Below are 54,224 nucleotides of genomic sequence, written 5' to 3'. Positions count from 1 at the left end.
TTCGATCTGGCGAGCGAACGCTTTACCGCCTTCGAACTGACGGATGAGAGCGAGGGCGAGGTCATCGATCGCGCCGGTGTCGTGCCGGGCGAAATTCGCGTCGGCGATCGTGCCTATCTGCAGCCCGATCGGGTCGCCAAGGTGCTTGCTGAAAGCGCTGATATCGTAGTGCGCGCCAAATGGAATGGCGCTCGTTGGCTCGACGCCGACGCGAACCGTCTCGATCTCATTGCTCTGCTAAAAAAGTCGCGTGGCAAGGGACTGGTTGATCGGCCCGTCTGGATCAAGGCTTCGGCGAAAGAGCCTATCGCATTACGTCTGGTGGCGATCCGAAAGCCGAAGCAGGCGCGCGATGCCACGATCGAAAAGATCACGCGCCGGGCACGAGACATGGGCCGCAAGCTGCAGCCCGAGACGTTGGTCGCGGCCGAATGGGTCATCATCATCACCTCGCTCGATCGCGATGAATATCCACTTCCAGCAATCAGCAGCCTCTATCGATTGCGGTGGCGCATCGAGATCGCCTTCAAGCATCTCAAGAGCAGTATCGGCCTCGCGCGACCACCGGGCGAGGATCCCAGGAGCGCGAGAGCGCACATCCTCTGTCATCTTCTGCTGGCGCTGCTGACCGAGCCGCTCATCGCGGAACATCTCGGTGACTCTCCCCGCCGGGAGGCCGCGTGAAGAACGGCGTCTGGCGCCTATTGCGCTTGATCGTCGAGGCCCTCGTCGACGCCGTCATCCCCAAACCCGACGTGCAAACGTTGCGGGCCGCTGCGCGGAACATTCAACGCCATCTCCGAGAGCCGCCAAGAAAACGAGAATACCAAGCGTTAATTTGGTAAGTTAGCGCCAATGGGGGCAGCCGCACGGGAGGTGTCAGAGGGCAAACGCTCGGGGAGTGTTCGTGGTGAGGCCTGTACCCCCTTCACCCGGATCGCATCTGGCGATGCGATCCGACATCTCCCCGCACGCGGGGAGAGGCGCAGAGCGAGCAAGTCGCGAGAGACCTCTGCACTCCAACGTTTCCCGCAATACGCCGCTTAAAGCGTGCCCGGGAACGCGCCGCCGTCAAGCAGGATGTTCTGGCCGGTGATGTAGCCGGCCTTGGCGGCGCACAGGAAGGCGCAGGCGAGGCCGAACTCTTCGGGATCGCCGAAGCGACCCGCAGGGTTTGTCTTGGCGCGGTCGGCCAGGATCTGCTCCGGCGTGACGCCGCGCTTTTCGGCTTCGCCCTTTGCCGTGGAGAGAAGGCGGTCGGTCTCGAACGGCCCCGGCAGCAGCGCATTGATGGTGACGTTGTTGATCACGGTCTTGCGCGACAGGCCGGCGACGAAGCCGGTGAGGCCGGCGCGGGCGCCATTGGAGAGGCCGAGAATGTCGATCGGCGCCTTCACCGCGGCCGAGGTGATGTTGACGATGCGGCCGAACTTGCGCGCCATCATGCCGTCGACGGTCGCCTTGATCAGCTCGATCGGCGTCAGCATGTTGGCATCGAGCGCCTTGATCCAGTCGTCGCGGGTCCAGTTGCGGAAATCGCCGGGCGGCGGGCCGCCGGCGTTGTTGATCAGGATGTCCGGGTCCGGGCAGGCCTTCAGCACCGCGGCGCGGCCCTCCGGCGTGGTGATGTCGCCCGCCACTTCCGTCACGGTGATGCCGGGATTGGCCGCGCGGATCTCGGCCGCGGTCTTGGCCAGCGTCTCGGCGCCGCGCGCCGTGATCGTGACATGCACGCCCTCATTGGCGAGCGCGATGGCGCAGGCGCGGCCCAAACCCTTGCTGGAGGCGCAGACGATGGCGCGGCGGCCCTTGATCCCGAGATCCACGATTGATCACTCCGATATGTCAGTGAGGCTGAAAGGAAGATGGGCGCATTCTAGCCAACGGCATTGCCGCTGATAAGAGCAGCCGGCCTGTGCCGAATTGCATGGCTCGCTATGACGGGAGAGGCGCCGCCGGGTCGGTCAGATGCGCCGTTCCTGCTTCAGCCGGTCGATCAGGCTTGCGACCTCCGGAGGCAGCGAGCGGAAGCCCTTTGCGCCTGCGAGCGAGAGCATCGGACGCAGGCGTGATCCGTCGAGGAAGCGCGGCTGGCGCTCGGGAGGAACGATCCTGTCGAACACCAGCACCAGCGTGGTCGCGACCATGCCGGTGCGGACCGCGCCCAGCAGCGCGCCGCCGAGCCGGTCGCCAAAGCCGGCCTCGGAACCGATTGCCTCGTCGAGCAGGATGCGACCGATCTTGCCCAGCGCCATGCCGATCACGACGAAGGCGGCGAAGAACTGCAGCCAGTTCTGGGCCAGCGGAGTGCCGTGCGCGTCTTGCAGCTGCGGGCTCATCGCCGCGACCGCCCCCATCGCCAGCGGCATCGCGAGCAGGTAGGCCAGAATCGTGATGGCGCTGCGCAACAGCCCGGTCGAGAAGCCGCTGTAGACGGCAACCATCAGTGCGGCACAAGCGGCGAGGTCGAAAGCGTTCATGGTTGCTCCGCCGCGGTTGTAGGCCGCGCCCGGTAAACGATTCCGGTTTGCGCTGCTTCAAATCGTCTGTATCAATGCGCCGCAACAAATGAGCAAATCGTGGGAGGAACCATGTCCGAGCTGTTCGACGTCAGCCGCGAGGTGATCCTGATCACCGGCGCGAGCCAGGGTCTCGGGCGGCAGTTCGCCCGGGTTCTATCGGCGCATGGCGCCGCCGTCGCGCTCGCGGCACGCCAGACCGGCAAGCTCAAGGCGCTGGAGGCGGAGATCAGGGCGAGGGGCGGTCGCGCTGCCGCCGTGGAGATGGACGTGACGAGCATGGCGTCGATCGCCAGGGGCATGGACGCCGCCGAGGCCGCGCTCGGGCCCGTCACGGTGCTGATCAACAATGCCGGCATCGCCGTGGAGAAGCTCGCGGTCGAGCAGAGCGAGGCGGATTGGGACGCCGTGATCGGCGCCAATCTCAAGGGCGCCTATTTCGCCGCAACCGAAGCGGCGCGGCGCATGGCCGCGCGCAAGGCCGGCGGCAACATCATCAACATCGCCTCGGTGCTCGGCTTCAGCGTCGTGAAGTTCATCTCGCCCTATGCGATCTCCAAGGCCGGCGTGGTACAGGCGACCAAGGCGCTCGCGCTGGAGCTCGCGGCGAGCGGCATCCGCGTCAACGCACTGGCGCCGGGCTACATCGACACCGACATCAATCACGAGGTCTGGGAGACGCCGGCGGGCGAGAAGCTGATCAAGCGCATCCCGCAGCGGCGCGTCGGCCATGAGAGCGACCTCGACGGCGCGATCCTGCTGCTGGCGTCCAACGCTTCGCGCTACATGACCGGCAGCGTGGTGACGGTGGACGGCGGCTTCCTGCTGACGTGAGGCCCGGCTGATCCGCAGGTTGATTTCCCACGATGGCGAGCGGTCTCAGCCCTTCAGCTCGTCCTTGATCATGTCGGCGGCCTTCTCGCCGATCATGATCGTCGGCGCATTGGTGTTGCCGCCGATCAGGGTCGGCATGATCGAGGCGTCGACCACGCGCAGGCCGGACGTTCCGTGCACCTTCAATTCGGGATCGACCACGGCGAGCGGATCGTCGACGCCCATCTTGCAGGTGCCGACGGGATGATAGACCGTATCGACGCGGGCGCGCAGGATGGCGCGGATGTCGTCGTCGGTCCTGACATCCGAGGTGAACAGGTCACGCGTGGCGAGGCTGCGCATGGCCGGCGTCTCCATCAGCCGCAGCGTCGTCTTGTAGCCGGCGACCATGGTCTCGACATCGTCGGCCTCGCCGAGGAAGTTCGGATCGATCAACGGCGGCGCCAGCGGATCGGCACTCTTCAGTCCCACCGTGCCGCGGCTCTTCGGCCGGAGCAGACAGAAGTGGCAGGAGAAGCCGTTGCCGTGGCGCTTGCGGCCGTGATCGTCGGTGACGGCCATGCCGAAATGCAGCTGGATGTCGGGCACGTCGAGATCAGGCCGCGTCTTCAGGAAGCCGCCGCATTCGGCGAAATTCGAGGTCAGGACGCCGCGGCGCTCGCGGCGATATTGGCCGATGCCCGCCAGCAGCCGGCGCAGGCCTTTCGGCGAAAGCGAGGAGAAGTTGGGGTTGTCGGAGGTGTAGGCGAAGATGAAATCCGGATGGTCCTGCAGGTTCTGTCCGACGCCGGGCAGATGATGGATGCTGGCGATGCCGAGCCGCGCCAGCGCGCTTGCATCTCCGACGCCGGAGAGCATCAGCAATTGCGGGGTCTGGAACGCGCCGGAGGCGAGGATCACTTCGCGGCGGCAACGGATCTGCTTGACCTCCTTGCCCTGGCGGTACTTGACGCCGACGGCGCGCTTGCCCTCGAACAGGATCATCGACGCATGCGCCGATGTCTCGACGCGCAGGTTGCTGCGGCTGCCGATGTGCGGCTGGATGTAGGCCCGTGCCGCGCTCCAGCGCTCGCCATTGGCTTGCGTGACCTGATAGAGGCCGAGCCCTTCCTGCGTCTCGGCATTGAAGTCGTCGCGGACCGGAAACTGCGCTTCGCGCGCCGCCTGGAGAAAGATGTCGTGCACGGGATTGTCGGTGCGCAGCCGGTTGACCGGCAGCGGTCCCGATTGGCCGTGATATGCGCCGTTGAACTCGGCATTGTTCTCGGCGCGCTTGAAGTAGGGCAGCACGTCGTCATACGACCAGCCGGTATTGCCGAGGGAAGCCCAATGATCGTAGTCGGCGCGGTGGCCGCGGATGTAGACCATGGCGTTGATCGCGGAGGAGCCGCCGAGCCCGCGGCCGCGCGGCTGATAGCCGCTGCGCCCGTCCAGGCCTCTCTGCGGCACGGTGGTGAAGGACCAGTTGTTGACGGGCCCCGCGACCATCAGGAACAGCATGTAGGGCGTTGTCACGATCCAGTTGTCGTTGCGCCCCCCGGCGTCGAGCAGCGCGACGGATGCCGCCGGATCTTCCGACAGGCGGCCGGCAACCGTTGCGCCGCCGCTGCCGCCGCCCACGACGATGAAATCGACCTCGTCCGTCACGTGCTGTCTCTCCCTGATTTGCTTTTTTATTTGGTCGTCATTCCGGGGCGCCGCGCAGCGGCGAACCCGGAATCTCGAAGTTGACGTCTCATCATCTCCGGATTCCGGGTTCGCCGCTGCGCGGCGCCCCGGAATGACCGAACGGGTCAGCTCAGAAACCGCAGCAGCTTCTCGATGCGGGCGATGCTGGCCCCATAGGGCGGATAGAGATCCTTCATGCGGTTGAAGGGCGAGCGGTAGAACACCGGCTTCAGCTTGCTGAAGCTGTTGAAGCCCCATTCGCCGTGATAATGGCCGATGCCGGAGGCGCCGACGCCGCCCATCGGCTGGTTCATCTGCGCAAAATGCAGAAGGCAGTCGTTGATGGTGACCCCGCCGGAGACGGTGCGCGCCAGCACCGCGTCGCGCGCCGCCGCGTCGCTGCCAAACCAGTACAGCGCAAGCGGCCGGTCGTGGGCATTGATGTGGCGGATGACGTCGTCGGATTGCCGATAGGGCATGATCGGCAGCAGCGGGCCGAAGATCTCCTCCTGCATGATCGCCATGTCCGCGCTCGCACCCGTCACGATCGTCGGCGGAAACTTCCGCAGTTTCTTCCAGGCCGGATCCTCCGGGCTGGTCGTGCTCAGCGTCCTGGCGCCGCGCGCGATCGCGTCGCGCAGCAATCCTTCCAGCCGGGCATAGTGCCGCTCGGAGATGATCGACGTGTAGTCGGCATTGGCCGGGTTGGTGCCGAACATCCGCAGCATGTGCCGGTGCAGCTTGCTCGCGAACGCGTCCGCGTGCTGCTCGGGCACGAACACGTAGTCCGGCGCGATGCAGGTCTGGCCGGCGTTGAGCAGCTTGGCATAGGCGATACGCTCGGCGGCCTCGTCGATGTTGGCGGAGACGTCGACGATGGTCGGTGACTTGCCGCCGAGTTCGAGCGTCACCGGGGTCAGGTTGCGCCCGGCGGCCTCGGCGACGATGCGGCCGACGCGGGTCGAGCCGGTGAAGACCAGATGATCGAACGGCAGCCCGGCAAAGGCCTCCGCGACGCCGTCCTCGATGCCGGTGACGGTGAGCTGGGCCGGATCGAAATTCGCCGCGATGAGCTCCTTGAGCAGCGCGGAGAAGTGCGGCGTCAGCTCGCTCGGCTTGATCATGACCCGGTTGCCGGCGGCGAGCGCGCCGATTGCCGGGGCCAGAGTCAGCTGCAGCGGGTAGTTCCAGGGCGCGATGATGCCGACCACGCCGAGCGGCTGCGGCATCAGGCGGTTGCGCGCCGGCCAGAACTGCAGCGCGGTGGCGATGCGTCGCGGCGCCATCCAGCGCGGCAGCGCCTTGAGCGTGTGCCTGATCTCAGCCTGCAGGAACAGCGTCTCGGCAATCGTCGTCTCGACCGCGCAGCGGTGGCCGAAATCGGCTGAGATCGCCTGCTCCAGGCGGGTCTCATTCTCCGACAGCATGGCCCGCAGCCGCTTCAGGCCGTCCAGCCGTGCTGCGAGGGCGGGCGGAGGCGCATTGCGTGAGGCTTCGACCTGCGTGTGGAACGCGTTGTCGAGCGCCGAGAGGGCGGGGCTCTTCAGGGACTGGTCCATGGACGTCTCCTCGCGTGTAGCGCGGCCGCGTGCAGGGCCGTCATTCTGGTTTGCTTAAAGCTGCCGCGTTGCGGAACCCTTGGCAAGCGCGGCGTCGGTTTCGCACCGCCTGGCGCGCGCGTGGAGCCGATCCATTTGGCGGGCGAGTGTCGTCGGTCCCTGCCGCCGCCCTTCGAGGAACTTTTTCCTTGTCCCCAGCCGGCGCCGTGCCCCTGGTCCCGGCCGGCAAACAGGCCGCCACATAAGCGTCTGTCATATCGATGTAATTTCTGAAATGAGTCCCGCGACAAGCGGCGTCACAATCCGGCAAAAAAACTTCCCGAAAGCCCTTTCCAAACCGGCCTCGCATTGGTACATACCGCCCGCACCCGACGGCCGGCTAGGCCAACGGGCTCAAGCCTTCTCAGGAAGCCTTTGGGATGGATCGGCAGCGCCTCAGGTGTCTGCCAGGACCGCCCGGCACTTCCCTGAAGGTGACGCACAAGTTAACGCGGGGTGGAGCAGCCCGGTAGCTCGTCAGGCTCATAACCTGAAGGTCATAGGTTCAAATCCTATCCCCGCAACCATTGAGACCGACACTCCCGTAGCCGATGAGGCTGCGGGAGTTTTGGCTTGTGCCTCTGCATCCCTGCTTCATCCCCGTAAGCTGCTGTGCAGCTGAGGAGGACGGTGCCGCCTTCCTCGGGAAGCGTAGCGTCGGACGATCCGAGGATTATCAGGGGGACTGCGCTCCAGACGGGCCACTGGGAGTGGGCAGTCAATTTGCGAAGCTTGCGTTGAACTGAAAGCGTTGAGGGAACGGACGAAATCCACGGTCCGCTTGCCGGCGGCACAGCGTCATTGGCCAGCCGTGGGAGCAAGTTCGCACCTTGCGCGAGCGTAGCCGCTCGTCACGATGTCAGACGCAGCAGGTTGCGCACGGCAGGGCGCCATTCGCCGGTCATGGTGTATTCGAGGCCGAGACGTGCGCCGCAGGTGATCGCCAGCATCGTCAGCGGTGCCGAGACCGCCAGCGTCGAGAAGGCCGAGAGGCCCTGTCCGATCGTGCAGCCCATCGACATGATGCCGCCGGTGCCCATCAGCAGTGCGCCGGTCATGTGACGCTTCAGCTCGCGCGCGTCGTCGCAGGCTTCCCAGCGGAAAACGCGCGAAAACATCGCCGCGACGAACGAGCCGAGGATCACGCCGGCGACCGAGCCGATCGCGAAGTCGGCGTGGGTGCCCGAAAGCGTGGCGATGTAGAGCACGGTGTTGCCGAGCGGGGCAACGAAGGTGAGGGATGCCACGCGCGCCGGATCGAAATCGTCATTGCCGAGCCAGCTGGTGGCGAACCAGCCGAACGCCACCGCGAAGCCCACGGCGAGGCCGGATAGCAGCAGGCGCGGCGATCTCACGAGGCGCCCGTCGGCCAGTGCCCAGGCCGCGAGCGCAACTGCTGCGACGGATACGGTCAGCGGCCGCGCATATGAGCCGAGTGCGGACGACAGCAGCGCATCCATGCCCTGGGTCATGGTCTCGGGCAGGCGGATGGAGAGCGGCTCGATCAGCGAGATGCGCAGGAATCCCGTGAGCCCGCGCATCGCGGCTAGGGCCGACACGCCCAGCACCAGGAACACGACGATGGCGCGCAGGTCGCCGCCGCCGATCCGGACCAGCGTGCCGAAGCCGCAGGTGCCGACGAGGGCCATCCCGATTCCGAACAACAAGCCGCCGATGATGGCGCCGCCGAGCGGAATCGAGGATGTCAAATAGATCGAGCGCGACAGGTCGATCAGGCCGAAGCCGGCGAGCAACTGGGTTGCGACCAGCGCCACCGCGGCCGCGAGCGCGAACGATTTGAGCCGGCGGGTATCGGCGCCGAAGAACGCGTCCTCCAGCATCGCGAGCGTACAGAAGCGGCCGGCGCGGCCGGCGACGCCGAGGACGGCGCCCGCGAGCAGCCCACACATGAACGTCAGTGCTGACGGGCCGAGCATTCCTCTCCGACGTCCTCGTTGGTTTCCCGGTATTGTGCTCCAGGAACGGCGGGGACGCCAGACCTCTTGCGCCGCTACAGGGCGCGCCGATGCGAAGCCCGAGACCGCGAGGGCGAACCTGTCAGCGGCGGCGCTTGCGGACCGGCTCGCAATAGACGTCGTAGATCGCCGTTAGGATCTTGCGGACATCTTCGCTCGCAAGGCTGTAGTAGATCGTCTTGCCGTCGCGCCGCGTCGTGACCAGCCGGTCGAGCCTGAGACGGGCGAGCTGCTGCGAGACGGTCGACTGCCGCTCGCCCAGGAACTGCTCGAGCTCGGTGACGGATTTTTCGCCTTCGGCGAGGATGCAGAGCAGCAAAAGCCGGGACTCGTGGGACAGCGCCTTCAGCATCTCGCTGGCTTCCCGCGCCTTCTCGATCATCTGCTCGAGCTCGGCAGAGGTTTCGATGTCCTTCAAGTTCGGCAGCGGCATGAATTCGGGATCCCTCGGTTGGCGTCAGGAGCGGGCCGGCGCCCCGCTTGTAGCATTCATTATACGACCCAGCATCCCAAAGAAAAACGCGTCGCCGGGATAGCCGCGGATGCGTCCGATCTCGCGGCCCTGATCGACCACCACGAAGGTCGGGGTGAACGCTCCCGGATCGATACCGGACAGGTCCGTCGGCAGCGGCTTGGCAAGGTCGACCCGTCGCAGCGGCAGCGCGCGCCCCTCGTCGGTCTTGTCGTAGATCGGACCGATTTCCGCGTTGAAGCGGGCGCACCAGCCGCAGCCCGGACGTTCGAACATCACGAGCTCGGAGGCGAAAGCCGGCGACGAGAGGCAAATGCCGGTCACCACCGCTCCTGCGAGCGTTGCGAATCCGCGCGATGCAGTTCTGCCGGTCATGCCGAGATCCTCTCTGGACTTGTCGGTCAATCTATCATTAAATTCGAATATGTACTAGTGCGCGATTTCCGAATCCCGCCCGGCAGGCCGGGCACGCAGCGCTGGCCGACCGGGAGGAAAGATGGATCTCGACGTCACGCTGGGCGCCGCGCTGGCCGCGGGTCTGTTGTCGTTTCTGTCACCGTGCATTCTGCCGCTGGTCCCGCCGTTCCTGTGCTACATGGCCGGCGTCTCGGCGGCCGACGCGATCGGCGAAACCAGCATGGCCCAGCGGCGGCGGACGGTGCTGACGGCGCTGTGCTTCGTCGGCGGTTTTTCGCTGGTGTTCGTCGGTCTCGGCGCCACCGCCTCGGTGTTCGGACGGTTCATCGCCGGCCATCTCAGCCAGCTCGGCATCCTCGCCGGCCTCGTCATCATCATGATGGGGCTGCACTTCCTCGGGGTGCTCCGGATTCCGCTGCTGTACCGGAGCGCGACGATCGACGTCGGACGCAAGCCGGCCGGCCTGCTCGGTGCGTTCGTGATGGGACTGGCCTTCGCCTTCGGCTGGACGCCGTGCGCGGGGCCGGTCCTGGCCGCCGTGCTGATGATGGCCGGCGCGGAGGCGACGGTGGGGAAGGGCGCGCTGCTGCTCGCCGCCTACTCGGTCGGGACCGGCATCCCGTTCCTGATCGCCGCTGCCTTTACGGGGCAGTTCATGACCATGCTCAAGGGCATCAAGCCGCATCTCCCCCTGGTCGAGAAGACGATGGGCGGCTTTCTCGTCCTGACCGGCGCTGCCTTTCTCGCCGGCGTGATCCCACGGATGTCGGAATGGATCTTCGAGCGCTTTCCGTCGCTCGCCACCATCGGCTGATCAGCCGAAGCGGAAGTCCAATAGATTGACGAAGGACTGCAGTTCGATCTCATAGCGATGCACCAGGCCGGCGTCGCTCTCGCGCGCAGCGCGGCCGATCTCGTTGGCACTCGTCGTGGCGCCGTCGATCAGGCGGCGGAATTCGGCCTGGCTCGCCACGTCGGGCGTGGCGAGGCCGTTGCAGCGTTGCAGCCGGTCGCGCAGCGCTGTGCCGGCCTGGACGACCTCGCCAGGCTCGGCCTTGCCCGCTGCGAACCGCGCCGCGGCGTTGCGCAACGCGTCCATGACGGGTGACAGGTCGAACACGCAATCACTGAGCTCGACCACGCCGGCGTCCTGCCTCAGGGCGTGAAGCGACCGGCGCAACGCGGCAATGGCCGCCGCAGCGCGTGCCCCGTCACCTGCGGTCAGCGCTTCGTCCGCCTGCTTCAGGCGATCGTTGCCGGTGGCGATCAGCTCTGCAAAGGATCTGGCCGAATAGGGCGCATGGGAGCGCTCGGCGAGCCGGCTGAGCCTGCCCCAGGCGATCCGGGCGTCGTCGAGCTCGATCTGCGCCAGGCCCACATTGCCGGTGCGGCCATAGCTCGCGGCTGTGCGCAGGCTGGCCATCGCCGAGTGCATGAAGGCAGCAACATCCGCGTTCCCTTCGGCGTGCCCACGGACGCCATGCGTGAGGCATGACAGCACGAGCGACAGCATCATGACGCGGCGCAGCATCGAATGTCCTTTTCACATTCTGTTATTCGAATATCATGTATCGAAATTCCGTGGACTTGGCAAAGTGGACTTGGTGCCAGTGACTTGGCAAAGCGCGCGAGCAGGCTGATGACGACGAACCGGACGATGACACGGCGCAATCTGGTTGCGCTGCTGCCTGCCGCGGCGGCGGTCGGCCTGGCCTCAGCGCCGGCGCAGGCCGACGCGGTGCTGGGCGACGACGGGCTCTATCACCAGTCCTGGTTTCTCAACAGCTTCCTGGACCTGCGCGAGGATCTCGAAAGCGCGGCATCGGAAGGCAAACGGCTTGCGATCATGTGGGAGCTGCGCGGCTGCCCGTATTGCCGCGAGACGCATCTGGTGAACTTTGCCGATCAAGAGATCGCGGACTACATCCGTGCCAATTTCGAAGTGCTGCAGCTCAACCTGCTCGGCGCGCGCAAGGTGATCGACTTCGACGGCAAGGAGCTCGCCGAGAAGGAGCTCGCCGAGCGCTACGCGATCCGCTTCACGCCGACGTTCCAGTTCTTTCCGCCATCGGCCGAGGGCGTCTCTGCGAAGGAGCCGCTCGCGCGCGAGGTGGCGCGCGCGCCGGGCTATCTCAAGCCGCCGCATTTCCTCGCAATGTTCCGCTTCGTGCGCGAGAGGGCCTATGAGCGCGGCACATTCCGCGACTATCTCGCTTCGACCAAGGGTTGAGTGCACTGCGGCATCGAAATACGCTTGACACCAATCACATTATCAAATCATAATTCTTGAATATGATGGATCGTAAGTCCGTCGTGTCATCGTAAGGCGAGGGGACGCCTCGTCGGTCAGGGTGGAAACATGCGCCGTTTGATTCCGGCCGCCTTGCTGTGCGTGTTGCTGTCGGCAACCGCGCGAGGTGACGAGCCGATCAGGCTCGATGTCGTCGACTATGCCATTCCGAAATCGCTGACGGGCGCGCCCGGCAATGCCGATGCCGGCAAGAAGGTGTTCTTGACGCGGACGCTGGGCAATTGCCTCGCCTGCCATCAGGTGTCGTCGCTGAAGTCGGAAGAGTTTCACGGCGAGTTCGGTCCGTCGCTCGACGGCGTCGCGACCCGCTACAACACGGCGCAACTGCGCCTGATCGTCGCCGATCCCAAGCGCATCTTCACCGACACGGTGATGCCCGCCTTCTACAAGAACGACGGACTCAATCGCGTCAGGCCTGAGTTCGTCGGCAAACCCGTCCTCACCGCCGCGCAGGTCGAGGACGTCGTCGCCTATCTCGAAACATTGAAATAACCGCCTCTGGAGGATGATGCATGGGCGCAATCAACAGACGACAGGCGTTCCTTCTCGGCGGCGGTTTCGTCGCTTTGACGGTGCTGCCGATGGCCGCCAACGCCGAGCCGAGCAACGACGCGGCCGAGATGATCAAGAAGTTCACCGGCGGCAAGGAAGCGGCCAAGGGCAAGATCACGCTCGATCTGCCTGAGATCGCCGAGAACGGCAACACCGTGCCGCTCGCGCTCTCGGTCGAAAGCCCGATGACCGCCGAGAACTACGTCAAGGAAGTGCTGTTCGTGGCCGACGGCAATCCGAACGGCGGCGTCGCCACGCTGATGTTCACGCCGATGTCCGGCAAGGCCGAGGCGTCGATCCGTATCCGTCTGGCGCAGACCCAGAACGTGATCGCGGTCGCGAAGATGAGTGACGGTTCGCTCTTCACAGAGCGCAAGACCGTCAAGGTCACCATCGGCGGCTGCGGCGGCTGAGACAGGGGAGAGACGAACATGGCAGACAAGCCGCGCATCAAGCTTCCGAAGGAAGCCAAGAAGGGCGAGATCATCCAGATCAAGACGCTGGTCTCGCATCTGATGGAATCGGGTCAGCGCAAGGATGCGCAGGGCAAGCCGATCCCACGCAAGATCATCAACAAGTTCACCTGCGAGTTCAACGGCAAGCTGGTGTTCTCCTGCGCGCTGGAGCCGGCGATCTCCGCCAACCCGTACATCCAGTTCGACGCAAGGATCGACGAGGAAGGCACGTTCAAGTTCGCATGGACGGATGACGATGGCTCCGTCGTGACGGCCGAAGAGAAGATCGCGTTGAAGGCCTGATCGACAGCGTGTGATCGCTAGGAGGAGTGACGGATGTCCATTCGCTACGGTTCTCTCGCCGTCCTGGCGTCGGCCGCGCTGGCCCTGTCGGCAGTCGCGACGTTCGGCCAGGAGGCCGAACGGAAGGGCATTCCGGCGCCTCCCGGCCACGTCTTCAAGACCATCATCTCGGGCTATCAGTTCCGCACCAAGGAAACGCGCGCGCTCCAGGATGACGATCTGGAGAATCCCGGCTTCCTCGCGGTGGAGCGGGCCGCCGACGTCTGGAAGACGGTCGACGGCGGCGAAGGCAAGTCGTGCATGAGCTGCCACGGCGAGGCGGAAAAGACCATGAAGGGCGTCGGCGCGGCCATGCCCAAATGGAGCGAGAAGCTCAACAAGCCGGTCAATCTCGAGCAGCAGATCAACATCTGCCGCGCCGAGCATATGAAGGCGCAGCCCTGGCCGTTCAAGTCCAAGGAGCTGACGGATATGACGACCTTCGTCCGCTATCAGTCGCGCGGCATGCCTGTGGCGGTGAAGACCGACGGACCGATGTCGCCGTGGTTCGAGAAGGGCAAGGAGATCTACTACACGCGGGTCGGCCAGCTCGATCTCGCCTGCGCCTCCTGCCACGAGAAGAACAACGGCAAGTTCATGCGCGCCGATTTTCTGAGCCAAGGCCAGACCAACGGCTTTCCGACCTACCGGCTGCGCGATCAGCGCCTGGTCCCGCTGCACGAACGGTTCGAAGGCTGCATGTTCGACGTTCGTGGCGTGCCCTACAAGCCGCTGTCGGACGAGTTCCTCGCGCTCGAAATCTACGTCGCCTGGCGCGGCATCGGGCTTCCCGTCGAGACACCGTCGGTCCGCAACTAGCCGCGGCCACAAGGAAGACACATCATGATATCGCGTCGCGAATTCGTTCAGGTCGCATTGGCGGCGGCTGCCTTGACGGGTGGCTCCGGTCTTGCGGGTGCGACCCGCGCCTTTGCTCAGCAGAAGCTGACCGAGAAGGAGCTGCTGGCGTTCGATCCGGTCGGCAACGTCACCTTGGTGCATGTCACCGACATCCACGGCCAGCTGATGCCGCTGTATTTCCGCGAGCCGTCGACCAATCTCGGCGTCGGTGACGCCAAGGGCCAGCCGCCGCATGTCACCGGCAAGGATTTCCTCACCCGCTTCGGCATCGCGCCGGGCTCGTCGTCGGCCTATGCGCTGACCTCGGAGGATTTCGAGGCGCTCGCCAAGACGTACGGGCGGATCGGCGGGCTCGACCGCGCCGCCACCGTCATCAAGGCCATCCGCGCCGAGCGCGGCGACAAGGTCGTGCTGCTCGACGGCGGCGATACCTGGCAGGGATCCTGGACGTCGCTGAAGACCCGCGGCCAGGACATGATCGACTGCATGGCGCTGCTGAAGCCGGATGCGATGACCGGGCATTGGGAGTTCACCTACGGCACCGAGCGCGTCAAGCAGGCGGTCGATGGTTTGGGCTTCCCCTTCCTCGGCCTCAACATCCGCGACACCGAATGGAACGAGCCGGCGTTCGAAGCCTCGACGATGATCGAGCGCGGCGGCGTCAAGATCGCGGTGCTCGGCCAGGCCTTCCCGTACACGCCGGTCGCCAATCCCCGCTGGATGATTCCGAACTGGTCGTTCGGCGTGCGCGAGGAGGATGTTCAGACCCAGGTCGACAAGGCGCGCAAGGACGGCGCCGGCCTCGTGGTGCTGCTGTCACACAACGGCTTCGACGTCGACCGCAAGCTGGCCAGCCGCGTCAAGGGTCTCGACGTCATTCTCACGGGTCACACCCATGACGCATTGCCTGAAGCGGTCAAGGTCGGCAAGACGCTGCTGATCGCGTCGGGGTCGTCCGGCAAGTTCGTCTCGCGGCTCGATCTCGACGTCAAGGACGGCGAGGTGAAGGGCTATCGTTACAAGCTGATCCCGCTGTTCTCCGACGTGATCACGCCGGACCCGGCGATGGCGGCGAAGATCGCCGAGGTGCGCAAGCCGTTTGCCGCCGATCTTGCCCGCCCGCTGGGACGGACCGAGACGCTGCTGTATCGCCGCGGCAATTTCAACGGCACGTTCGACGACCTCATCTGCCAGGCGCTGCTGCAGGAACGCGATGCCGAGATCGCGCTGTCGCCGGGCTTCCGCTGGGGCACAAGCGTGATGCCGGGCCAGGACATCACCTTCGAGGACGTCACCAACGCCACCGCGATCACCTATCCCGCCGTCTATCGCATGGGCATGACCGGCACGCGGCTGAAGGAGATCATCGAGGACGTCGCCGACAACCTGTTCAACGTCGATCCCTACTACCAGCAGGGCGGCGACATGGTCCGCATCGGCGGCATGTCCTATGCCATCGACGTCAACAAGCCGCAGGGACAGCGCATCTCCGACATGCGCCTGATCAAGACCGGCGCCGCGATCGATCCGGCGCGCGAGTATCAGGTCGCGGGCTGGGCCAGCGTCAACGAAGGCACGCAGGGGCCGCCGATCTGGGAGGTCGTGTCGAGCTATCTGCAGCGCCAGAAAACCGTTCGTCTCGAGCCCAACCGGGCCGTCAAAGTCTCCGGAGTGTGACGACGATGTCCAAGGACAAATCACTTCCCTCAGCCCCACGCGCCTCGCGTCGTGGTTTCCTGACTGCGGCCGGCGGTCTCGCCGCCACCGCGCTGGCCTCGCAGGCGCGAGCCGGCGCCGGCAATCCCGCCAACCAGCCGCCGAACGTGCCGGAATGGACGCGCACCCTCGGCGAGGGCGTCGCCGTCCGGCCCTACGGCAAGCCGTCGAAGTTCGAGAAGGACGTCGTCCGCCGCGACGTCGAATGGCTGACGGCTTCGCGCGAATCCTCGGTCAGCTTCACGCCGCTGCACGAGCTGGAAGGCATCATCACGCCGAACGGACTGTGCTTCGAACGCCATCACGGCGGCGTGGCCGACGTGGATCCGGCCGATCACCGGCTGATGATCCACGGCCTGGTCGAGCGGCCGCTGCTGCTGTCGCTCGACGAGCTCAAGCGCTATCCGCGCGTCAACCGCATCCACTTCATGGAATGCGCTGCCAACTCCGGCATGGAGTGGCGCGGCGCCCAGCTCAATGGCTGCCAGTTCACGCATGGCATGATCCACTGCGTGCAATATACCGGCGTCTCGCTGCGCACCCTGCTCGAAGAGGCCGGCGTCAAGACCAACGGCAAATGGCTGCTGGTGGAGGGCGCCGACTCCGCGTCGATGGATCGCAGCCTGCCGATCGAGAAGGCGCTCGACGACTGCATCATCGCCTACAAGATGAACGGCGAGGCGCTGTATCCCGAGCAGGGCTATCCGATGCGCCTGGTCGTACCCGGATGGCAGGGCAATCTCTGGGTCAAATGGCTGCGCCGCATCAAGGTCGGCGACCAGCCCTGGCACACCCGCGAGGAGACCTCGAAGTACACGGATCTCTTGCCGAACGGCAAGGCGCGACGCTTCACCTGGGCGATGGATGCGAAGTCGGTGATCACGAGCCCGAGCCCGCAGGCGCCGATCAAGCATGGCAAGGGCTTTACGATCGTGTCGGGCCTAGCGTGGTCGGGCAACGGCAAGGTCAAGCGCGTCGACGTCTCGCTCGATGGCGGCCGCAACTGGTGGCCGGCGCGGATCGACGGCCCGGTGCTCGACAAGGCGCTGACGCGCTTCTACTACGAGTTCGACTGGAACGGCGAGCCGCTGCTCTTGCAGTCGCGGGTCCAGGACGAGACCGGCTACGTCCAGCCGTCCAAGGCCGAACTGCGCAAGGTGCGCGGCTACAATTCCATCTATCACAACAATGGCATCCAGACCTGGCACGTGCAGGCAAACGGTGAGGTCGAGAATGTCGAGGTCGCCTAAGCTCATCATTGCCGCCGCAGCGCTCGCAACCCTTGCGGGCTCGGTGGCATTCGCCGGCGGCCCGGGCGAGAAGACTGAGGCCAAGATTGATGTAAAGGCGCCGCAGCGCTTCAACATCGGCCGAGCTCCGAGCGCCGAGGAGATTCGCGGCTGGGATATCGACGTGCGTCCGGACGGACAGGGGCTGCCCGTCGGCAAGGGCACCGTCGCCCAGGGCGAGAAGCTGTTCATGGACAATTGCGCCAGTTGCCATGGCGAATTCGGCGAGGGCGCCGGCCGCTGGCCGGTGCTTGCCGGCGGCAAGGGATCGCTGACATCAGACAATCCGGTCAAGACGGTCGGCTCCTACTGGCCCTATGCCTCGACGCTGTTCGACTACGTCCGCCACGCGATGCCGTTCGGCAGCCCGCAGTCGCTGAAGGTCGACGAGTACTATGCGCTGGTCGCCTATGTGCTCTATCTGAACGACGTGATCACCGATCAGAACTTCGAGCTGAGCAACAGCAATCTCGCCACGATCAAGATGCCGAACGAGGGCGGGTTCATCATGGATGACCGGGCCACGAGCGAGAAGGCGTTCTGGCAGAAGGATCCCTGCATGAAGAACTGCATCGCGCCGGTCAAGATCACCGGACGCGCGACGGCGGTCGACGTCACGCCGGAAGAAAAGGACGGCAAGCCGCGAGGCGTCGAGTGAGGATTGCCGGATGCAGCCGCCGCGAGATGCTGTTGGCGGCCGCATCCGTCGCCCTGGCCGGAAGCGGGGTTGCATCCATCGCCGCTGCAGCCGAGCCACATAGGCTCGCGTTGCAGATCAGCGACGAGGATCCGGCCAAGATGCGCGCGGTGCTCGACGTCGCCGCGAATGTCTCCCGCCACTATTCGGGCGAGGGCGCGGAGGTCGAGATCGTGATCGTCGCGTTCAATGGCGGCCTCGACATGCTGCTGGCCGACCGCTCGCCGGTGAAGGAGCGGGTGCTCGGCTTCGCCAAGTCGATGCCCAATGTGAGCTTCATCGCCTGCGGCAATACCTTGGAGACGCTCGCGAGCAAGGAGGGACGGCGGCCGCCTCTGCTCGATGGTGTCACGGTCGTCAAGACCGGGGTCGCGACCCTGCTGGAGCTGTCCGAGAAGAACTGGACGATCGTGCGTCCCTGAGGAATTTGCGATGCGGTGGTGGCTCGCTCTTGTCGTCTCGTTCATTGCGTCGATCGCATTCGCGGCCGAGGAGCCGCGCGAACTCACGATCGGCGGGCGTACGGCGCTCGGCACGCTCCGACTGCCGGCGCAGTCTGGACCGGATGTGCCGCTGGTGCTGATGACGCACGGCACGCTCGCGCACAAGGACATGGAGACCATCCAGGGCCTGTCCAAGGCGTTGGCCGAGCGGGGCATCGCCTCGCTCGCGCACAATCTCGTGCTCGGTCTCGATCGCCGCACCGGCATGTACGATTGTGCCAAACCCCATGACTATGTGACGGACGATGCGGTCGTGGAGATCACCGCCTGGCTGAGCGAAGCGCGCAAGACGTCGTCGCACGTCTTCGTCCTCGGACATTCGCGCGGCGCCAATCAGGTCGCGCGCTATCTAGCCGCCAATCCCAAGGCCGCGGTCGACGGTGCGATCCTCCTGGCGCCGGCGACGGCGAGCATCGAGACCGGCTTGAGAGACGCCTATGCGGAGAGCTACGGCCAGCGATTGGCGCCGCTGCTCGACAAGGCCGAGGCTGCGATCGCCGCCGGGCGCGGCGGTGATTGGATGTCGGTGCCGGGCTTCATCTATTGCCGCGGTGCCAAGGTGACGGCGCGCGCATTCGCAGCATTCTATCGCGCCGACCGGCGCCAGGATACGGCGGCGCTGATCGCCGATGTGAGCCTGCCGGTTCTGGTGCTTGCGGCAGCGCAAGACAAGACGGTGCCGGACGTGGCAGCGTCGTTCGCGCCGCTGGCCTCACGCGCCGGCAGCCGTGTCCGACTGGAGACGATTGACGACGCAGATCACTTCTTTCGCGATCTCGCCGCCGAGGATGCCGCTGATCGCATCGCAGGATTCATTGCAGCCGCGCGCTAGGAGCCACCATGGAACGTCGATCTTTGATGCAAGCTGGTCTTGCCAGCCTGTTTGGAATCTTCGGTGTCAGCAGCGCACGCGCGGCGACGGAATCTCCGCGCCAGCGCGTCGCCTATCATCTCGCCGATCAGGACCGCGCCCTGTTCGTTCTCGGCAACCTCCAGAACCACGTCGATGGCACCGGAGGACCTGGACGCGCAGACATTCGCCTGGTGATCCACGGTCCGGGCTTGCGGGCCTTTCATGCGATTTCGGCCGACCAGACCATCTCGGCTCTGGCCGAGCGCCTCATGAAGGCCGGCGTCGGCTTCGAGGCCTGTGCGAACACCATGAAGGCGCAGGGCGTGAAGCTCGACGATCTCTTGCCGGGCTTTGCGGTGGCGGAGAAGGGCGGCGTCGTGCGCCTCACCGAGCTGCAGCAGAGTGGATACGCCTACCTGCGCCCGTGACGGGCACATGCGTCCTTGCCGATGCCGCCCGGCAGGTTGAGCGGCCGGCCTGAACGACGGGAGCGCCTGTGCTCACCGCATTGATCGACCTTCTGGGTGAGGAGCTGGTGTCGCTGCTGTGCGGGCTCGCGGCCGGCGGCGCGTTCGGCTTCTTCGCCCAGCGCAGCCGCTTCTGCCTCCGGGCGGCCACGATCGAGTTCGCGCGCGGGCAGGGCGGTCCGCGGCTGGCGGTGTGGCTCCTCACCTTCGCCTCGGCGCTGCTGGGCACCCAGGCGCTGGTGGCAATGGGCCTGCTCGACGTCTCCGAAGCGCGCCAGCTGGCGCAGCAGGGCAGCATTTCCGGCGCGATGATCGGCGGCACGCTGTTCGGCTGCGGCATGATCCTGGCGAGAGGCTGTGCCAGCCGTCTGCTGGTGCTCTCGGCCAACGGCAATCTGCGGGCGCTGCTGTCCGGCCTCATCTTCGCGGTGACGGCGCAGTCCGCCTATCGCGGCCTGCTCGCGCCGGCACGCGAGTGGCTCACCAATCTTTGGCTCGTCGACGGCGGACCGTCGCGCGACATCATGAGCCTGTTCGGCGGCGGTACGCCCGAGAAGCTCGGCTTCGGCATGCTGTGGTTCCTGGCCGGGCTCGCCGCCGTGTCGAAGTTTCAGGTTGGCCCGAAGATCCTGCGCTCGGCGGTGGCCGCGGGCGCGGCGGTCGCCGGGGGCTGGCTCCTCACCTATCAGCTCGGCCAGGCCTCGTTCTCGCCGGTGCCGCTGAAGAGCCTGACATTCAGCGGTCCTTCGGCGGAGCTGCTGATGCAGGTGCTCGCCAGCCCGCAACTGAAGCCGGGCTTCGATCTCGGCATCATTCCGGGCGTGTTCATCGGCTCGTTCGTTGCGGCCGCGCTGGCGCGCGAACTCAATCTCGAAGGCTTCTCGGATGGGCGCGGCATGCGCCGTTACATGATCGGCGCCGTCCTGATGGGATTCGGCGCGATGCTGGCGGGCGGCTGCGCCGTTGGCGCCGGCGTGACCGGGGCATCGGTGTTCGCGCTCACAGCGTGGATCGTGCTCGGTGGCATGTGGTTGGGTGCGGCCGTCACCGATTTTGTCGTCGACCGCTGGCTGTTCGCCACCAAGCCGGCGCAGAGCCCGGTTCAGTCGCCCTCCGCCATGCCTTCTTGAGGCATCCTGCGGAAGCGAGCCTGCCTCTGCCGAGCGGCATTGCAAATGCAGCGTCAAAGAGCAGCATTCATGAATCTCCGGTCACAGGCTCGTCGATGCCTGGCGTGTCGGCGCACTTCCAGCCTCTGACGAAAAATACTGTCTGATCAGATCGGATCGAACCTGAAGACACGCGTCTTTGCGTCGTCACGCCGGCGCGCAGATCGCGTAGTCCGCGGTTGGCTACAGGAGATGCGCGCCGAACACGGCATTCGGACCATCACGCCCGAACATCACGTTGGTAGATCCCATTCTGGAGATCCCGCATGTTAACCAATTTGCGAAGGTCGGGTGTTACCGTCGCGCGGGGGACGGCGCAATCATGCGGCGGACCGATAGGAATCGCCGGGACGACGAAAGGCACGCGAGATGTCGCAACTCTCCATTCGAGCAAAGATGGCGGCCGTCATTGCGCTGCTGCTGGTGGCGATGTCCATCGTCGGATTGCTGGCCGTCCGCGGCATGCAGACAATCAATACGCATACCGAAATGATCGCCAAGAACTGGCTGCCAAGCGTGCGCGTGCTCGGCGAGTTGCGTTCGGCGATCAACCTCAATCGGGCGCAGCTCCGGGCTTACATGACGGCTGATACGACTGAGGAGAAGGACAATCTCGACCGCAACATGAAGGCAACGCTCGTCGTCATCGCGACGGCGCGCCGCTCCTATGAGGCGATGATCTCGTCGGCCGAGGAGCGCAGCCTGTTCGAGAGCTGGTCTCGGGGCTGGGAGCAATACGTCAAGGCTGCCGATGGTGTGCTCGAGGTGCTGCGCGCAGGGAACGGCAATACGACCAAGCAGGCGAGCGATCTGTTCAACAAGACGGTCCGGAGCGTCGCCAATCAGTCGGACGAATTTCTTCGGAAGCTGATTGACCTCAACAATCGTGGCGCCGACGCCGAAACCAAGATCGCCGCGGATGGCTATGCGGAGGCATTTGAATTGATGTCGACGGTCATCGTCCTTGCCGTTCTCGCCGGCATCGGCATCGGAAGCTGGTTCGTTCGCGACATTTCCCGGTGCATCGCCTCCATCATCAGGCCGATGCAGGCGCTCGGTGAGGGCAACCTGGCGATGGAGATCCCCTATCGCGGCCAGAAGACCGAAGTAGGCATGATGGCCGACGCCCTGGAGGTCTTCAAGACCGCCCTGATTGCGAAGAAGCAGGCCGACGACATCGCTTCGAAAGAGGCGGAGGTGAAACTGGAACGCAGCCGGCGGCTCGACGAGATCACTGGCCGCTTCGAGGCCGTGGTCGGCGAGATCGTCGACACCGTGTCCACGGCATCGAGCACTCTGGAGGGTCACGCCGGCGGGCTCAGCAACACGGCGAGCCGAGCCCAGAACCTCGCCACGTCCGTCACCGCGGCTTCCGAGGAAGCCTGCACCAATGTGCAGTCGGTGGCATCTGCGACCGAGGAGCTCTCCGCGTCCGTCAACGAGATCAGCAGGCAAGTCCAGGATTCCGCCCGGATGGCCAATGAGGCGGTGGCACAGGCCCGCAAGACCAATGAACAGGTCAGCGAGCTTTCGAAGTCCGCTGCCCGCATCGGCGACGTCGTCGAGCTGATCAATACGATTGCCGGACAGACCAATCTGCTCGCGCTGAATGCAACGATCGAGGCCGCACGCGCCGGCGAGGCCGGCCGCGGATTTGCGGTGGTCGCATCCGAGGTCAAGGCGCTGGCCGAGCAGACGGCGAAGGCCACGGGCGAGATCGGCCAGCAGATATCCGGCATCCAGTCCGCCACCCAGCAATCGGTCGGTGCCATCCGCGACATCAGCATCACCATCGAGAAATTGCAGGAGATTTCGTCGACGATCGCATCGGCCGTGGAGCAGCAGGGCGCCGCGACGCAGGAGATCTCGCGCAACGTCCAGCACGCGGCGGCGGGAACGCAGCAGGTCTCGGCCAACGTTGCGGATGTGCAGCGCGGCGCCGTCGATACCGGAACCGCCGCGTCCCAGGTGCTGTCCGCCGCGAAATCGCTGGCCGACGACAGTGCCAGACTGAGCATGGAAGTGAAGAAGTTCATCGCCGGCGTGAGAGCCGCCTAGGAGCTCGCAGCGACCGAGAGCCGCAGAGATCCGATCTCGCCGCCATTCGCCGGGCCGCGTCGGGGGTGCTGGACAGGTGCGCAGGCCCCGGCCACCCCTCGCCGGCCATCGCTTCTGCGTTGGCCTGCGAGCCCAATCTCGATGACTTCTCCCTGCGGCCGCGGCAAGCTGCGCGACCGAGTCGCGTGGTGACGATGGGCTTGCGAGGCCCGCGCCGACATGAATAGAGCGCGTGGGGCCGCGGCGGATCAAGCTCCGCCGCGGCTTGCGCGGGGCTGCCGTTCCCGAAGTCGTCAGTGCCGCTGTTTCCTCACCGTCACGCTGCCGCAGAGCCCCGCCTCTTCACCTATCGGCATCGTCACCTATCGGCACCCGCTGAATTATAATTGCATAAATTCGAATATATGCATATAGTGGCGTACGTCGGTCGCGGCGCTGGGCCGCGTCAGCAGGAGGACCCGTCGTGGCAATGATGAACGACGTCATGGTCAAGGATCTGGGCACGTCCCGGGGGATCGACTGGTCGCCTTATCTGGTCGGCGCCGGCATCGGCATCCTCAGCTGGGTGGCCTTTGCCGGGTTCGGCGACCCGCTCGGCGTGACGACGGCGTTCTCGCGCATCGCGGCGCTGTTCGCCGCGCCGGTGATCGGATCCGACGCCGTCGCCGCCAACAGCTATTGGAAGTCGATGCCGCTGAAATGGGACTATGGCGTCTGGTTTCTGGTCGGCATTCCGCTCGGCGCATTCCTGTCGGCGGTCATCTCCGGCACGTGGCGCCTCGAGCTGGTGCCGGAGGTCTGGAGGGAGCGCTTTGGTCCGTCGGTGTTCAAGCGCTTCGTCGCTGCGTTTCTCGGCGGCATCGTCATCATGTATGGCGCGCGTCTGGCCGGCGGCTGCACCAGCGGACACGGCATTTCAGGCGGTCTGCAACTGGCGCTGTCGAGCTGGCTGTTCCTCGCCGTGATGTTCGCGACCGGCCTTTTCGTGTCGCGCCTCATGTTCCGCAAAGCGTAGGAGAAGGGCCATGACGTCGCTGATGAGCATCGCCGGCCCGCTGTTGATGGGCGCCGTGTTCGGCTATCTGTTACAGCAGGGCAAGGTCACGAGCTGCAACGTGATCGAGAATCAGTTCCGGCTGCGCGACTTCACCGTCTTGAAGGTGATGGGCACCGCGATCGTCGTCGGCGGCATCGGCGTGCTGCTGCTGGTCGACACCGGCAACACCAAATACTACGTCAAGGACGCCAACATGCTCGCGGTCGCGCTCGGCGCGGCGCTTTTCGGCATCGGCATGGTGGTCTACGGCTACTGCCCGGGCACCGCGCTCGGCGCCATCGCCAGCGGCAGCGTGCATGCCGCAGTCGGCGCTTTCGGCATGATCGTCGGCGCGATCCTCTACGCGCTGAGCTTCGACTGGGTGAAGGCCCACGTCCTGAATGTTTGGGCGCTCGGCAAGGTGCGGCTGCCCGACATCACCGGCGTGCCGGATGGCGTCTGGTTCGCCGCGCTCGCGATCGGCGCAGGTGCGTTCTTCTTCTGGGTCGAAGCGTCCGAGGCCAAGGCGAAGCGGACGCAGGGCTAGGCTGAGTCGCCCGAGTGCCCCTACGTCAAACAGTGAGAGGTTCCTCCCATGCTATCAGGACTGTTCAGCAGGTTGACGGGGTCGACCAGCGTGCCGGCGATCGAGCATGATGAGCTGGTGCGGGCGCATCAGCAGCGAAGCTGCGTCATCGTCGACGTGCGCGAGCCGCATGAGTTCAAGGGCGGCCACATCCCGGGCGCCGTCAATCACCCGCTGTCGCGTTTCGACCCGGGCAACCTCGTGCACGACAAGCCGGTGGTTCTGATCTGTCAGGCCGGCGGCCGCTCGGCCACCGCCCTGCGGCGGGCGCTGTCGGCCGGGCGGCAAGATATCCGCCACTATGCCGGCGGCATGAGCGGCTGGCGGGCGCGGGGCGGCCCTGTCGCGTAGGCTCGTACTGTCCCGACCAGCCCGACATTCAGCGATGTCATGGCCTGAGATCGAAGATATGCGAAGTTGAATGTCGGCATGTCTGCAATCAACGGGGATTGCGGCAGGTTAATAACAAGTCGGGGGACGGGAGTTTCGCTAGCAACGTCGCGCCGCCCCGTCGCGAGAGTTTGCTGTTAGTCCCGCTACAATGGCTGACTCGTTCAGGAATAATTAGTTGCAGCGCTGCAATACTCGGACACCAGTCGACGTTCGAGGATCGCATGTTGAAGTTTGTTGGCTTGAGAACCCGGATCACCCTTTCTCTGGTGATCGGTGCGGCAGCGACGGCCCTCTTCGTGCTGCTGGTCGCCATGTGGATCATCGGCGGCATCATCGACCGCGCCAATGAGCGCGAGCTCCACGCCCAATATGACGCCTTCAATTCGCGCCTGCAGCTGGAGTCGACCCGCGCGGAAGCGATGAGCGCGGTGGTCGCCAAGATCCCCGCGGTCCAGGACGCCATGGCGCAGAACGACCGCGACGCCTTGATGCGGCTGTTCGGTGCGGGCATGGCCAGCCTGAAGGCCGATTACGGTGTCGACCAGTTTCAGTTTCACACGCCGCCGGCGATGTCCTTCCTGCGGGTGCACCAGCCGGCCAAGTTCGGCGACGATCTGTCGGGATTCCGCAAGACGGTGGTGGCCGCCAACACCGACCGCAAGCCGATCGTCGGGCTGGAGGGCGGCGTTGCCGGCCTCGGCCTCCGCGGCGTCGTACCGATCGTTTCCGCCGGCAAACATCTGGGCTCAGTCGAGTTCGGCCTGACCTTTGGCCAAAACTTCTTCGACGAGTTCAAGCGCAGCCGCAGTGTCGACGTCGCGTTCCGCCTGGCTGGCGACACCGGCTTCAAGCTGTTCGCGACGACGATCGGGGAGACCTCCTTCTTCGCAAGCGGCGACTATCGGGAGGCGTCGGCCGGCGGCTTCCTGTCGCGCCAAGGACAGCTCAAAGGTGTTCCGGTCGTCGCGTTGCTGGGCCCGATCAAGGATTTCTCCGGCAAGCCGATCGGTGCCGTCGAGATCGTCATGGACAACAGCGAGTTCATCCAGGCTCGCAATCGCGCCGGGGCGTTGGCAATCGGGATGACGCTGGCCGGCCTCGTGCTGATCGCGCTCGCCGGGCTGTTCATCGCGCGCAGCATCTCCCGCCCGATCGTCCAGATGACGAGCGCGATGCGCGAGCTCGCCGACGGCAACCTGGACGTTCGCGTCCCGGCCGACTGGCGCAAGGACGAGGTCGGACAGATGGCAGGCGCCGTTTCGATTTTCAGGGACAACGCCGTCCGGATGAGGGATCTGCAGGCGGAGCAGGAGAAGGCCCAGGCTCGTGCCGAGGAGGACCGGCGCCGCATGCTGATGGAGGTGGCCGATGGCTTCGAGGCCAGCGTCCGCGGCGTCGTCGACGCAGTGTCGGCTGCGGCCATCGAAATGGAGGCGACCGCCCGTTCGATGTCGGTGACGATCGATCAGTCGAAACAGCAGGCCCTGACGGTATCGCAGGCGTGCGGCTCCGCATCGGACAATGTCAACACCGTTGCCTCGGCGGCCGAAGAGCTGTCATCCTCGATGAACGAGATCAGCAAGACGCTCGAGCGTGCGTCGTCCGTGGTTCGCAAGGCGGCGGACGAAGGGCAGCAATCCAACGACAAAGTGCAGCGGCTCAACCTCGCGGCCGGCAAGATCGGCGAGGTCGTCGCGCTCATCACCCAGATCGCCAGCCAGACCAATCTGCTGGCGCTGAATGCGACGATCGAGGCCGCGCGCGCCGGCGAGTCGGGCAGGGGATTCGCCGTCGTCGCCAGCGAGGTGAAGACGCTGGCGACCCAAACGGCCAAGGCAACGGAAGAGATCGGGGCTCAGATCGCCGCGGTTCAGGCCGAAACCGCCGCTGCCGTCCACAGCATCGGCATGATTTGCGCCACGATCCAGGAGGTCGATGAGATCTCGACCATCATCGCCTCATCGATCGCGCAGCAGGACGCGGCGACCCGCGAGATCGCCGGCAGTGTGAACGTCGTTGCCGGCAAGACCCAGGACGTCACGCGCAACATCGCGGGCGTCACGTCCGGCGTCGTGCAGACCGGCCATGCCGCCAACGAGGTGCTGTCGGCGGCCGGCGAACTCGCGCAGCAGTCGACCCGGCTGCGCAGCGAGGTCAACCAGTTCCTGGCCCATATCAGAGCGGCCTGACCGCTCGTTGGGCGGCTGACGTATCAAGGTTGCCGACACGCCGATCGCTCCGGCGTATCCGCCACGGGCGCGAGCCGGGGCGGGGCCTCCTGTCCCGTGGCTCACGCCTGCTTCGCGGCCGCCTTCTCGAGCCGCTTCGCCATCACGCGCCAATAGGTGCCCGGCATGAACCGCTGCAGGAGATCCATGAAGCGGGCATCGCTGCCGATCAGGATGCGGGGCTCATTGCGCTCGATGCCCTGGATGATCCGCAACGCGGCGTCGCGTGGGCTGGTCCTGGCGAGCCGCTCGAACCGCTCGATGGCCTGCACGCGGCGCGCATTGTCGGTCATGCCGTGGCCAGCCCGAGCATTGCGCGCAATCGCCGTGGCGATCCCGCCGGGATGCACGACCGACAGCCGCACCGGACTGCCGGCGGCTGTGAACTCGTGGCGCAGGCTCTCGGAAAATCCCCTTACCGCGAACTTTGCCGCGGCGTAGGCCGATTGGCCGGGCGGAGCGATGATGCCGAAGATCGAGGACAGGTTGACGACATGCGCTTCGCGCCGGCGCGAAAGATGCGGCAGGAACGCGCGCGTGCCGTGCACGACGCCCCAGAAATTGATGTTGAACAGCCAGTCCATCTCCGCCTGATCGATCTCGGCGAAGCTGCCGAACAGTGCCACGCCGGCATTGTTGACGACGATGTTGAGGCCGGGATGCGCGCGGGTCGCGTCCTCGGCGAACTGCGTGACCGCAGCCACATCGCTGACGTCCAGCCGGTGCGTGGTCACCATGCGGCCGCTTGCGGTGAGCTCGGCGGCGAGGCTTGCGAGGCCCGCCTCATCGCGATCGGCAAGTGCGAGATCGCAGCCGCGCGCCGCCAGCTCCTGCGCCAGCGCACGGCCAATACCGGTGGCTGCGCCTGTCACGGCGGCAGCTGCGCCTCGAATGATCGTCATTGTCGCTTCACTCCCCTGATGGACCGGTTCCACGTGCCTGGTTGAATTGCAGCTGGGTTTTCTGCCACTTTTTCTGATTGGAACCGAACCATCCGGCGGTTCAGCTTTTAACTCACATTACTTTACGAGCACACATTCGTGGAGGACCTGCATGGGACAGTCGCAACCTTTTCGCGCCACCGCACTGATCGTGGAAGACGATCTGGCGCAGCGCGAGATGATCACGCTGCTGCTCGAAGAGAGCGAGTACGACGTGATCGCGTGTGAGAGCGCGGAGGCCGCCGAACTCGTCCTGAACAAGCCGGGGCATCGCATCGTGCTGCTGATGACCGACGTCAATCTGGCGGGCCGCATGAACGGGGTCGAGCTTGCCCATGTCGCCAAGGCGCGTCACCCCCACATCAATGTGGTCGTCACGTCTGGCCGCCCGTTGTCGCAGCCGCTGCCGGGCGGCACGAAGTTCTGGAGCAAGCCGTGGGCGCCGCTGGACGTGCTGCGCGAGGCCGAGGTGACGCTCGAGCGCACGCCCGATATCGGATGAGGCAAGGTCTCGCGCCGCCAGCGTTGCTCAAAGCGTGATGCGTGGCAAACGCCGACCGGTGGAGACGTAGTAGAATCGGCTAGCGGTCGAGCCAACTGAGAGCCGGGTGGAAGCCGCGCTCCCACCCGGGAAGTGCAACTACTTCTTCTTGGCAGCCTTCTTGGTCTTCTTCGCAGCTTTCTTGGTGGCCTTTGCGGCCTTCTTCGCCTTCTTCGCCATGGAATCCTCGTCAGGAGTTTGATGGATTGCAACGCGACTTCGAGGCTTCGCTGGCGCACGCCAGCCATGCATCAGCCTCGGGTGTCGATCCCAGCAGATTCGCGAAGCTCTGCCTCACGCCGTCACCAGCGCCGTTGCGCTTATCCACAGCTCGATGCATTGGCCGGCCAGTTGCGCCGCTGGCGCTCGGGTCGTGACAAGGTTAGCGGATCGTAAAAAGTGTTTTCATTGATTCAAAACCAAGGCGCAATCTTGGTTGGGCGCTTGAGGAACCGTTAACTGCGCTGCGCCCATGTTGCCGCGAACAACAGGGTAGCTCATGAGCGTGGCGTTATTGAACATCGAGGACAGGGCCTGCGGCGTCCTGCTGTCGGGATGCTGAACGTTCCGACGCTGTGGACCGCCTTCGTGGTCAATTTCCTCGCGTTGGGCCTGATCTGGGCCTACGTGATGCGCAGCTATCCCAATCTGGATTCGGCACGGTACTGGACGGCATCTGCGTTCATGTGCGCGCCGGCGGCGACATTCGCGCTGACGCGGTTCTATTTCGGCTCGTTCGTTCCGCTGCTGGCCGGCGGCTCGCTGATGACCTTCGCGATCTGCCTCGCGGCGATGGGCGTGGAGCGCTTCTACGGCTACAGGGCGTCGTGGCGGCTGAGCTTGACCGTCGTCGCGATGACCTGCGCGTCGATCGCATTTTTCCAATACGCATACGACCACGGTCCGCTGAGGATCCTGTGCTACTCGATCGGGCAGGCGGTCCCCATGGCGATCATCGCGCGGCTGGTGCTGGATGCGAGGCGCGGGCCCATCAATCCGGGAGCGCGGCTGGCCGGCCTGCTGTCCGTTCTGATCATCGCGGTGTTTGCCGCGCGGTCGATCGGGGCGTTCATCGGCGCCGATTTCAATTTCAGCCACTCCACCAGCGGCCAGGCCGCCGCGGTGCTGCTGCTGATCTTCCTGTCGATGTCGCTCAATTTCGGCTTCCTGCTGATGGCGGTGGACCGGCTGCGCAACGAGGTCGCCGATCTCGCGCTGCTCGACGATCTCACCGGCGTCGCCAACCGCCGTCACCTGATGCAGCGCCTGAGCGAGGAGTGCGCGCGCGCCGAGCGCTCGCGACGGCCGTTCGCGCTGTTGGTGATCGACCTCGACGGCTTCAAGATCATCAACGACACCCATGGCCATGCCGCCGGCGATGCCTGCCTGCAGCACTTCACGCTGATGGCCCAGACCCGGCTGCGCCCCGGCGACATGCTGGCCCGCACCGGCGGCGACGAATTCTGCATCGTGCTGCCGGCGTCCTCGCTGCGCGAGGGCGCGATGATCGCGCGGCGCATCCTGCAGGTCTGCCGCGACGATGCCGAAGCCTGTGCCGGCGCCGAGGTGCCGATCGAGGTCTCGATCGGCGTCGCCGAATGGAGCGAGGATGTCGGCGCATTTCCCGACCGGCTGATGGCGCGGGCGGACCAGGCGCTGTATGTCGCCAAGAAGGACGGCAAGAACCGCTATGCCGTCGTCACTCCTGACCACGAGACGCCGGCGCTGGCCCCGGACCAGATCGAGCCGCTGGTGGCAGCGCCGCGCCGCCAGGATGCCGCCGCCGGGTAGCGGGTGCTATCATGGCCGGCCATGAGGCCGGTCCTGTTCTCCCTCCGCGCAGCGCTCGCGCTGCTTCTCAATCTTCTCCCTCCGCCGGCCTCGGCCGAGGAACTCGCCGCACTGGCCCGATCATCCGGCACGCCGGAGATCCCGGGGCTCAGAATCGTCTGGCTGGCGCCATGGGGCGATCCGCACCAGGCTCATCCCTGGACCAACATCATCGTCCACCAGACCGAAGGGCCGGCGGGGTCGGCGCGGGCGGGGGCGCTGGCGCAGGCCAAGAACCCGAAACGGCGCGGCGTCACCCTGTGGGTGGAAACCGACGGCACCGTGTACTGGGCGGTGCCGGAAACCCTGGTGACGCTGCATGGCGACGGCGCCAACCGCAACGACAACCGCTATGTCGACAACGCATCGACCTATCGCAAGGTCGTGCGCGACAATTCCATCGGCGTGGAGTTCGCCGGCAACTATCCCGACGTCACCACGCCCGCCACGGAAGCCCAGATCGCCGCCTGGCGCATTCTCTCGAAGCTGCTCCGGCTGCGCTACCAGATCCCGCGGGAGCGGATCTATGCGCACAACTGGATCGACTACAAGGATGCCCGCTATTGCGAGGGCTGTGCGCTCGCCGGGCTCGCCCGCGCCGCGCCGGACTGACTGCACCAACAAAGAAGCCGGCGTCTCCGCCGGCTCCGATCGCATCCAAAAACCACCTTCAAGCAAACCGCGCGCGCCTAGTGCGCGGCCTCCAGCGCCGCCGCCTCCTGCTTGGCGATGGCGCCCTTGACGGCGGACTGCACCTTCTCGAACGCACGCACCTCGATCTGGCGCACGCGCTCGCGCGACACGCCGAACTCGGCCGCCAGGTCCTCGAGCGTCATCGGCTCGTCGGCCAGACGCCGCGCCTCGAAGATGCGGCGCTCCCGCGCGTTGAGCACGCCGATCGCGCCGTTCAGCGCCTGCCTGCGGTGGTCGTACTCCTCGTGCTCGGCCATGATGGCTTCCTGGTTGGGCGAGTTATCGACCAGCCAGTCCTGCCACTCGCCCGCTTCGCCGTCGTCGCGGATCGGCGCGTTCAGCGAGGCGTCGCCGCCGAGGCGGCGGTTCATGTCGACCACGTCCTGATCGGTCACGCCGAGGCGCTTCGCGATCAGCTTGACCTGATCCGGATGCAGATCGCCTTCATCCAGCGCGTTGATCCGGCTCTTGGCCTTGCGCAGGTTGAAGAACAGCTTCTTCTGGTTCGCGGTCGTGCCCATCTTCACGAGCGACCACGATCTCAGAATGTACTCTTGTATCGACGCCTTGATCCACCACATGGCGTAGGTGGCAAGGCGAAAGCCCTTCTCGGGCTCGAACCTTTTCACCGCCTGCATCAGGCCGACATTGCCTTCCGAAACGACTTCGGATATCGGCAGGCCGTAGCCGCGATAGCCCATGGCGATCTTGGCCACGAGCCGGAGGTGGCTGGTCACGAGTTTATGCGCTGCGTCGCTGTCGTCATGCTCGCGCCAACGCTTGGCGAGCATGTACTCCTCCTGCGGTTCCAGCATCGGGAACTTGCGGATCTCGGCGAGGTAGCGTGAAAGTCCCGATTCTCCGTTGAGAACCGGCAGAGTAGCTGTACGGGCCATCGAGCGCCCTCCAGTTGGTTCAGGCCCCCGATAGCGGCGGGCCAGGCAAAGCGGTCGCTTGGTTAAAGCCGGCCGGTTTGCGACGTTCCATGCGTCGACCATTCGACGCAGGCGCAACATACACCATTTTCGCCCCCCGGTGGAAGGATTCCGGGGGTCACGACCCCGTGTGGCTCCATTAAGTTTTTGACATGCTTGCGTTTTTCTGAAGGTCCTGCGTCATAGCGCCGCTCGCAGGGCTTCCCCCAAAAGACAAAGATCCTCCGGAAGCTTCGATTCCCAGCGCATTATTTCTCCCGTCCGGGGGTGCTCGATCACCAGCAGATAGGCGTGCAGCGCCTGCCGTCCGAGCGCCTCGAGCGCCGCCCGCGCGCCCGGCGCGAGCTGGTTGGCCTTGGTCTTGAAATGCGGGCCATAGACGGCATCGCCCATCAGCGGGTGCCCGAGATGGGCGAGATGCACCCGGATCTGGTGGGTGCGCCCGGTCTCGAGATGGCAGGCGATCAGCGACGCCACCGGCTTGCCGTCGCGGCCGGTAAAGCTCTCCTGCACCTCGTAATGGGTGATGGCCTCGCGGCCTTTTGCGCGCACCGCCATCTTGTCGCGGGCATGCGGATGCCGGTCGATGGCCGCGTTGATGGTGCCATGCGGCCGGTGCGGCACGCCCCAGGCGAAGGCGAGATAGCCGCGCTCCATCGCTCCGGTGCGGCCGTGATCGGCGAACTGCGCGCTCAGCGAGGCGTGGGCGTGGTCGTTCTTGGCGACCACCATCAGGCCGGTGGTGTCCTTGTCCAGCCGGTGCACGATGCCCGGCCGCTTGACCCCGCCGATCCCCGAAAGACTGGCGCCGCAATGCGCGATCAGCGCGTTGACCAGCGTGCCGGTCTCGTGCCCGGCGGCGGGATGCACGACCAGGCCGGCCGGCTTGTCGATGACGATGATGTCGTCGTCCTCGTAGATGATTTTCAGCGGGATCGCCTCGGCCGCGGGCTCGGCCGGGACAGCCTCCGGAACGTCGATTGTGATCGTGTCGCCGGCTGTGACGTGATAAGCGGGGTCCCGCACCGCTTCCGCGCGGAGCGACACCTGTCCGGCCAGGATCAGCGCCTTCAGCCGCGACCGCGACAGCTCCGGCAGCCTGGCTGCCAGCACGCGATCGAGCCGCGGCGAGCCTTCGTCGCCGGCGACAATGACCGTCATCAGACCGTGGGATTGTGAAGTCGAGATGTCCATGAACTCTACCGTTGCGCCCGAGCCGTCCTCGCCCGAGCAGGCCCAGCTGATGGCGCGGCTGCGGCGCATGATGATGATCGCGGGCGTGACCACCTCGATCGCGATCGCAGTGCTTCTGGTCGCCATCGGCTACCGCCTTTTCCGCGGCGAGGGAAGCTCGGCGTCAGGCCCGGACCTCACCGCCATGCTGCCCAAGGGCGCCCGCATCGTCGCCACCGGCACCGCCGGCGACCGCCTGGCGGTCACCCTGGATGTCGGCGGCACCACGGAGATCCGCACCTTCGACGCCAAGACCCTCAAACCCACCGGCCGCCTCCGCTTCGCCGTGGAACCGTAAGGGCAGGGCGGTTTCGCCCGCCCGTTTCGGCCCCTCTCTCTTTTGGCCCCACCTCCGACGACACGGGCAGTCAGCACCTCCCCCGCCTGCGGGGCGAGACGAGCGAAGCTCGCTCTGAGAGCTCGCATCGCATCTTCGGTGCGATGCGAGTGGGGGGAACTCTCTCCATTGGCACCAGCGCCCGCGGCGCCCCCACCCCAACCCTCCCCCGCAAGCGGGAGAGGGAGCCCACAGCCCTCGCGGCCGGCTGCTTTCATCCCATGATGGCCGAATGAGCGATCCTCGCCACCCGGGGCAGTCCGTTCCCCTCCCCCTTGTGGGGAGGGGCTAGGGGAGGGGGCCCACACGGGGAAAGACCCTTGGGGCACGGACACCGCACCCCCACAAATTCTGCATCCCCCGTCTTGCGGCGCGGCGCGTTCAAGGCTATGCGGTTCACCTTACGCTCCCTTCGTCTAGCGGTTAGGACGCGGCCCTCTCAAGGCTGAAACAGGGGTTCGATTCCCCTAGGGAGCGCCATTTCCCGGCGCTCAACCCTTCATCTCTGACCTCGCGACGCGGCTCCTCAGCCTCGCGGCGCGCTGTCGCGTCCGAGCTTTGCTCATCGAGGCACCCTTCATAAAGAAGGGCGCAGGGAAGGCCGGGTGCAGGCCGCACCCATGGCCCGCCTGCAGAAAGAAAAGCAGGCGGCAGTCACCACAGGATTGGCCGAACAACCGGCCTTCCCTGCGCGATGGGTTGAACGGCTGCTCCGTGCTCTCCCAGGGGACCGGGCTTGCTTGCCCCCGTCATCGGGATGTCGCCGACCAAGACACCAGCGTCGGGGTGTCGGGACCACACGGCTTGACCGTCCGTCCGGGCTCGTTCGTCCGCACGCGAAACGCGCACTGCGACCCCAGGCGGCCACCGCATCTCCCGCTCCACGGTCCGTGACGATCGCGAAACGCCCCTTCAGCGAGCAGGAGACGGCGGGAAGCATCGATCTGATTTGCCCGACGACACAAGGCCGGATTTGCCCGACGGAATGCGGCAAACTGGCACGACGGGCAGTTTGGGCAACGGAAAATCACGACGAAGTCAGTCGGCGGCACCCGCGTCTCGCCGCCGTACAGTGCTCTCATCCGGGATCTCCGATCCCCGTGGACCGACGCCGTAGTTTGCTTGTCGCGCGAAGGACGCTATCGGCAATTTCATGTATAGAACAACGTGTTGCAGGCGGGGGTAGGATTCGTGGAAGCGACGAAAAGAAAAGAACTTGGGGCCTATTACACACCGTCTGACCTCGCGGATTTACTGGCAGATTGGGCTGTCACGCAACCAAACCAGAGGATCCTCGAACCCAGTATAGGCGAAGGTGCTCTTGTGAGGGCCCTTGCCGTCCGGCTCGATACCCGTGCTTCTGATACTATTTTTGGTTGTGAAATTGATCTTAGTACTTTTGACAAAGCCGCGCAGTCATTCCCTGACCTAGCTAAAAACTTCCGCAATGTTGATTTCTTGAGCCAGTCGCCGGACGACCTTGGGCTTTTCGATGCGGTGGTTGCGAATCCACCGTTCACTCGCAACCACGACCTGAGCGCCGCCGTGCGTAAATCTCTTAGGGCCAAGCCGGCGTTTAAAGGGATCGTCGCGGGGGCACCCGGGTTATGGGTCTATTTCCTGCTTCATGCGCTTTGCTTTTTGAAGTCGGGAGGCCGACTCGCGTTCGTGGTTCCGAGTGCTGTTGAGTTCGCAGACTATGCACAACCAGCGGTTCAAGAGCTGCTGAAGCAATTTTCTGCGGTCAAGTTCGCTCGTGTTCCCGAAGCAGTCAATTGGGAGGGCGAAGCGCAACAGCGCGCCATTCTGATTTTGGCAACGGGGTACGGTCATGGGCCTGCGGATTTGCTCGAGCGCGGAGAAATCGATCGCGATCGTGTGTTCCGTGCCGATGTCACCTCATTTGAGCCATTTGCAGTGGATTCTGGAAGTACGCTAGCCGATCACGCCGTTCTAGAGATCGGCATCGTAACGGGGGCAAATGACGTCTTTCTGCTTGATCAAGAGGTCGCGCGAGCTAGCAGGATTCCTTCGAGCGAATTAATGCCAATTATTAGCAGGGCACGCCATGCAAAAGGTCTTTCCTTTACAAGGAGCGACGGACGCGACCTAGCTCGAGCGGGCGAAAAAACGCTGCTACTTCTACCCAGGAATAGTCTTGGCCCGCCGGGTTCTCCCCTGCGGAACTACCTGAGACGAATCAGCAAGCAACGCAGGGAAAGCGTCGTTTGGTTCTCAAAAAGATCGCCTTGGTGGCGTGTTCAGATCGGCCGTCAGTGTGATGCGGTCTTCAGCTACATGAACCATATTGGCCCACATCTGACCCTGATCGAAACCGGAGTTACGTGTACCAATACACTTCACCGCGTAACTTTTAAGAGCCGCAATCTGGAGGTCAAGCGTAGCATCTGCGTCGCAATGCTGTCGACCTATACCCAGTTGCACGCCGAGCGGATTGGGCGTGTCTATGGAGGCGGGGTGCTAAAGTTCGAGCTAAAGGACGTAAAGCGGCTGCCAATCATCGTCCCCCAAAATTCGGTAGATGTTGCTATTTTTAATCGCATCGATACGGCGATGCGTTCCGGCGCGCCCGATAAGGCCCGTGCTCTCGCAGATGAATTCGTCCTTCCATCTGTTTTTGGACAGGAATGGCGGGGCGCCGCGGAGCATATGGAAGGCGAGTTAACTAAATTGCGCGCCCTACGTCGCTTGGGCGGCAAACGACGGAAGCTTTCTAATGGCACCTAAGAAAGTCTCGTTTAGCGCGGACGCCAGTGTGATTGCTCGGCTTGGTCGCGAGCTGGTCGGTAAGCAGGAAACCGCACTAACAGAGCTTATCAAAAATGCTTACGATGCTGATGCTACCCAGGTAGACGTGGTTCTCATTGGCCAACCTCCGGCCGCTCTCGAGATAAGAGATAATGGATCCGGGATGACCTCGGATGAACTCGTTAATGGATTTCTCCGTATCGCTAGTACAGGAAAAATCGATCGCCCCAGGTCGGATAAGTATCGTCGCGTTAGAGCGGGGCGAAAGGGCATAGGTCGGTTCTCTTCCGAGCGGCTGGGCACGTCTTTAGTGCTCAGTACGAAGAGCCGTGGCTCTGCGGGGTTACGCCTTCAGGTCAACTGGAATGAATTTAAACCGGGAGCCCAACTTTCGGACGTAAAGGCTGAGTTGGAGCAGACAGATTTGAAGCGTGTGGGGACAACGCTTAGGATCGACGGGCTAAGAGATTCTTGGAGCGAAGATCAGTTCCGTCGCTGTCTTCAAAACGTCATGGGACTCTTGCAGCCATTTCCTATTGCTAGGGTTGCCGGAGACCGCCGAGCTGACCCAGGCTTCCAGGTACGTTTTTTGCGTGAAGGAGAACTGTTCGAAGATACGACAATCAGTGACCTGCAGTCAGAAGTCCTTTCTCTCGCTCACGCAATTATAGAGGTTCGTGTCAATGATAAGGGCGTGGCAGAGTGGAGGATAACAAAGAACCGCTTTGGCGCAACTCGCTCGTGGAAGCAGATCCATCATGATGCAGGCGATAAGAAGCCTCGACCTTACGAATATCTGCGTAACCTGGCGGCAAAGGCACATTATTTTATTCTTCAGGGGGCCGGTGTTCTTTCGGCGCGTGTTCGTCAACTTTTGAGCGAGCGCGGTGGAATTCGAATTTATCGGAATGGCTTTAGGGTTGTTCCTTATGGTGACCCGGATGACGATTGGTTGGGTTTAGACTTCATCTATTCCCGTCGCGCAGAAACGCTTGCGCCGATCGCAAATCGCAATTTCTTCGGCGTCGTGGAGTTGGACGATCTAAATGGTGATAGATTCGAGGAAAGGACCTCGCGCGAGGGGTTGATCGACAATCCAGAGTTTCGGGAGCTGCAAAGCCTACTTTCATCTGTTCTGATTACGGCTATCAACGCAATTGCTGCAGATCGTGGGCGCGTTGGCGCTGCTAGTGAAAGAAAGACCAAGCCGCGCGATCGAGCCGCAGGTGAGGTAAGAAAAAGGGTAATAGACCTAATCGAGAAGGTTGAAGGCGCAGGGGACGATAGTGCTCCCGCAGAAATCCGTCAGGAGCTGGAACACATCGAGCAGGACCTTCGTGATGTTGAGGCCGACGCTTCCGCTCATGTTCAAGAGGTGGAGATGCTGAGGTTCTTGGCGAGCATTGGAATGGCGAGCGCAGAGTTTACTCACGAGATTAGAGTCACCTTTCAATCATTTGGCCTGGATATGGATCGCGTTCTCGCATTCGTCGGAGGAGCGACAAGAGATCAAAATCTAAAGAAGACGATCGCAAGAGTTGATAGCGCGCGGCGGAGAATCGAGGCCTTTACCGGATATTTTAACGATACGATGGCTTCTCGAAATTTAAGGGAGCGGTCGTCTGTAAGTTTGAAGAAGGTTGTCGTTGATTTTGTACAAGGAATGAATTCGATCGTGGTGCCTCAAAGGATCTCCATCGAAGTAGCGGCCCCAGAGATGGATCCTCTCTTCGCTGTACCAATGCACGAGGCTGAATTGAGCTCCATCCTTCTAAATCTTCTGACCAATTCGATCAAAGCCATCAAGCGAGGAGGTGGAGATCGTAAGATTTTGATCGAAGCAGGTCGTCAAAGTAGCCAGAAGCTAGTGATAAGATTTTCCGATACTGGAGACGGAGTTGAGCAGTCTTTGAAGTCGCGCATATTCGATGCCTTCGTTACAATACAAGATGCCCCGCCAAGCTTTTCTCCGGAGCGTAGATTTGCTGTTGGTACCGGAATTGGACTTTGGATCGTAAAGCAGATCGTAGAAAACTTTGGAGGTCAGATTGGAGTGTCTGAGCCGCCTTCAGGGTATTCCACGTGTTTTGAGGTGGTGATTCCTGCCGAGGGGGCTGGTCGTGGCTAAGACAAGTCGCGTTTGGTTCGTCGTCGATGACCAAGAGGAAGTTGACGCCTACTGTGATACATTCAACGAAGTGGTTGAGGAAAGTGGCTTTGAATGGAAGAGGATGAATCCGTCGGAGGTTGGCGATAGACTCTTCAGTAGAACAAGGGAGCGGATCGCCGGTGTATTGGTGGATATAGATCTGTCGAGTGATCCTGGTACGAAAGGAACAGGCTTGGGCGTGGCGCAGGACCTGCGGGCTAAGCAAAAAAGTGGTTCTGTGGCCGATTATCCTTTGGTTCGATTTGCAAACCCTGTTCCCGTGGGGAGATTTGTCGGGGCGGATCCGGTCAGCAACGACCTGTTCGATCTATTAGTCTCAAAAGAGAGCGCTCGAAAAGATGCGGTGGCGGTGACGCGGCGTTGCATCGCTCTGACGGCAATTTACGATGAGTTGCTAGCGCGCCGTTCATTTACTGAGAAGCGGTTTTCCGAGATGTGCGGGCTAACGCTAAAGCAATATGAACTCTGGTCCGATGAACGGCTATTCCAAAGGATGCAGGCCGGAATGGCGAAGGGTGCTGGCGCTGTCCATGTGGGCGCCGGAGCTTTTGTCAGGACGTTTCTTGAGCCCGCAGGATTGTTGATCGACGAAGATCTTGTGGCTGTGCGTCTTGGTGTTGATGCAATACGATCTGGCGCTTCGTGGAAGGCGCTACTCAGTAGAATCAACTCAGCCGCTTATAGAGGCGTTGGTTCAGAGGCATTCAATCGTTGGTGGGCTCGTGGGCTGGATGCATTTTGGTATTCGATCGACAAAGAATCCTTTCTTCAAGAGCTTACTGCGGCCGAGCGTGTTGAACGGCTCTGCGCGCGATTTAAGTTGAGGAGTCTAGTTGCGCTAAGCGATTCGCAGAGGCGGTTTTGGAGGCTTTGTGCTTTGTCGCGTGAGCGGGGGCGTCTTGTGCCCATTGATCCTCGTGGCGCAATTTCTCTAGTCCCGGCGGTTGTAAGGGAGCCGTGGTTAGATCCCGAGCAGGCTGCGCTGGATGTTGCGCTAATGCACAAAGATGATGTTCGCTTGGACAAGAATGATCTGAAGCGGTTTGCTATATGAAACTGCCAAAGCTATGGTCGGAATCTATCGCTGACTTAGAGCGGTTTGCGAATGCCCTGAATAGAGTCAGTCAGACTGCTGATTTGGCCTCGGGTTTGCTTGGTAGCTTGGGCTCAATCCGTAGTCAGGCGAGTGAACTAAGAACAGAGGAGAAAACGCGCCGAAAATATCGAGCGATTCGCTTTCCGGAACTCGTGATTGTTCCCCCAATTGAGCGACAACTACATCCAGCAAGAACCAAGCTGGAGGGCGCATTCCTTCAATTGGTCTATGAGTGTTACGAGAAAGTAGAGGTGGTCTCGAGATTGGGCGTCGAGCATTTGGATCGCATTAGGCGAGCTGATTTTCAGGTTTGTGTTAGAGGAACGGTGACTTTCGGGTCAGCAAGCGTCGCTGTCGAAGATCATTGGAGAGTTGATACGCACTATTTTCAAGAAGAATCGACAGAGCCGCATCCTTGGTTTCACTATCAAAGAGGCGGGCACGCACAGGATCGATTTGCAGAGACGACCGGATTTCTGCCGGGAGACTGCCTGGAAGCAGCTAAATTCCAGGAGGGGATAAACTTGTGCGCGCTTATGCAAACGGCGCCGCCACGAGTTCCTATGCCTCCAATGGATCCTATCTGCGCCATCAATTTTGTTATCGCGCAGCATGATGGAATTACTTGGAAGAAGCTTTGGTCTATCCCCGAGTACGATGGGGTCGTCAGGAAGGCGCAAGAGAAATTGTGGAAACCATATTTCGATATGGTGGCGCAGGGCGAACACCGGAAAAGACTTATGCCATTTTTCGGTGCTCCGTCTCCGACTACCTTTGCGTAGCTTTCAATGCTCTGGGAGCGAGCTGCGCATCTATGCAGTGGACAATTAACCGAAGCTGGAGTTGGCGCTCGACCGCTGTCTAGCCCGAAGCGATCGAGCTGACACGAATGCCGCTCGCGGCCGAGGTCGCGCTAAAATTCTATTTTAACCTAACCGCCAACCCCAGCGGCCCCCGAAACCCGAACCCGTGCCATCGCACGCTGGCCGCATCCACCAGCTCCATCCGCGGAAACCGCTCGAACAGCATTGGCAGCAGGATCGCGCCGACGGTGCGGCGGGAGAGGTGGGCGCCGGCGCAGTGGTGGGGGCCGTTGCCGAAGGCCTGGTGGGGGTTGGGGTCGCGCAGCGCGTTGTAGTGCTCGCCGTCGGTGAACAGCTCCTCGTCGCGGTTGGCGGAGGCCTGGATGGTCATCACGGTGTCGCCCTTCGGGATCAGGCAGCCGCGGATCTCGGTGTCCTCCATCACCAGGCGTGAGCTCGCCTGGATCGGCGCCACCCAGCGCACGCCTTCCTCGAAGGCGGAGCGCCATTTGTCCTGCGCTTTGACGGCTTCGAGCTGGTCGGGGTTGGTCAGCAGGCCGTAGAGGATCGTCAGCAGCGCGTCGCGCGGCTCGTTGATGCCGCCGCCGATCGCGATCTTGATGTTGGCGATGATCTGGCTCTCGGGGATCGGGTTCTTCGCATTGACCATGAAGGAGAGCGCGGAGGAATCCGGCGCGGCGCGCACGCGCGCCATGTTGGCGCGGATACAGCGGTCCATCTCCGCATTGGCGATATCGGACGCGTCGAATGGCCCCGGCGTCCAGCCGAAATTGCCGGCGCCGTCGATCAGCGCCTGCGACCAGCGCTGCATGTCGGCATCGCTGGCGTCCGGGATGCCCATCACTTCAGCGAGGATGCGCGCGGCCAGGGGGCCTGCGAGCGCGGGGAACAGATCGACGATCTCGCCGCGCGGCAGCCGGTCGAGATACTCAGTTGCGAATTTGGTGTAGAGCGGCTCCCAGACGGCTTCGATCGTCTTCGGCATCAGGGCAGGCATCATCGCCATGCGCTCGGCGCGGTGCTCGTCGTGATCCTTGCGCATCAGGGTATGCGCGAGGAAGGCGCGCTTCATCGGCGTGTTCGGATCGTCGGACGAGAACAGCGCCGCGTTGTCCTTCACATATTTGGTGTCGGCCGCCTTGGTCAGGAACGTCCGGCCCACCGACTTGACCCGCAGCACCGGCGCTTCGCGCCGCAGGCGCCGGTAGATCGGATAGGGATCGCGCGTCAGCTCGGCGATGGTGATGGTCTCGTCCAGGGGAGCCGGAGTCTGGGACAGGGTCGCGGTCGGCATGGGGCGCTCCTGTTGCGGTGCGGGCCAGCGCGTGTCGTGCCCGAGGATAGTGGCAGGGACGGAGCCGTGCAATCCCGCTCCGCTGCCCCGGGCAGGGACGAGCGCCTGATCTGAACGAGCTTCCGGCCTCGCCAGTTCCGCTGTTGCGGCGGATCCCGCCGCGGAATTCACGCCTGCGGCTTGGTCGTGCAGCTCTCGATCGCCGGCGCCGATGACTGCGATCGAGGACTCGCAACGCCGATACAGCCCGATCCAGCAGGAGGTCGCGATCGCGTCGGGGCGGCGGCGGTCGCGCGACAGCAGCAACGGGGGCGGCGAGCTCTCGGCGATCGCAAGCGTCTCCTCATGGCTGAAGCCGCGACGGGCCGGTGCCGTGGCCGGATCGCCGATGTCGTCGGTCGTCAGGCGGCGTTCGGGCGGTGAGTCTTGGCACCCATTTGGCGGGTCAGTCCTGCGCAGCCGGCGAGACCTCCTGCGGCTTGGTCAGCAGCTCTCCCTCGCGGCGCAGGTGTCCTGCGGCGAGAAGATCCTGGAGGCTGCCTTGCAGCACCTCGCGCAGCTGGGCGCTGGTCGAGCCGAAGCCGAACAGGCGGGCGACCGCCTGGATCAGCTGGTCTTCCTCGGCGCCGTAGTTCTGCTCCACGACCTGCATGATGGCCGCCTTGATCTCGTCCGGCGGCAGCATCTCGGGCTTGCGCAAGGATTGTGATTGCACGTCCTCACGGGTTCGGACGATGATCGCCTGGCCGGGCACGGCGTAGAACGGACTTCCGGCGATCTGTCCCTTCGCAACTGCCGACGTCAGCGCCGCTCGCACGGCATCGCGGATGCGATTGCCGGCGCGGGCAAGGCCCCAGGCCGATCTGATCCGGACGATGATCTCCGATTCATGCACCGGCCCTTCCACGGCGACGATCTCGACGACGTGCCGTGTCATGTCGCCGAGCGGCGTCTCGTGCGGCTCGATCTCCCGACGCACGCGCAGCTTCGCCTCTTCATAGGGGGCCACCGTCGGTGCCTGTGCGAGGATCTCCTGAGGGCGCTCCTCGGCCTGCTCCGGCGCCGGCACGGCAGGGTTTGGCGGCGGCTCGGGGTGAGCTCGCGCGGCCCCCTGGTCGATGTCGTGCCAATGCGCCTTTGCCGCCTCGATCGCGCGAACAACCTTGTCCGTCTCTTCCTTGGGACGGAGAAACCAGTCGGTCGACCAGATGCGATGCAGCACCCAGCCATGAGCTTCCAGCACGTTCTGCCGCAGGCGGTCGCGGTCTCGCGCCGAACGGGACGCATGGTACTGGGCGCCGTCGCATTCGATCCCGAGCAGGAAGCGGCCGGGCTTGTCGGGATCGACGACAGCGAGATCGACGAAGAAACCGGCGGTGCCGATCTGGGTCTTCACGTCGTGACCGAGCGCCCGCAGCGTTGCGGCGACCTGCTCCTCGAACACCGAGTCGGGATCGCGCCCGGTCTCCTGCGCGATGCCGAGCTGCCCCGTCTGCGCGAAGGTCAGGAACGTCTTGAGCGCGGCGATGCCGCGGCCCTTGGCGCGCGACAGGTCGATGTCGTCGCCGGTGATCGAGGAGAACACCTCGCAACGGAGCTTGGCGCGCGAGATCAGCACGTTCAGCCGGCGCTCGCCGCCGTCCGAGTTGAGCGGGCCGAAGCTCATCGAGACGAAACCTTCCTTGGTTCGCCCATAGCCGATGGAGATGAAGATGACGTCGCGTTCGTCGCCCTGGATGTTCTCGAGGTTCTTCACGAAGAACGGCTCGCTGGCCCCGCGGACGAAGAAGCTCTCCGTTGCCGGGTTTTCCTTGCGCAGGATTTCGAGCTGATCCTGGATCGCCTGGCGCTGTGCCACCGAGAAGGTCGCGACGCCAAGGCTGCGGTCCGGCGTCTCGCGCGCATGGCGCATGACGGCCTCGGCGACGAGCCGCGCTTCCCTGGGGTTGGTCCGGCTGCTCCCGCGTTCGTAGTGTGCATCGGGGGTGTAGTTGAACTTCAATCCCATTCCCGCAACCGCATCGTACGGACTCGGCACGATGAACAGCCGGTTGTCGTAGAACTGCTTGTTGGACACGGCGATCAGCGACTGGTGCTTGCTGCGGTAGTGCCAGTTCAGCATCCGATGCGACAGGCCCTTGGCAAGGCAGAGGTCGAGGATGCTCTCGGCGTCCTTGACCTGGAAGGTCGGCTGATCCTCGTCGTCATTGTCCTCGTCGTCATTGCCCGTCAGCTTCGCGAAGAAGCGCGTCGGCGGCAGCTGCCGCTCGTCGCCGACGACCACCATCTGCCGGCAGCGCGCGACCGCGCCGAGCGCATCGACCGGCTCGATCTGCGAGGCCTCGTCGACCACCAGAAGATCGAAGGCGATCGCGCCGGGCTTCAGGAACTGTGCCACCGACAGCGGGCTCATCAGGAAGATCGGCTTGATCTGCTGGATGACCGGACCGGCCCGTTCCAGGAGCTGGCGGATGGGCAGATGATTGCGCTTCTTGGCAAGCTCGCCGTTCAGCACGCCGAGCGGCCCGATGCCGCCGGCGTTGCGCGGCAGGGCCGCGGCATGCTCGTGGGCGATCTGGTCGCGGGCCAGCTGCATGCGCGCGACGTCGAGCTTGCGGAAGCCGTCGACCAGCCGGTCGTGCGATTCGCCGTCGAAGCGCTTCAGCTCGGGATGCTCGGCGAAGATCACGCCGCGCATGGCGTCGTAATAGGACCGGTCGAAGGCGGCTTCGAGCGCGTCGCCCGGCAAGGAGCCGTCGAGCGCGCGGTCGGCCAGCGCGGCGAGGCCTTGCGCGCGCGCAAGGCGGACCCGGCCCATGAACGCGATCCAGCGGGTCAGGCGCTCGGTCGCGGTCTGCCAATCCGACAAGGTCTGCGACAGCTCGGCCAGCCGGATCTGGTCGCCGGTGTCGAGCGGGATGCGGGCAGGCTCCAGCTGGAGAAAATCGATCAGCCTGCCGAGTCCGGATCTCAGACTTGCGAGGCTGTCGTTGAGCTGTTCGATCGATCGCCGATCATCGGCCGACAGCGTGAGCTGCGCCAGCCGCTGGCGCGTGTCGTCGTTTGCGAACGGTTTGGGGAATGCGGTCCACCAGGTCGCCAATCTGGACAGCGCATCCCAGTCCGACTGTTCCTTCTGCCACGCCGTTCCGAAGGCGGTGCTGCCGGCGGCTTCGACCTCCGCGAAGGACCGGCGTGCGGCTTGCGCCGCGATGAGGCCGTCGAGCAGCAGAAGCCGCTGCTCGAGCGTTTTCGGCATCGGCACCTTCAGGTACGAGGCCAGCAGCGCCACCTGCTCGCGATAGCGCGGGCTGAACAGGCGCAGCCAGGAGCGGCCCTTCTCGGCGATGACCTTGCGGCACTCGGCGATCGGTGCATCCCAGGCGGCCTCGACGAAGGCGCTGTCGAAGGCCGTCCTCAGTTTCGCGTAGCGCAGCCCCTTGTCGATGATGTCCGTGATGAGGCCGGCCTGGCTCCAGATGGCATTGCGGAAGGCGGTCCGGTCGCACTCCGGCATCGCGGCCGCGGCCTGCGCAAAGGCCAGCACCGCCGCGGCATCGGCCAAGGTGGCCGGCGGCGGGAGGCCGAGCAGCGTGCCCAGGCGGGCCGCGCCTGTGGAGACGCTGCCGACAACATTCGAGATGTCGTCCAGCGATCTCCGCAGCTCGGTCATTTCGGCGGGATCGAGCGCGTCGCGGCCGACACCGCGCCACGGATGCAGGTGAGGCGCGCCGTCGGCCGCAATTCGTTCGGCGATCTCGGCGATCAGCTCGCGCCGCCGCTCCAGATCCAGGGGAGACCAGGACGGCGCCCCCTGCAACGGATAGGGAGGCTGCGCGGAGTTGTCTCCGCAGCGCACGAGATGACCGAGCAGCCTGAACGGTGTCAGCTCGCTCGGCTGATGCGGCTGGTGCATCATCTCCGCATGCCGGTTGAGGCCATCACGGCTGTCGGTCAGGCGCTGCACCAGCGTGGCTTCGCCGCGCGGGACCGCGACCTCGGCCGATTTGCAGCGCTTCAGCTCTTCGAGCAGAACGCGCTTGTTGGCCTTGTTGGAGTGCAGCTCCAGCGCGAGCGCGCCGAGACCGACATGCTTCAGCCGCCGGTGCACGACCTCGAGCGCCGCCATCTTCTCGGCGACGAACAGCACCGTCTTCCCCTCGGCGGCAGCCGACGCGATGATGTTGGTGATGGTCTGCGATTTGCCGGTGCCCGGCGGTCCCTTGACGACGAGGTCGCGTCCACGAACCACTTCCTCGATCACCACGGCCTGCGATGAATCCGCATCGACGACGTGGTTCATCGCCACCGGCTGGATGACGGAATCGATCTTGCCGTCGTCGGCCACGATCGGCTCCGCGCCCTCGAAGCCGTCCTGAAGCAGCGCTGCGATCAGGGGATGACGATCAAGGCCGCCATCCGCGGGCCAGTTGTCGGGGTCCAGATCGCGATACATCAGGAACTTGGAGAACGAGAAGAAGCCGAGGACGATCGCGTCCGCCCTGACCTCCCACCGCTGCTTGCTGGCGACCGTCTCCGCGACGCCGGCGAGATAGGTCGCGATGTCGACATCGTCCTCGTCGCCAAAATCCTCGATCTTGAGTCCGAACTCGGCGTCGAGCTTGGCCTGGAGCGAGAGGTTCGGCGACGGCGGCTCCGCGCGCGAGACCAGGTGAAACCGATCGGCGGCACTGCTGCGCTCGAGACGGACCGGCAGCAGGACGAGCGGCGCGAAGCGCTCGACGTCGGATTTGTCGTCCTCGAACCATTTCAGCAGCCCGAAGGCGAGATAGAGGATATTGACGCCCTGTTCTTCCTCGAGCGTTCGCGCGTCGTACCAGATATCCAGCAGGCGCTTCTGCAGCGCCTCCGATGACAGCCGGGTCTTGAGCCTAGTGTCAGGCTGCCGGGTCTCTGATTCCGAATCATCCTTGCGCTGTTCCACCTTGACGCTCGGCGCGTCGGACCGAGGTGCCGGCTCGCCCAAGGGCAGGGTGCCGTCCGTTTCCGCAGCCTCCGCCTTCGTCGGCAGGAACGTGAAGCGCTTGCCTTCGCCGAGAAGCTCGAACAGCGCAGCAGATCGCGCGCCGACGATGTCGATGGTGCGGATGGTCTTGGTCTTGAGCGGGATGTGCACGAGCCGGTTGCGCGTGCCCAGATCGAGCAGCGCGCGCCGGTCGGCCAGCAATCGGTCTCGTACGGATGTGGTTGCCACGTGCAATCCTCCTGCGATTCGAGGATTGCAACCCGGCATGATCGCGGTCAAGCATCCGGCGCGGTGGAGATGTGCTCGTGGAACAATGTTCGATCTCCCCGCAGAATTTCATCTCCCCATGAGGGGAGATGAAATTCGTATGCGGTTCACGCCGCAGCCTTGTGCCGTGCCAGTTCCGCCTTGTAGAGCTCGAACTCCTCGGCGATCGCACGCGCGATCGACGGCCGTGCGCGCAGGCGCTCGTAATAGGCCTTCACGGCCGGCCATTTCGCGAGCTGGACCGGCGGCGTTGCCATGGTCCAGTTGATCACGGTGACGAGATACGCGTCGGCGACCGTGAAATGATCGAGCAGATAGTCGCGATCCCGCAGGTGGTTATCGAGATGATCGAGCCGCGACAGGTTCTTGTTCAGGACATGGGCCTTCATCTCCTCGGGCGCGGTCTTGTCGAGGATCGGAATGAACAGACCCTTGTGCAGCTCGGTGCCGATGAAGCACAGCCATTGATGCAGGCGGCTGCGGTCCATGCCGGGGCCGGTGCCGAGCTTCGCTTGCGGGAAGCGATCGGCGACATATTGCAGGATCGCGGCATTCTCGGTCAGCAGGTCGCCGTCATCGGTGCGGAGCGTCGGGACGAGGCCGAGCGGATTGACGGCGCGGAAATCGGAGCCGTCGTTGAGGACGATCTTGGTCTTGGGGTCGACCTCGAGATAGTTCGCCGCGGCGCCGGCTTCGTAGAGCGCGATGCGGGTGGCGAGCGAGCAGGCGAGCGGCGAGAAATACAGGTCCATGGACGTCTCCCTCGGGCTCCGAACCGGAGCGTTGATTGATTTTTATACTGTCCCGCATAATATAAGGCCGGTCAAGGAATTTAGTGCGAAATGGTACAAAAAAAGAAGGGGCCGCCGCAGGGCGACCCGCCCCCCGATAAAGCGATCGAGCCGAAGCGGCGCGGCAGGCCGCGGGCGTATGAGCCGGAGGTCGCGCTCGGCAAGGCGCTCGACCTGTTCCGGTCGACCGGTTTTGCGGCGACCTCGCTCGACGATCTCAGCGCCGCCACCGGCATGAACCGGCCAAGCCTCTACGGCGCGTTCGGCGACAAGCGCGAGCTCTACATCAAGAGCTATCAGCGCTATCGCGACAACGCGCGCGCCCTCATGGGCGACGTCTTCAGCAACGATTGGCCGCTGCGACGGCAGCTCGAGCAGATCTTCGCCACGGCGCTCGACATCTATCTCTCGGGCGAGGAGGGACCGCGCGGCTGCTTCACGGTGATGACGGCCGGCTCTGAGGCGGTTGCCGATCCCGACATCCGCGCCATGGTGCAGAACGCGCTGACCGAGCTCGACAAGGCCTTCGCGCATTGCTTCCGCCGCGCCAAGGAGAAAGGCGAGCTGCCGGCCGGCGCCGACCCCGCCGTGCTGGCGCGGCTGGCGTCGGCGACAATCCACTCGATCGCTGTCCGGGCGCGCGCGCGGGTGCCGCGGCAGGAGCTGGAGGCGATCGTCGCCGGCGCGATCGATATGATGGTTGGCAACAAATAGCGGTTCAATATCCTCTGACGCGATCGACCAGGTTGCGCAGCGCCCCGCCGGCCTCGAAGGTCGCGATCTGCTCGGCGACGTAGCGCGAGATCGCGTCGGCGTCGGTGTCGGCCGCGTTGTGCGGCGTCAGCACCACCTTCGGGTGGGTCCAGAACGGGCTGTCGGCCGGCAGCGGCTCCTGGCCGAACACGTCGAGCGAGACCGAACCGAGGGTGTCGTCGTCGAGGCAGGCGAGGATGTCGGCCTCGTTCTGCAGGCCGCCGCGGCCGGCATTGATCAGGACGGGGGCGCCGAGCGGCGAGCTGCGGCGAAGCCGCGCGAACATCCTGCGATCCAGAATGCCGCGCGTATCCGGCGTCAGCGGCAGCAGCGACACCAGGATGTCGGTCCGCGCCAGGAACGCATCGAGCTGCGCCGCGCCGTGGAAGCATTCGATGCCGTCGGCCTGCTTGGCGCTGCGGCTCCAGCCGGCAACCTGGAAGCCCAGCCGCTTGAGCACCTCGGCCGCGTCGATCCCCAGCGTGCCCAGTCCGAGAATGCCGACGCCGATCGCGGCCGCCGGCCACTTGTACTTCGGCGCCCAGCGCTTCAACCGCTGCGACTCGCGCAGATACAGCTCCTGGCGATGATGCATCAGCACGTGCATCACGACATATTCGGTCATCCGCGCGGTGAGATCGTCGACCGCGACGCGCGCCAGCGGCACGCTCGGCAGCGTCTTGTCGGCCATCAGCGCGTCGACGCCGGCGCCGAGGTTGAAGATCGCGCGCAGGTTCGGGAAGCCGGCGAGCTCGCCGGGCACCGGTTTCCAGACCGCCGCGTAATGCACGTCGGCCGGATCGAGGCCGGCATCGGGCAGCAGCACCACCGGGCGGTCGCCGCAGACATCGTCGAAACGCGCCTTCCAGCGCTGCGGCGACCAGTTGTCGGTGCCGCCATGGATCAGGAGCGCCAGCGCGCCTTTGGTCATCGGAGGGTCCTCGAGCTTATGTGACGCGTTCCACATACCAGATCGTGCGGGCAGGCCAATCTCCGGCCATCAACACGGAGACATCGCCATGCGCAAATTGCTTCTCGCCACTGCTCTCGTCATCGCATCCGCCTCGGCCCAAGTCCCGGCTCAGGCCCAGACCATCGACGTCGGCTCGATCCTGTCGGCCAACGGCATTTCCATCGGCAAGGGCGGCAGTCAGCCGCAGGCCGGCAGTCAGCAGGGCGCCGCGGCCGGCATGGCGCAAGGTGCGGGTGGTCAAAGTGCCGCAGGGCAAGGGCAAGGTCAGGGGCAAGGTCAGGCCCAAGGTCAGTCGCAGCGCCAGGCCGGCCGGGCCAAGCAGCCCCGCGAGAGCGCACAGGAGACGCGGGCGCGCAACATCGCGGCCAAGTACGGCATCTCCTGGTAGGCCGGTCGTTCCGGCCTGCGGAACCGGCGAAAATTCTTCGCCGGTCTGTCGGCTCCGGGCATACTCCGCCGTCTTGAAGACGAATGGAGATGCCTTCCGATGTTGTATGCGCTGCTCTGCTATCATGACGAGGACGTCGTCTGCACCTGGAGCAAGGACCAGGACGCCGCCGTCATGGCCAAGCTTGCCGTTGTGCAGGAGAAGCTCGCCAAGCAGGGGCGGCTCGGGCCGGTGGCGCGGCTGCTGCCGACCACGGCCGCGACGACCTTCCGGAAGGAGGATCCGCCGCTCGTCATCGACGGTCCCTACGCCGAGACCAAGGAGCAATTGCTCGGCTTCTATCTCGTCGACTGCGCCAATCTCGACGAGGCGCTCGAGGTCGCGCGCGAGCTCGGCGAGGCCAATCCCGGCGGCTCCTACGAGATCCGTCCCGTCGGCACGTTCAGGCCGGGCGGAGCGCTGGCATGAGCGACGCGGCCTGGATCGATGCAGCCCTGACATCAGCACGTCCCCAGGCCGTCGGCGCGCTGCTGCGCTATTTCCGCGACCTCGACACGGCGGAGGAGGCGTTCCAGAACGCCTGCCTGCGCGCTCTGAAGAGCTGGCCGCAGAACGGGCCGCCGCGCGATCCCGCGGCCTGGCTGATCATGGTCGGACGTAACGCTGCCATCGACGATGTCCGCCGCGTCCGCCGCGAGCAGCCGCTGCCGGAGGACGAGGCGATCTCCGATCTCGACGATGCCGAGAGCGCGCTGGCCGACCGGCTCGACGGCTCGCATTATCGCGACGACATCCTCCGACTGCTGTTCATCTGCTGCCACAAGGACCTGCCGGCGACCCAGCAGATCGCGCTGGCGCTGCGCGTGGTGTCCGGGCTGACGGTGAAGCAGATCGCCCGCGCCTTTCTGGTCGGCGAGACCGCGATGGAGCAGCGCATCACCCGGGCCAAGGCGCGCGTCGCCCAGGCGAACGTGCCGTTCGAGACGCCGGGCGCGGTGGAGCGATCGGAGCGCCTGACCGCGGTCGCCGCCATGATCTACCTGATCTTCAACGAGGGCTATTCGGCCAGCGGCGAGACCGCTGCGCTGCGCCAGCCGCTGTCGGAGGAGGCCATCCGGCTGGCGCGGCTGCTGCTGCGCCTTTTTCCGAGCGAGCCGGAGATCATGGGGCTGACGGCGTTGCTGCTGCTGCAACACGCGCGCAGCGCCGCCCGCTTCGATGCGGAGGGGATGCCGATCCTTCTCGACGACCAGGATCGTTCGCTGTGGAACCAGCCGATGATCGCGGAAGGCGTAGCCCTGATCGACAAGGCGATGCGCCATCGCCGCAGCGGACCGTATTTGATCCAGGCCGCGATCGCGGCGCTGCATTCGCGCGCCGCGCGCCCGGAGGACACCGACTGGACCCAGATCGACCTGCTCTATGGCGCGCTGGAAGTGGTGCAGCCCTCGCCGGTGGTGACGCTCAATCGCGCCGTTGCGGTGTCCAAGGTCCGCGGCGCTGAGGCGGCGCTCGACCTGATCGCGCCGCTCGAAGGGCGGCTCGCCAACTATTTCTATTTCTTCGGTGTGCGCGGCGCGCTGCTGATGCAGCTCGGGCGCACCGACGAGGCACGGATCGCCTTCGACCGCGCCATCGCGCTGGCGCATAGCTCGGCGGAGGCCGCGCATATCCGCATGCAGCTCGACCGGCTGATGCGCGATGGTGCGACGGCTCGGGCTCGGGTCGGCCAGTGAAATTCTGCCGAGATTCGATCTAAAATTCTGCACCGGGCTGTCGGTGGCACGCTCCTTCATTCGTCCTTGGAGCAGCATCACGGGGGAGGAGCTGCAGATGACGACGATCACCTTGGAAGAACCGGTCTCGCGCGCCGAATTGTGGAGCGGGCGCATCCTGAGCGGGCTGGTGACGCTGTTCCTGCTGTTCGACGGCGCGATCAAGCTCGTTCCTCTGCCGGTCGTCACAGAAACGCTGGACCAGATGGGCTATGGTGCAAGCGACGCCATGGCGCGTGCCCTCGGCCTCATCACGCTTCTCTGCACCGTGCTCTATATCCTGCCGCCGACATCGTTCGTTGGCGCGATCCTGCTGACAGGCTATCTCGGCGGCGCCATCGCCTCCCATGTCCGGATCGGCAGTCCGCTGTTCAGCCACGTCCTGTTCGGCCTCTATCTCGGGCTGATGCTGTGGGGCGGCTTGTGGCTTCGCGACCGCCGGCTGCGCGGACTGCTGCCGCTCTCGCGCTGACGAATGATCTTTCAACCAAGGAGGATGACGATGATCTGTCCCTATCTGACGTTCAACGGCGATTGCGAACAGGCGTTGAAACACTACGGCGAGGTGCTCGGCGCCAAGGTCGACATGATGATGCGCTATGGCGAGGCGCCGCCAGAGATGCCGTCCGCGCCGGAGCACAAGGACAGGATCATGCATGTCCGCTTCTCGATCGGCGACGGCGTCCTGATGGCCTCGGATTCGCCGCCCGAATATTATCAAGGCAAGCCGCACGGAATCTCGGTCTCGCTCCAGATCGCAGACCCGGCCGAGGCCGAGCGCAAGTTCAACGCGCTGCTCGCAGGCGGTGCCGTCACCATGCCGTTTGGCAAGACCTTCTGGTCCAAGGGCTTCGGCATGGGCGTCGACCGCTTCGGCATTCCGTGGATGATCAATTCCCCGGCGGACGGCTACGCGGCGTGACGCCGCTAGCGGCACGAGGCGTACATCGCCTTGAGCTCGCGCCCGCGCAACAGCAGAAGCCGCGACGTCAGGCCGCCGCGGCGCTCGATCCAGCCGCGCACCGGCCTGGGATAGGTCTGCAGCACCAGCTTGGAAGCCTCGGGTTCCGCATAGACGCGGCCGCGCCGGTCGACCGAGCGTGCGGCGTGGAAGCCGAGGGTGGCCCGCCGCGTCACGCAGATGCGGTCCTCGGGCACCACGCTGAGCACCAGCGTGCAGGCCGACAGGCAGGGCCCGTCGATGATGACCCGCTCGCCGGAGGCGCGCACCTTCTCGAACAGATCGAGGAACGGACCCACCTCGCCGCCGGGCGAGGAGATGATGCGGACGTCGGCGCGCGCCAGCATCGTCGCGATCCCCCACAGGACGGCCGCGAGCAGCAGGGTCAGGATGATGCGCATCCGGCTCGGCATCGTTTCATGTGTTCCTGCGTTGGCCGCGCAAGGTCGGCAATCCGATTCCCGCGGCATCGAAGCCGCCATCGACGGCCAGGATCTGTCCGGTGATATAGCTGGAGCGTTCGGAGCTGAGAAACAAGATGGCCTCGGCGAGCTCGTCCTCGAGGCCGTAACGATTGAGCGGAATGGCGTCGTGATAGTCGGCGCGGATCTCCGGCGTGTGCACGTCCTTGGCCATCGCGGTCTCCACCGGGCCGGGCGCCACCGCGTTGACGCGGATGCCGGCGGACGCGAGCTCGACCGCGAGCTGCTTGGTCAGATGCGCCAGCGCCGCCTTGCTGGTGCCGTAGGCGGAGCGCAGCGTGGAGGCGCGGACGGCCGAAATCGAGGTGATGTTGACGATGGTGCCGCCGTGCTCGCGCATCAGTGGCACCGCGGCGCGCGTGCACAGAAACGGCCCGGTCAGGTTGACGTCGAGGATGCGTTGCCAGTCGGCTTCGCTGGTTTCCATGATCGGGGCGAAGCGCGCCACGCCGGCATTGTTGACCAGCGCATCGAGACGACCGAACCGGCCGGCAATGCGCGCCAACGCATCGGCGACCATCGCCGCGTCCGCGACGTCGCAATGCAGCGCGAGCGTTCGATCGGGGGATTTGAGTGCCGATGTGGCGTCGTCGAGCAGCGTCTTCTCGATGTCGAGAAGCGCCACGCGCCAGCCCTCATGCAGAAATCTCTTTGCTGTCGCCAGCCCGATGCCGCGTGCCGCCCCGGTGATCAGGGCGACCTTGTCAGTCAACGTCGTCGTCGATGTTTCCGTCACAGGGGTCGACTCCTCGGGCCGGCAGTCCGGCTCTTCTCGTCGTTGAGTCCTAACATGCGCTGCGCGGATCGGCTGTGAAGGCCGTCACATCTGTCAGTGTACGTTCAATCCAGCTCCACGCGACGCGTATAGCCAGCGAAGTTCGTGGGCGTTGTCAAACAGCCAGGGGTAGCAGCGGGCACATCGGTTCGCGTTTTCGCGGTGTCAAAGCATCCGAGTCGTGCTCGCCTTGGTCTCCCTCCCGATCGGAGGGAGTAGGGAAGACCGGGAGCTCGCCGCCCCATGCTCCCGGCGGGAAAAATGCAAGGGGCAGGAACCACAAGGTTCTGCTGAGACATCACGGCCTCCCTGCGCGATGGTCTGACGGCTTCTACGCGCTCTTGTGTGTTCGAAACCTGCCAGAATGTGCGAACGGGCGGTTCTGACCAACCGCCCGTCGCTGGATCTG

At 64.5% G+C, this 54,224-nt stretch carries 51 protein-coding genes and 2 tRNA genes; 36 read left to right on the top strand and 17 right to left on the bottom strand.

The genetic code is table 11. From position 1 onward, the window contains the following. The coding region (locus ACQR1F_RS30765) for a transposase (RefSeq protein WP_434896500.1) at positions 1-684 on the top strand (684 nt) is incomplete at its 5' end. 359 nt (positions 685-1,043) lie between these two features. Here ACQR1F_RS30765 and ACQR1F_RS30760 read toward each other — a convergent pair. Beyond that, on the bottom strand, positions 1,044-1,826 hold the full coding sequence (locus ACQR1F_RS30760) for an SDR family oxidoreductase (protein WP_315805510.1): 783 nt from the start codon (positions 1,824-1,826) through the stop codon (positions 1,044-1,046). A 138-nt stretch (positions 1,827-1,964) separates the two neighbouring features. Further along, the gene (locus tag ACQR1F_RS30755; protein ID WP_315805509.1) at positions 1,965-2,480 is read right to left on the bottom strand and encodes a CvpA family protein; all 516 of its coding nucleotides are present in this window, start codon (positions 2,478-2,480) and stop codon (positions 1,965-1,967) included. 111 nt (positions 2,481-2,591) lie between these two features. Here ACQR1F_RS30755 and ACQR1F_RS30750 point away from each other — a divergent pair, with 111 nt between their 5' ends. After that, positions 2,592-3,353: an SDR family oxidoreductase gene (locus ACQR1F_RS30750; RefSeq protein WP_316217973.1), complete on the top strand. Its 762-nt coding sequence runs from the start codon at positions 2,592-2,594 to the stop codon at positions 3,351-3,353. A gap of 45 nt (positions 3,354-3,398) precedes the next feature. Here ACQR1F_RS30750 and ACQR1F_RS30745 read toward each other — a convergent pair whose 3' ends face one another. Next, positions 3,399-5,000: a GMC family oxidoreductase gene (locus tag ACQR1F_RS30745; protein WP_434914452.1), complete on the bottom strand. Its 1,602-nt coding sequence runs from the start codon at positions 4,998-5,000 to the stop codon at positions 3,399-3,401. 146 nt (positions 5,001-5,146) lie between these two features. After that, the gene (locus ACQR1F_RS30740) at positions 5,147-6,580 is read right to left on the bottom strand and encodes a coniferyl aldehyde dehydrogenase (RefSeq protein WP_434914451.1); all 1,434 of its coding nucleotides are present in this window, start codon (positions 6,578-6,580) and stop codon (positions 5,147-5,149) included. A 489-nt stretch (positions 6,581-7,069) separates the two neighbouring features. On the opposite strand from ACQR1F_RS30740, the gene ACQR1F_RS30735 reads away from it, so the two are divergent. After that, positions 7,070-7,146, top strand: a tRNA-Met gene (locus ACQR1F_RS30735). A 324-nt stretch (positions 7,147-7,470) separates the two neighbouring features. On the opposite strand, the gene ACQR1F_RS30730 is transcribed toward ACQR1F_RS30735, so the two are convergent. From ACQR1F_RS30730 to ACQR1F_RS30720, 3 genes are all read right to left on the bottom strand, one after another. Then, positions 7,471-8,556: a YeeE/YedE family protein gene (locus tag ACQR1F_RS30730; RefSeq protein WP_434914450.1), complete on the bottom strand. Its 1,086-nt coding sequence runs from the start codon at positions 8,554-8,556 to the stop codon at positions 7,471-7,473. Positions 8,557-8,677: 121 nt separating this feature from the next. Beyond that, the gene (locus ACQR1F_RS30725) at positions 8,678-9,028 is read right to left on the bottom strand and encodes an ArsR/SmtB family transcription factor (protein ID WP_315805488.1); all 351 of its coding nucleotides are present in this window, start codon (positions 9,026-9,028) and stop codon (positions 8,678-8,680) included. Between the two features lie 24 nt (positions 9,029-9,052). Beyond that, positions 9,053-9,442: a thioredoxin gene (locus tag ACQR1F_RS30720; protein ID WP_315805523.1), complete on the bottom strand. Its 390-nt coding sequence runs from the start codon at positions 9,440-9,442 to the stop codon at positions 9,053-9,055. Positions 9,443-9,563: 121 nt separating this feature from the next. Here ACQR1F_RS30720 and ACQR1F_RS30715 point away from each other — a divergent pair, with 121 nt between their 5' ends. Continuing rightward, positions 9,564-10,298: a cytochrome c biogenesis CcdA family protein gene (locus ACQR1F_RS30715; protein ID WP_316237062.1), complete on the top strand. Its 735-nt coding sequence runs from the start codon at positions 9,564-9,566 to the stop codon at positions 10,296-10,298. On the opposite strand, the gene ACQR1F_RS30710 is transcribed toward ACQR1F_RS30715, so the two are convergent. Continuing rightward, positions 10,299-11,015 carry a hypothetical protein gene (locus ACQR1F_RS30710; protein ID WP_316183589.1) on the bottom strand — a complete coding sequence of 239 codons (717 nt, stop codon included), beginning with the start codon at positions 11,013-11,015 and terminating at the stop codon, positions 10,299-10,301. It abuts the gene before it with no gap. Between the two features lie 108 nt (positions 11,016-11,123). On the opposite strand from ACQR1F_RS30710, the gene ACQR1F_RS30705 reads away from it, so the two are divergent. The 17 genes from ACQR1F_RS30705 (at position 11,124) to ACQR1F_RS30625 (ending at position 26,961) form a co-directional block, all read left to right on the top strand. After that, positions 11,124-11,714 (top strand): thioredoxin family protein, encoded by a 591-nt coding sequence (locus ACQR1F_RS30705; RefSeq protein ID WP_434914449.1) that lies wholly within the window; start codon positions 11,124-11,126, stop codon positions 11,712-11,714. A gap of 129 nt (positions 11,715-11,843) precedes the next feature. After that, positions 11,844-12,287 carry a sulfur oxidation c-type cytochrome SoxX gene (gene soxX, locus ACQR1F_RS30700; RefSeq protein WP_315805484.1) on the top strand — a complete coding sequence of 148 codons (444 nt, stop codon included), beginning with the start codon at positions 11,844-11,846 and terminating at the stop codon, positions 12,285-12,287. Between the two features lie 20 nt (positions 12,288-12,307). After that, positions 12,308-12,760, top strand: coding sequence for a thiosulfate oxidation carrier protein SoxY (soxY, locus tag ACQR1F_RS30695; protein ID WP_315805483.1), 453 nt, complete (start codon positions 12,308-12,310; stop codon positions 12,758-12,760). 18 nt (positions 12,761-12,778) lie between these two features. Then, on the top strand, positions 12,779-13,105 hold the full coding sequence (gene soxZ / locus ACQR1F_RS30690) for a thiosulfate oxidation carrier complex protein SoxZ (protein WP_316183588.1): 327 nt from the start codon (positions 12,779-12,781) through the stop codon (positions 13,103-13,105). A 33-nt stretch (positions 13,106-13,138) separates the two neighbouring features. Continuing rightward, positions 13,139-13,963 (top strand): sulfur oxidation c-type cytochrome SoxA, encoded by an 825-nt coding sequence (soxA, locus tag ACQR1F_RS30685; protein WP_434914448.1) that lies wholly within the window; start codon positions 13,139-13,141, stop codon positions 13,961-13,963. 24 nt (positions 13,964-13,987) lie between these two features. Further along, on the top strand, positions 13,988-15,682 hold the full coding sequence (soxB, locus tag ACQR1F_RS30680; RefSeq protein WP_316183586.1) for a thiosulfohydrolase SoxB: 1,695 nt from the start codon (positions 13,988-13,990) through the stop codon (positions 15,680-15,682). A gap of 5 nt (positions 15,683-15,687) precedes the next feature. Next, a complete protein-coding gene (gene soxC, locus ACQR1F_RS30675; RefSeq protein ID WP_316217966.1) occupies positions 15,688-16,971 on the top strand; it encodes a sulfite dehydrogenase in 1,284 nt (427 codons plus the stop codon). After that, positions 16,910-17,668, top strand: coding sequence for a c-type cytochrome (locus ACQR1F_RS30670; protein ID WP_315805479.1), 759 nt, complete (start codon positions 16,910-16,912; stop codon positions 17,666-17,668). Before soxC ends, ACQR1F_RS30670 begins: the two co-directional genes overlap by 62 nt. Positions 17,669-17,694: 26 nt before the next feature. After that, positions 17,695-18,129 carry a DsrE family protein gene (locus ACQR1F_RS30665; protein ID WP_315805522.1) on the top strand — a complete coding sequence of 145 codons (435 nt, stop codon included), beginning with the start codon at positions 17,695-17,697 and terminating at the stop codon, positions 18,127-18,129. Between the two features lie 10 nt (positions 18,130-18,139). Further along, a complete protein-coding gene (locus ACQR1F_RS30660) occupies positions 18,140-19,042 on the top strand; it encodes an alpha/beta hydrolase (RefSeq protein WP_434889624.1) in 903 nt (300 codons plus the stop codon). Between the two features lie 8 nt (positions 19,043-19,050). Then, entirely contained in the window at positions 19,051-19,491 is a 441-nt protein-coding gene (locus tag ACQR1F_RS30655; protein ID WP_409997992.1) for a DsrE family protein, read from the top strand. Positions 19,492-19,559: 68 nt separating this feature from the next. Then, positions 19,560-20,660, top strand: coding sequence for a YeeE/YedE family protein (locus ACQR1F_RS30650; RefSeq protein ID WP_315805477.1), 1,101 nt, complete (start codon positions 19,560-19,562; stop codon positions 20,658-20,660). Positions 20,661-21,068: 408 nt separating this feature from the next. Next, positions 21,069-22,757, top strand: a complete 1,689-nt coding sequence (locus ACQR1F_RS30645) for a methyl-accepting chemotaxis protein (RefSeq protein ID WP_315805476.1) — start codon at positions 21,069-21,071, stop codon at positions 22,755-22,757. Between the two features lie 472 nt (positions 22,758-23,229). Beyond that, the gene (locus tag ACQR1F_RS30640; protein ID WP_315805520.1) at positions 23,230-23,772 is read left to right on the top strand and encodes a YeeE/YedE thiosulfate transporter family protein; all 543 of its coding nucleotides are present in this window, start codon (positions 23,230-23,232) and stop codon (positions 23,770-23,772) included. Positions 23,773-23,782: 10 nt separating this feature from the next. Further along, positions 23,783-24,340, top strand: a complete 558-nt coding sequence (locus ACQR1F_RS30635) for a YeeE/YedE thiosulfate transporter family protein (RefSeq protein WP_315805475.1) — start codon at positions 23,783-23,785, stop codon at positions 24,338-24,340. 48 nt (positions 24,341-24,388) lie between these two features. Then, positions 24,389-24,730 carry a rhodanese-like domain-containing protein gene (locus ACQR1F_RS30630; RefSeq protein WP_315805474.1) on the top strand — a complete coding sequence of 114 codons (342 nt, stop codon included), beginning with the start codon at positions 24,389-24,391 and terminating at the stop codon, positions 24,728-24,730. A gap of 263 nt (positions 24,731-24,993) precedes the next feature. Then, a complete protein-coding gene (locus ACQR1F_RS30625) occupies positions 24,994-26,961 on the top strand; it encodes a methyl-accepting chemotaxis protein (protein WP_434837959.1) in 1,968 nt (655 codons plus the stop codon). Positions 26,962-27,062: 101 nt separating this feature from the next. On the opposite strand, the gene ACQR1F_RS30620 is transcribed toward ACQR1F_RS30625, so the two are convergent. Continuing rightward, entirely contained in the window at positions 27,063-27,902 is an 840-nt protein-coding gene (locus tag ACQR1F_RS30620; protein WP_434914447.1) for an SDR family NAD(P)-dependent oxidoreductase, read from the bottom strand. A gap of 151 nt (positions 27,903-28,053) precedes the next feature. On the opposite strand from ACQR1F_RS30620, the gene ACQR1F_RS30615 reads away from it, so the two are divergent. The 3 genes from ACQR1F_RS30615 (at position 28,054) to ACQR1F_RS30605 (ending at position 30,924) form a co-directional block, all read left to right on the top strand. Next, entirely contained in the window at positions 28,054-28,443 is a 390-nt protein-coding gene (locus tag ACQR1F_RS30615) for a response regulator (protein WP_315805471.1), read from the top strand. A gap of 594 nt (positions 28,444-29,037) precedes the next feature. Next, the gene (locus tag ACQR1F_RS30610) at positions 29,038-30,273 is read left to right on the top strand and encodes a GGDEF domain-containing protein (protein WP_434914446.1); all 1,236 of its coding nucleotides are present in this window, start codon (positions 29,038-29,040) and stop codon (positions 30,271-30,273) included. A gap of 21 nt (positions 30,274-30,294) precedes the next feature. Beyond that, entirely contained in the window at positions 30,295-30,924 is a 630-nt protein-coding gene (locus ACQR1F_RS30605) for a peptidoglycan recognition protein family protein (RefSeq protein WP_434914445.1), read from the top strand. Positions 30,925-31,001: 77 nt separating this feature from the next. On the opposite strand, the gene rpoH is transcribed toward ACQR1F_RS30605, so the two are convergent. Both rpoH and ACQR1F_RS30595 read right to left on the bottom strand, forming a co-directional pair. Further along, on the bottom strand, positions 31,002-31,901 hold the full coding sequence (rpoH, locus tag ACQR1F_RS30600) for an RNA polymerase sigma factor RpoH (RefSeq protein WP_315805519.1): 900 nt from the start codon (positions 31,899-31,901) through the stop codon (positions 31,002-31,004). A 219-nt stretch (positions 31,902-32,120) separates the two neighbouring features. Continuing rightward, on the bottom strand, positions 32,121-33,101 hold the full coding sequence (locus tag ACQR1F_RS30595) for an RluA family pseudouridine synthase (protein WP_434914453.1): 981 nt from the start codon (positions 33,099-33,101) through the stop codon (positions 32,121-32,123). 31 nt (positions 33,102-33,132) lie between these two features. Here ACQR1F_RS30595 and ACQR1F_RS30590 point away from each other — a divergent pair, with 31 nt between their 5' ends. From ACQR1F_RS30590 to ACQR1F_RS30565, 6 genes are all read left to right on the top strand, one after another. After that, positions 33,133-33,471 carry a hypothetical protein gene (locus ACQR1F_RS30590; RefSeq protein WP_315805468.1) on the top strand — a complete coding sequence of 113 codons (339 nt, stop codon included), beginning with the start codon at positions 33,133-33,135 and terminating at the stop codon, positions 33,469-33,471. Between the two features lie 444 nt (positions 33,472-33,915). Next, positions 33,916-33,990: transfer RNA gene (locus ACQR1F_RS30585), tRNA-Glu, on the top strand. A gap of 711 nt (positions 33,991-34,701) precedes the next feature. Next, a complete protein-coding gene (locus ACQR1F_RS30580) occupies positions 34,702-36,258 on the top strand; it encodes an HsdM family class I SAM-dependent methyltransferase (protein WP_434914444.1) in 1,557 nt (518 codons plus the stop codon). Further along, on the top strand, positions 36,248-38,407 hold the full coding sequence (locus ACQR1F_RS30575; RefSeq protein WP_434914443.1) for a sensor histidine kinase: 2,160 nt from the start codon (positions 36,248-36,250) through the stop codon (positions 38,405-38,407). Before ACQR1F_RS30580 ends, ACQR1F_RS30575 begins: the two co-directional genes overlap by 11 nt. After that, complete coding sequence (locus tag ACQR1F_RS30570) at positions 38,400-39,503, top strand: hypothetical protein (RefSeq protein ID WP_434914442.1); 1,104 nt, start codon at positions 38,400-38,402, stop codon at positions 39,501-39,503. Before ACQR1F_RS30575 ends, ACQR1F_RS30570 begins: the two co-directional genes overlap by 8 nt. Next, positions 39,500-40,327 (top strand): hypothetical protein, encoded by an 828-nt coding sequence (locus ACQR1F_RS30565; RefSeq protein WP_434914441.1) that lies wholly within the window; start codon positions 39,500-39,502, stop codon positions 40,325-40,327. The genes ACQR1F_RS30570 and ACQR1F_RS30565 overlap by 4 nt, the downstream gene beginning before the upstream one ends. Positions 40,328-40,466: 139 nt before the next feature. On the opposite strand, the gene ACQR1F_RS30560 is transcribed toward ACQR1F_RS30565, so the two are convergent. The 3 genes from ACQR1F_RS30560 to ACQR1F_RS30550 all read right to left on the bottom strand — a co-directional run bounded on the left by ACQR1F_RS30560 (position 40,467) and on the right by ACQR1F_RS30550 (position 47,669). Continuing rightward, a complete protein-coding gene (locus ACQR1F_RS30560; protein ID WP_434914440.1) occupies positions 40,467-41,663 on the bottom strand; it encodes a cytochrome P450 in 1,197 nt (398 codons plus the stop codon). A gap of 445 nt (positions 41,664-42,108) precedes the next feature. After that, positions 42,109-46,917 (bottom strand): DUF3320 domain-containing protein, encoded by a 4,809-nt coding sequence (locus ACQR1F_RS30555; protein ID WP_434914439.1) that lies wholly within the window; start codon positions 46,915-46,917, stop codon positions 42,109-42,111. A 107-nt stretch (positions 46,918-47,024) separates the two neighbouring features. Next, positions 47,025-47,669, bottom strand: a complete 645-nt coding sequence (locus ACQR1F_RS30550; protein ID WP_434848066.1) for a glutathione binding-like protein — start codon at positions 47,667-47,669, stop codon at positions 47,025-47,027. Between the two features lie 90 nt (positions 47,670-47,759). On the opposite strand from ACQR1F_RS30550, the gene ACQR1F_RS30545 reads away from it, so the two are divergent. Next, on the top strand, positions 47,760-48,422 hold the full coding sequence (locus tag ACQR1F_RS30545; protein WP_434914438.1) for a TetR/AcrR family transcriptional regulator: 663 nt from the start codon (positions 47,760-47,762) through the stop codon (positions 48,420-48,422). Between the two features lie 4 nt (positions 48,423-48,426). Here ACQR1F_RS30545 and ACQR1F_RS30540 read toward each other — a convergent pair whose 3' ends face one another. Next, positions 48,427-49,392: a 2-hydroxyacid dehydrogenase gene (locus ACQR1F_RS30540; protein WP_434914437.1), complete on the bottom strand. Its 966-nt coding sequence runs from the start codon at positions 49,390-49,392 to the stop codon at positions 48,427-48,429. Between the two features lie 88 nt (positions 49,393-49,480). Between ACQR1F_RS30540 and ACQR1F_RS30535 the strand changes: the two genes are divergently transcribed. The 5 genes from ACQR1F_RS30535 to ACQR1F_RS30515 all read left to right on the top strand — a co-directional run bounded on the left by ACQR1F_RS30535 (position 49,481) and on the right by ACQR1F_RS30515 (position 52,519). After that, complete coding sequence (locus ACQR1F_RS30535; protein WP_434837945.1) at positions 49,481-49,822, top strand: hypothetical protein; 342 nt, start codon at positions 49,481-49,483, stop codon at positions 49,820-49,822. Between the two features lie 99 nt (positions 49,823-49,921). Beyond that, complete coding sequence (locus ACQR1F_RS30530; protein ID WP_315802570.1) at positions 49,922-50,290, top strand: YciI family protein; 369 nt, start codon at positions 49,922-49,924, stop codon at positions 50,288-50,290. Then, positions 50,287-51,558 carry an RNA polymerase sigma factor gene (locus ACQR1F_RS30525; RefSeq protein WP_434884638.1) on the top strand — a complete coding sequence of 424 codons (1,272 nt, stop codon included), beginning with the start codon at positions 50,287-50,289 and terminating at the stop codon, positions 51,556-51,558. The genes ACQR1F_RS30530 and ACQR1F_RS30525 overlap by 4 nt, the downstream gene beginning before the upstream one ends. A gap of 97 nt (positions 51,559-51,655) precedes the next feature. Beyond that, a complete protein-coding gene (locus ACQR1F_RS30520; protein WP_315802572.1) occupies positions 51,656-52,069 on the top strand; it encodes a DoxX family protein in 414 nt (137 codons plus the stop codon). Positions 52,070-52,099: 30 nt separating this feature from the next. Continuing rightward, on the top strand, positions 52,100-52,519 hold the full coding sequence (locus ACQR1F_RS30515) for a VOC family protein (protein WP_315802573.1): 420 nt from the start codon (positions 52,100-52,102) through the stop codon (positions 52,517-52,519). Positions 52,520-52,524: 5 nt separating this feature from the next. Here ACQR1F_RS30515 and ACQR1F_RS30510 read toward each other — a convergent pair whose 3' ends face one another. Beyond that, positions 52,525-52,971, bottom strand: a complete 447-nt coding sequence (locus ACQR1F_RS30510; protein ID WP_315802574.1) for a hypothetical protein — start codon at positions 52,969-52,971, stop codon at positions 52,525-52,527. Between the two features lie 4 nt (positions 52,972-52,975). Continuing rightward, positions 52,976-53,776, bottom strand: a complete 801-nt coding sequence (locus ACQR1F_RS30505) for an SDR family NAD(P)-dependent oxidoreductase (RefSeq protein ID WP_315717595.1) — start codon at positions 53,774-53,776, stop codon at positions 52,976-52,978. Between the last annotated feature and the right edge of the window lie 448 nt (positions 53,777-54,224).

This window comes from Bradyrhizobium sp. HKCCYLS3013, assembly GCF_051167615.1.
In the GTDB taxonomy this organism is placed as follows: Bacteria; Pseudomonadota; Alphaproteobacteria; order Rhizobiales; family Xanthobacteraceae; genus Bradyrhizobium.
This window is presented reverse-complemented; position numbering and strand designations above follow the sequence as displayed.

Coding starts and splice junctions, on each gene's coding strand:
- ACQR1F_RS30755 (WP_315805509.1), bottom strand. CDS start 2,480: ATGAACGCTTTCGACCTCGCCGCTTGTGCCGCACTGATGGTTGCCGTC.
- ACQR1F_RS30750 (WP_316217973.1), top strand. CDS start 2,592: ATGTCCGAGCTGTTCGACGTCAGCCGCGAGGTGATCCTGATCACCGGC.
- ACQR1F_RS30740 (WP_434914451.1), bottom strand. CDS start 6,580: ATGGACCAGTCCCTGAAGAGCCCCGCCCTCTCGGCGCTCGACAACGCG.
- ACQR1F_RS30730 (WP_434914450.1), bottom strand. CDS start 8,556: ATGCTCGGCCCGTCAGCACTGACGTTCATGTGTGGGCTGCTCGCGGGC.
- ACQR1F_RS30725 (WP_315805488.1), bottom strand. CDS start 9,028: ATGCCGCTGCCGAACTTGAAGGACATCGAAACCTCTGCCGAGCTCGAG.
- ACQR1F_RS30720 (WP_315805523.1), bottom strand. CDS start 9,442: ATGACCGGCAGAACTGCATCGCGCGGATTCGCAACGCTCGCAGGAGCG.
- ACQR1F_RS30715 (WP_316237062.1), top strand. CDS start 9,564: ATGGATCTCGACGTCACGCTGGGCGCCGCGCTGGCCGCGGGTCTGTTG.
- ACQR1F_RS30710 (WP_316183589.1), bottom strand. CDS start 11,015: ATGCTGCGCCGCGTCATGATGCTGTCGCTCGTGCTGTCATGCCTCACG.
- ACQR1F_RS30705 (WP_434914449.1), top strand. CDS start 11,124: ATGACGACGAACCGGACGATGACACGGCGCAATCTGGTTGCGCTGCTG.
- soxX (WP_315805484.1), top strand. CDS start 11,844: ATGCGCCGTTTGATTCCGGCCGCCTTGCTGTGCGTGTTGCTGTCGGCA.
- soxY (WP_315805483.1), top strand. CDS start 12,308: ATGGGCGCAATCAACAGACGACAGGCGTTCCTTCTCGGCGGCGGTTTC.
- soxZ (WP_316183588.1), top strand. CDS start 12,779: ATGGCAGACAAGCCGCGCATCAAGCTTCCGAAGGAAGCCAAGAAGGGC.
- soxA (WP_434914448.1), top strand. CDS start 13,139: ATGTCCATTCGCTACGGTTCTCTCGCCGTCCTGGCGTCGGCCGCGCTG.
- soxB (WP_316183586.1), top strand. CDS start 13,988: ATGATATCGCGTCGCGAATTCGTTCAGGTCGCATTGGCGGCGGCTGCC.
- soxC (WP_316217966.1), top strand. CDS start 15,688: ATGTCCAAGGACAAATCACTTCCCTCAGCCCCACGCGCCTCGCGTCGT.
- ACQR1F_RS30670 (WP_315805479.1), top strand. CDS start 16,910: ATGGCATCCAGACCTGGCACGTGCAGGCAAACGGTGAGGTCGAGAATG.
- ACQR1F_RS30665 (WP_315805522.1), top strand. CDS start 17,695: ATGCTGTTGGCGGCCGCATCCGTCGCCCTGGCCGGAAGCGGGGTTGCA.
- ACQR1F_RS30660 (WP_434889624.1), top strand. CDS start 18,140: ATGCGGTGGTGGCTCGCTCTTGTCGTCTCGTTCATTGCGTCGATCGCA.
- ACQR1F_RS30655 (WP_409997992.1), top strand. CDS start 19,051: ATGGAACGTCGATCTTTGATGCAAGCTGGTCTTGCCAGCCTGTTTGGA.
- ACQR1F_RS30645 (WP_315805476.1), top strand. CDS start 21,069: ATGTCGCAACTCTCCATTCGAGCAAAGATGGCGGCCGTCATTGCGCTG.
- ACQR1F_RS30640 (WP_315805520.1), top strand. CDS start 23,230: ATGAACGACGTCATGGTCAAGGATCTGGGCACGTCCCGGGGGATCGAC.
- ACQR1F_RS30635 (WP_315805475.1), top strand. CDS start 23,783: ATGACGTCGCTGATGAGCATCGCCGGCCCGCTGTTGATGGGCGCCGTG.
- ACQR1F_RS30630 (WP_315805474.1), top strand. CDS start 24,389: ATGCTATCAGGACTGTTCAGCAGGTTGACGGGGTCGACCAGCGTGCCG.
- ACQR1F_RS30625 (WP_434837959.1), top strand. CDS start 24,994: ATGTTGAAGTTTGTTGGCTTGAGAACCCGGATCACCCTTTCTCTGGTG.
- ACQR1F_RS30620 (WP_434914447.1), bottom strand. CDS start 27,902: ATGACGATCATTCGAGGCGCAGCTGCCGCCGTGACAGGCGCAGCCACC.
- ACQR1F_RS30615 (WP_315805471.1), top strand. CDS start 28,054: ATGGGACAGTCGCAACCTTTTCGCGCCACCGCACTGATCGTGGAAGAC.
- ACQR1F_RS30610 (WP_434914446.1), top strand. CDS start 29,038: ATGCTGAACGTTCCGACGCTGTGGACCGCCTTCGTGGTCAATTTCCTC.
- ACQR1F_RS30605 (WP_434914445.1), top strand. CDS start 30,295: ATGAGGCCGGTCCTGTTCTCCCTCCGCGCAGCGCTCGCGCTGCTTCTC.
- rpoH (WP_315805519.1), bottom strand. CDS start 31,901: ATGGCCCGTACAGCTACTCTGCCGGTTCTCAACGGAGAATCGGGACTT.
- ACQR1F_RS30595 (WP_434914453.1), bottom strand. CDS start 33,101: ATGACGGTCATTGTCGCCGGCGACGAAGGCTCGCCGCGGCTCGATCGC.
- ACQR1F_RS30590 (WP_315805468.1), top strand. CDS start 33,133: ATGAACTCTACCGTTGCGCCCGAGCCGTCCTCGCCCGAGCAGGCCCAG.
- ACQR1F_RS30575 (WP_434914443.1), top strand. CDS start 36,248: ATGGCACCTAAGAAAGTCTCGTTTAGCGCGGACGCCAGTGTGATTGCT.
- ACQR1F_RS30565 (WP_434914441.1), top strand. CDS start 39,500: ATGAAACTGCCAAAGCTATGGTCGGAATCTATCGCTGACTTAGAGCGG.
- ACQR1F_RS30560 (WP_434914440.1), bottom strand. CDS start 41,663: ATGCCGACCGCGACCCTGTCCCAGACTCCGGCTCCCCTGGACGAGACC.
- ACQR1F_RS30555 (WP_434914439.1), bottom strand. CDS start 46,917: ATGCCGGGTTGCAATCCTCGAATCGCAGGAGGATTGCACGTGGCAACC.
- ACQR1F_RS30550 (WP_434848066.1), bottom strand. CDS start 47,669: ATGGACCTGTATTTCTCGCCGCTCGCCTGCTCGCTCGCCACCCGCATC.
- ACQR1F_RS30545 (WP_434914438.1), top strand. CDS start 47,760: ATGGTACAAAAAAAGAAGGGGCCGCCGCAGGGCGACCCGCCCCCCGAT.
- ACQR1F_RS30540 (WP_434914437.1), bottom strand. CDS start 49,392: ATGACCAAAGGCGCGCTGGCGCTCCTGATCCATGGCGGCACCGACAAC.
- ACQR1F_RS30535 (WP_434837945.1), top strand. CDS start 49,481: ATGCGCAAATTGCTTCTCGCCACTGCTCTCGTCATCGCATCCGCCTCG.
- ACQR1F_RS30530 (WP_315802570.1), top strand. CDS start 49,922: ATGTTGTATGCGCTGCTCTGCTATCATGACGAGGACGTCGTCTGCACC.
- ACQR1F_RS30525 (WP_434884638.1), top strand. CDS start 50,287: ATGAGCGACGCGGCCTGGATCGATGCAGCCCTGACATCAGCACGTCCC.
- ACQR1F_RS30520 (WP_315802572.1), top strand. CDS start 51,656: ATGACGACGATCACCTTGGAAGAACCGGTCTCGCGCGCCGAATTGTGG.
- ACQR1F_RS30515 (WP_315802573.1), top strand. CDS start 52,100: ATGATCTGTCCCTATCTGACGTTCAACGGCGATTGCGAACAGGCGTTG.
- ACQR1F_RS30510 (WP_315802574.1), bottom strand. CDS start 52,971: ATGCCGAGCCGGATGCGCATCATCCTGACCCTGCTGCTCGCGGCCGTC.